Here is a 56,386-nt window from a genome sequence, read left to right on the forward strand (position 1 = left end):
CCGCCCGATCCTGGAGCGCAGCATCGGCAGCGGCATCGCGCTTAAGCGCGATCTTGCCACCGATCTGTGGAATTGCCGGGTTGACCCGGTCCAGGCCGAGATGGCGCTGCTCAACATCATCGCCAACGCGCGCGACGCCACCGGTGGCGCGGGGACGGTCACGATCGCCACGCGCAACGCGGTGCTGCCCGAGGATTCAAACCTCGCCAAGCTCGAACCCGGCGAATACGTCGTCGTCAGCATCTGCGACGACGGCCCCGGCGTCGACCTGACGACCGCGGACAAGCTGTTCGAACCGTTCTACACCACCAAGGAAATGGGCAAGGGCGCGGGGCTCGGGCTCGCGATGGTGTACGGCTTCATGCGCCAGTCGGGGGGGCTCGCGACCGTCCGCAATGGCGCTGGCGGCGGCGCGGAATTCTCGCTGTATTTCCCGCGCGCGAGCGGCGCCGTCGAGCGCAAGCCTGCCGCCCCGCTCGCGCCGCGCACCGGTGGCGCCGAGCGCGTGCTGATGGTCGAGGATCAGATCGAGGTCGGCGAACTCGGCCGCACGATCCTCGAGGATCTCGGCTACGAGGTCGTGCTCGTGAACAGTGCGCGCAGTGCGCTTGACACGCTGGCGAGTGATTCCGATTTCAAGCTCCTGTTCACCGACATCCTCATGCCCGGCGGGATGAACGGCGTCGCGCTCGCGCAGTCGGTGCGGCGCGATTATCCGCATACCGCGGTGCTGCTCACCACCGGGTTCGCCGACGAGGCGATCGACGAGGGGAGCCGGTCGTTCGAACTGATCCGCAAGCCGTACCGCCGCAACGACCTGAACGAGCGGATCCGGCAGGTGCTCGACAAACCCGGCGCCCGTACCTGAGATGGCGTACCTGACGTTGGCGTCCTGAGGCTGGCCTAGCGCGGGCGCGCTCGCTAAGGCTCGGCGCATGAGCGAGCTTCCCAAAACCTTCGACCCGGCCTCCATCGAATCGCGCTGGTACGCGCATTGGGAGGCCAGCGGCCAGTTCCGTCCCGACCGTCCGAACGCCGAGCCGTGGACGATCGTCAACCCGCCGCCCAACGTGACGGGCTCGCTGCATATCGGCCACGCGCTCGACAACACGCTGCAGGACATCCTCACGCGTCACGCGCGGCTGAAGGGCAAGGATGCGTTGTGGGTGGTCGGCACCGATCACGCGGGCATCGCGACGCAGATGGTCGTCGAGCGCCAGATGGGCGCGCTGACCCCGCCGCAGAAGCGCACCGATTTCTCGCGCGAGGCGTTCGTCGCCAAGGTCTGGGACTGGAAGCAGGAGAGCGGCGGCGAGATCACGCAGCAGCTCCGCCGGCTCGGCTGCTCGATGGACTGGGCGAACGAACGCTTCACGATGGACGAGGGCTTTTCGAAGGCGGTCCTGAAGGTGTTCGTCGACCTCCACAAGCAGGGGCTCCTCTACCGCGACAAGCGCCTGGTGAACTGGGATCCCGGCCTCGGCACCGCGATCAGCGACCTCGAGGTCGAGACTCGCGAGATCAAGGGCAGCTTCTGGCATCTCCGCTATCCGCTGGCGGATGGATCGGGCTTTATCGAGGTCGCGACCACGCGGCCCGAGACGATGCTCGCCGACATGGCGGTGGCGGTGAACGGCGCGGACGAGCGCTACACCGCGCTGATCGGCAAGCAGGTGAAGCTGCCGATCACCGGACGGCTGATCCCGATCATTGCCGACGACCATGCCGATCCGGAACTCGGCTCGGGTGCGGTGAAGATCACGCCGGGACACGACTTCAACGATTTCGAGGTCGGCAAGCGGGCAGGGATGGCCGCGGGGTCGATGCTCAACATGCTCGATGCCAAGGCGCGCGTCGTGCAGGTGTCCGACGGGTTGATCCCCGCCGAGCTGCTCGGGCTGACGACCGCCGAGGCGCGCAAAGCCGTCGTCGCGCGGCTGAAGGCCGAAGGCTTCCTGATCGCGCACGTCGACAAGGACGGCGAAGAGCACGACGCCGAGCCGCGGACGATCCAGACACCGTATGGCGATCGCTCGGGCGTGGTGATCGAACCGTGGCTGACCGACCAATGGTATGTCGACGCGAAGACGCTCGCGCAGCCGGCGATCGAGGCGGTGCGGACGGGCGCGATCGATATCGTGCCGAAGACGTGGGAGAAGACGTTCTTCAACTGGATGGAGAACATCCAGCCCTGGTGCGTGTCGCGACAGCTGTGGTGGGGCCATCAGATCCCGGCGTGGTTCGGCCCGGATGGTACGCCGTATGTGGCGGAGACCGAGGCGGAAGCGCAGGCTCTAGCCGGTGAAGGCGTCACGCTAAGCCGCGACCCCGACGTACTCGACACGTGGTTCTCCTCCGCCCTCTGGCCCTTCGCCACGCTCGGCTGGCCCGAGGAAGGTGCCGTTCCCTCTCCCCTCCGGGGAGAGGGCCAGGGTGAGGGGCAGCCAAGCAGCGCCACGCCCGGTACGACCCCTCACCCCGACCCTCTCCCCGCAGGGGAGAGGGGGCAGCAGTTAGGCGGGCGCTACCCGAACGACGTCCTGATTTCCGGCTTCGACATCCTGTTCTTCTGGAACGCGCGGATGATGATGCAGGGGCTGCACTTCATGAAGGACGTGCCGTTCCGCACGCTCTACCTCCACGGCCTCGTCCGCGCGGCGGACGGCGCGAAGATGTCGAAGTCGAAGGGCAACGTCGTCAATCCGCTCGGGCTGATCGACACCTACGGCGCCGACGCGCTGCGCTTCTTCATGGCGGCGATGGAGAGCCAGGGCCGCGACATCAAGATGGATGAGAAGCGCGTCGAGGGCTATCGCAACTTCGCGACCAAGCTGTGGAACGCAGCCCGGTTCGCACAAGCCAACGGCATCGTCGCCAGCACGACGCTGGAGGCACCGCGCGCGGACCTCGCCGTCAACAAGTGGATCATCGCCGAGACGATCGCGACCGTCCAGACGGTCGACCTCGCGCTCGCCGACTACCGCTTCGACGGCGCCGCCAACGCGATCTACCAGTTCGCGTGGAGCCGGTTCTGCGACTGGTATCTCGAACTCATCAAGCCGCAGATGGTCGGCGACGAGCGCGGCGTCATCGACGACGAATCGAAGGCTGTCGCGGGCTGGGTGCTCGACCAGATTCTGGTCCTGCTCCACCCGTTCATGCCGTTCATCACCGAGGAACTGTGGCACGCGATGGCCGACCCCGCCCATCCGCGCGAGCACGACCTGATCGTCGCGCAGTGGCCGATGGCCGACGCGCGCGCGCTCGATCCCGAGGCGAGCAAGGAGGTCGACTGGCTGATCCGTCTGGTTCAGGAAATCCGCACCGCGCGGAATGAACTGAATGTGCCGCCCGGCGCGCGTCTGCCGCTCCACGTCCGCGATGCGAATGCGGCGACGTTGGCGCGGCTTCAGCGCCAAGCTTCCGCGCTCGCCCGTCTTGCCCGCGTCACGCATGCCGAAGGCGAAGCCACCGGCGGCGCGGCGCAGGTCGTGGTCGATGAGGCGACGTTCGTCCTCCCCCTCGAAGGCGTGATCGACCTCGACTCCGAACGCGCCCGCCTGACCAAGGCGATCGCGGCGGCGGAAAAGGAACGCGACGCGCTGTCCGGCCGCCTCGGCAACGCCAGCTTCGTCGAACGCGCCAAGCCCGAGGCGGTGGAAAAGGCCAAGGCCGACCACGCCGACAAGGCCGCCGAGGCTGCTCGCCTCCACGCCGCACTCGGACGCCTGGGCTAACCTGCTCCCCTCCCGCTTGCGGGAGGGGTTGGGGGAGGGGCGTGCACCAAGAAGCCGGACGCCAGTACGTACGTCGTGCCCTCCCCTGGCCCCTCCCGCAAGCGGGAGGGGAATGCGTGGTTGAAGCGCTCGTCGCTTCTACCACAGTCCGCTCCCCCCGGATTCCGTGGGGATGGCGAACCGGCGGGCATGGCGAGGGAGCCTTCGACTCTCAAATCAGCACCGCCGTTTCCCCCGCTTCCCCCCGGCGAAGGCCGAGGTCCAATGGGGTGACGTGCTGACTGCGACAGCGCGTCGTTACTGCGACCTTTCCAATTGGACCCCGGCCTCCGCCGGAGCGGTATAGTTGTTCGCGCGCGCGGGACCTACCGGCTTGTTCCGGAGTTCACTCCGCGGCTAGGCAGTCGATTATGACAGGGCGCCTGACCGTCCGCCGGTGGTTGCCGGACCGAGTTCGGCCTAACGGAGAGACTGTGTGAGCGACCTTCCATCCGACCTCGAAACCGGCACCGTTTCCCAAGAACCATTTAGCACAAAACCCGACCGCCCCCGCGGCAAACCCGGCCAACGCGACCTCACCTCCGGGCACATCGGCCGCACGCTCCTCGCTTTCGCACTCCCGACGCTCGGCTCGAACATCCTGCAATCGCTCAACGGCTCGATCAACGCGATCTGGGTGGGACGCTATCTCGGCGAGGGCGCGCTCGCCGCAACCTCGAACGCCAACATCATCATGTTCCTCACCTTCGGCGCGGTGTTCGGGTTCGGCATGGCGGCGACGATCCTGGTCGGGCAGAGCTTCGGCCGGCACGATCTGGAGGGTGCGCGTCGGGCGTTCGGCTCCGCGGTCGGCCTGGTCCTCGGTGGCGCGATCGTGATCGCCGCGCTCGGCTGGGTATTCGCACCCGAGATCCTCCATCTCCTCGCCACGCCGGGCGACGCGATGCCGCTCGCGCTCGCCTATCTGCGCGTGATCTTCCTCGGGCTGCCCGCGTCGATGATGATGGTGCTGCTGATGATGGGCCTGCGCGGCACCGGCGATTCGATGACGCCGCTGTGGTTCATGCTGCTTAGCGCGATTCTCGACAGCGGGCTCAACCCGCTGCTGATCGCCGGTATCGGACCGTTCCCGCAGATGGGGATCGCCGGCTCGGCGATGGCGACGCTAATCGCCAGCCACGTCTCGCTGCTCGGGCTGGTCGCCTATATCTACGCGCGGGACCTGCCCCTGCGGCTACGCGGCAACGAACTTCGCTACCTGATCCCCGAGCGCGCGCTGACCGGCACGATCGTGCGGAAAGGCCTGCCGATGGGTGCGCAGATGCTCGTCATGTCGACTGCCGGTCTCGCGATGGTCGGGCTGGTCAACCGGCTCGGCGTCGATACGGCGGCGGCCTATGCGGTGTCGCAACAGCTCTGGACCTATATCCAGATGCCTGCGCTGGCGATCGGCGCGGCGGTCAGTTCGATGGCGGCGCAGAATATCGGCGCGGGCCGCTGGGACCGGGTCGGGGACATCACCAAGTACGGCCTGCTGTTCAACGTCGCGCTGACCGGGGCGATGGTAGCCGTGGTGATCCTGTTCGATCGCCCTGTGATGACGCTGTTCATCGGCAGCGACAGCCCGGCGCTGCCGATCGCGCGGCATATCCAGCTGATCGCAAGCTGGAACTTCATCCTGTTCGGCGCGACGATGGTGCTGTTCTCGACCGTCCGCGCGAACGGCGCGGTGATCGCGCCGCTGCTCGCGCTGATCGTCGCGATGTACCCGGTGCGGATCGGCTTTGCGTTGCTGGCGAAACCCTGGCTCGGCGGCGATGCCCTGTGGTGGAGTTTCCCGCTGGGATCGCTCACCACCTTGGCGATCGCGATCGGCTATTATCGCTACGGGAACTGGCGAAAGGGTGCGCTGGTGGTGCCGGACGACAGCGAGGAACAGGCGCACGGCCTGAGCGAGCCGGGTGGGCGGTTGCAGCCTACGGGGTGAGGCTCTCGACTCAAGCTACCACCCCGGCGAAGGCCGGGGCCCAATTGGGGGACGGCGCTAACCAAGGGCGGCGCTGCGTTACTGCGACCTTTCCAATCGGGCCGCGGCCTCCGCCGGGGTGGTGTGCGTAACGAGAGTTGCCGGAGTGCCTACCGCAACCGCTTCACGAACGACCGGCCACCCTCGCGCCGCTCCATCTGAAAATTCGGGATCGTCTCGATCAGGTCCGCCAGCCGGTTGAACCCATAGTTGCGCGCGTCGAAGCTCGACCGGTTGCCCGCGAGCTGGCCGAGTTCGGCGACGCTCGCATAGCCCTTCTCGTCGCGCTTCACCGCGTTGTACGCGTCGATCAGCAGCTTGATGACCTCTTCGTCGATCGGCTGCGTGGTCTTTGGACGCGTGGCGGGCGCGGGGGCGGCGGCCTTCTCGCCAGCAACCGGCGCGGGTGCCGGTACAGGCATCGCCTGCGAGGATTCGTTAAGCGCGCCGACGTCGATGAATCGCGTGCAGGCCTGGCGGAACCCCTCAGGCGTGCGGCTCGTCCCGAAGCCGTATACCGGGATGCCGTCCTGCCGGATGCGCGTCGCCAGCGGCATGAAGTCGCTGTCCGACGACATGATCCCGAACCCGTCGATGCGTCCGCGGAACAGCAGGTCCATCGCGTCGATCGTCATCTTCATGTCGGTGGCGTTCTTGCCCTTGGTCAGGTCGAACTGCTGCTGCGGCTCGATGCCGTGCTTGATCGACATATCGCTCCACGCCTTCAGCGCGGGCTTCGACCAGTTGCCATAGACCCGCCGGACGTTGACCGTGCCGAGCTCGGCAAGGACGGTCAGGACCGGGTCGAGGGTCGCCGCGGACGCATTGTCCGCGTCGATCAGGAGGGCGATGTTGCGCGTTGTCGTGTCGATCATGCGGTCGGGATTAGCCGCGCCCGCGCGCCGCGTCCACGCTCCAGGCGCCACCACCCGCCGCGGCAAGGTACAGGAAGACGAAGCAGTAGAGCACCGCCGGCTCGCCGCCATTGGCGATCGGGAACGGCCCCTGCGGGAAATGCGCGAGGAAGTACGCGACCGCCGACATCCCCGACAACACGAACGCCACCGGTCGCGTGAACAGGCCCAGCATCAGCAGCGCGCCGCCGCCTACCTCCAGTATGCCGGCGACGTAGAGCAGCGGGTTCATCGGCATCGGGAAGGGCGGCAGGCCGAAGAATTTCGAGATGCCGTGGCTGAAGAACACGAGCGCGACGACGATGCGCATGACGCTGAGCAGGCGGGCGGACCAGATGGCGGGTATCGGCATAGGGAAGTCCTCGGTGTCGTTGCGAGGGTGGAACGTCACACGGGCGCCGGGCGGGGTCAATTCGCGTAAATCGAAACGGATCGTTGACCGGCAACGATCCTCCCCCGCAAGGGGGAGGTGGCTGGCGCTTGCCAGACGGAGGGGGAGGTAAGGGAAACAAGTGTTCTGTGTCCTCCGCCTCCGTCACCTTTGGTGCCACCTCCCCCTTGCGGGGGAGGATCGTATCTACGGATACGCGATCGCGATCACCTCGTAGTCGCGCTCGCCGGCGGGGAGGTCCACCCGTCGCACGTCACCGATCGCCGCACCGCGTAAAGCCCGCGCGAACGGCGAGTTCCAGCCGATCCGCCCGTTGCTCGCGTCGGTCTCGTCATCGCCGACCAGCGTGAGGATGCGCTCGACGTCGTCTTGGTCCGCGACCGTCACGCACGCGCCGAACCACACGCGCGAGCGATCTTCCTGCGCGGCGGGATCGACGACCTTGGCCGCCTTCATCCGCTTCGACAGCCAGCCAAGCCGCCGGTCGATCTCGCGCAACCGCTTGCGGCCATAGATGTAGTCGCCGTTCTCGGAGCGGTCGCCATTGCCGGCGGCCCAGGAGATGACTTCGACCAAGGCGGGGCGCTCGGTCGACAGGAGTTGCTCGTATTCGGTGCGGAGTACGGCGTAACCAGCAGGGGTGATGTAGTTCGGGCGGTCCATGCGCTTCCCTACCATGTTCTCCCGCGCAGGCGGGAGCCCAGTCTGGACTCCCGCCTGCGCGGGAGGACACACTGGATCAGCCCGGCCGGTTCTTCCCCAGATACCACGACAGCCGCGCCGGCCCCCGGCTCTTCGCGCGCGCGGGGTTCATCAGGTCGTACACCACGGCGTTCTCCAGCACGCGCTGCACGTAATTGCGCGTTTCCTGGTACGGGATCGCCTCGACCCAATCGACCATGTCAATCGCCCCGGTGCGCGGGTCGCCGTATGCGCGGAGCCATTTGTTCACGTTGCCGCCGCCGGCGTTGTACGCCGCGATCGCCAGCGGATAGCTGGCGTAGTTGGCGTACACCCGCTGGAAATAGCTCGAGCCCAGCATGATCGACATGTTCGGGTCGGTCGTCAGCGCCGCCTGGTTATACGCCAGCCCGATCTTCCCCGACTGCTCGCGCGCGGTCGCTGGCATGAGCTGCATCAGCCCGCGCGCGCCGGCATGCGACACCGCCGCCCGATCGAACTGGCTCTCCTGCCGCGAGATCGCGTGGATGATCGTCCAGTTGTCTTCATACCCCGCCGGCACCGCGACCATCGGGAAGCCGACCGCGGAATAATCGCTCAAGCCGTTCGCCAGCGCGCTCCGCCCCACCATCACGCCGAGATCGGGGCGATTGATGCTCTTCGACAGCTCGGCGGCGAGCAGGTGATCGGTATCGGTGGTCGCATCCGCCGCGATCTGGCGGACGAACGCCGTCTGATCCTGCCAGTCGCCGATCTGGCCGAGGAACTTCACCGCACGCACCGTCTCGCGCCGGTCGAACGCGGCGCGTACCGACGGATCGACGACGATCGATGCGACCGATGGCGGCGGAACCAGCGCACGCCCGGTCCGCTCGTTCGCCAGCTGCCCGTAATATTGATCGCGGTACCCCGCCGCCTGGCCGTAGAACGCCGCCGCCTGAGGCGCCAACCCGGCCGCCTCCGCCGCACGGCCCGCCCAGTAATAGCCCTTCGACCGGACCTGCGGCGAGCGCGACCCCTTCGCGTACCGGTCGAACAGCGTCATCGCGTCCGCCGGCCGCCCGAGCTGCTTCATCGCCACCCGTCCGCCGAGCCAGGCGAGATTGGTGTATTCGTCGCGCTCGGCATAGGACTTCGTCGAGATGTCCGCGCCATACGGATACGCGTCGTCGATCTGCCGCGCGATGTCGTAGGCCGTCTGGTATTGCCCGTCGTTCGCCGCACCGTTCGCGTTGGTGACCAGCACCTCATACCATTCCGCCGGATTGCCCGGCCGCGTCACCAGCGACCGAGGCCGCGCCAGCCACGCCCGCGCCGACGGGCTCGCCCCCGAATTGCGCAGCCACTGCGCCCGGTCCGCGACATAACCCGCATCGTTCGCATACAGCGTCTGCGTCGCGGATGAGATCTCCGACGCGTTCGGCGCATTCGTCCGGAACGCGAGCCGCGCCTCGAACACGGGACGCCGCGCCGCGCTCGTCCAGGCCAGTTGCCGCTGCGCCGTGCCGGTCTGGCCGGCCCACAACAGCGCATCCGTCCGCGCATCCTGGTCGTCCGACGTCAGCGCCCCGGGAAAGCCCGACAGCACCATCGCCTCGTCGGTCGGCGTCAGCCCGGCGCTCCGCCACGCCGTCCGCACTGCCGCATACGCCTGATCCCGCGCGCCCGTCGCCATCAGCGCCCGCGCATAGGCGACGCCGCCGGATGCGGACTGCGGCGGATACCGGCGGAAGAACGCGATCACGCTGTTGGGCGAACCCGTCGCCGCCTTGCGCTCCGCCGCACGACGATTGGCCGCCTCGTTCGGCCAGCCCGGATGCGCCATCAGGAAGCCTGCATAGCTGTCGAACGGCAGCGCATCGGTCTGCTGCAACGCGCGCCACTGCGCGATGGTCGAGGCGATCGCGCCATCCGTTGCCATCGGCTGCGCATTGGGCCCCATATTGGCAAGCTGTGTACTGTATCGATCGAGCGTCTGCTGACCGCCATCCCCGATGGCACCCGAGGAAACAGCCGTCTGTGCGACGACTGCAAGAAGAAGGCTCGTTTTCAACATCGATGCTACCATGTGGACAGCATACGCATCGAACCCGTATCTGTCCTGAACGAAATCCAGATACTTCCCAAGATCTGGCGCATTAGGACCGCAGGCTGCCGCATGTTTTCAGGATCGATTCCCGCGCTCGTCACGCCGTTCGCCGCCGATGGCAGTTTCGACGAACCCGCCTATCGCGACTTCGTCGAGTGGCAGATCGCCGAGGGCTCGTCGGGCCTCGTCGCCTGCGGCACCACCGGCGAAGCCGCGACCTTGTCGTACGACGAGCATTTCCACGTCGTCCGCGTCTGCGTCGATCAGGCGAAGGGACGCGTGCCCGTCATCGCCGGCGCCGGCTCGAACGATACGCGCGTCGCGTCTGCAAACCTGCGCGCCGCTAAGGACGCCGGTGCCGACGCCGCGCTGATGGTGCCGCCCTATTATAACCGGCCGGGGCAGGAGGGTATCTTCCGCCATTTCGAGGCGCTGGCGCAGACGACGCCGCTGCCGATCATCCTCTACAACGTCCCCGCGCGGACGGTGACCGACATCCAGCCGGCGACGCTGGCGCGGATCGTCGCGGCGTTCCCGAAGGTATTCGTCGGTGTGAAGGATGCCAGCGGCGTCCTCGCCCGCGTCTCGCAGCACCGCGCGTCGTGCGGCCCGGATTTCTGCCAGTTGTCGGGCAATGACGACATGGCGCTGGCGTTCAACGTCATGGGCGGCACCGGGTGCATCTCGGTCTCCGCCAACGTCGCGCCGAAGCTGTGCGCGCAGTTCCAGGCGGCGTGCCAGTCGGGCGATTTCGTCAAGGCGTTGGCGTATCAGGACCAGCTCTACGCGCTCCATGAAGCGCTCTTCACTGACGCCTCGCCGGGCCCGGTGAAATACGCGATGACCAAGGTACGGAGCGGCTTTCCGGAGACGCTACGCCTGCCGATGACCCCCGCCGGTGAGGCCTCGCGGGCGGCAGTCGACGCGGCCCTTACACACGCCCGGCTCGCTTAGCGACCGGCGGTTACCCCGCCGCTAAAGAGCGAGATCGACGGCCTTCGCCGCGGCGTGATTGCCATCGAAGGCGAATGCAGCGTTGGGCCCGTCGCGCTCGACCCAGTGCAGAAACAGGTGCGCCGACCACGCATTGGGATTGGGCGTGATCCGGCCGTGCCGACGGTGGACGCCTTGGTACAGGACGCCATCGCCGGGTTCCATGCTGAGCGACGCGAACCCGGCCGAACCGAAGTCGTCCTCGACCACGGGTTTGGGCACGGCAATGTGGTCGGTGCCGATCTCCAGGTTCCAGGGCACGCCGTCGCTGTAGTCCAGCGTCAGCGAAAGGCTGTGTTCGCACGACGGCCTGTCGCTGTGCACGCGGCAGATATCGCCTTCCTGATAGATCCGAAAATAGCTGTACGCGGGCAGCAGGTGGCGCCCGATCGCGGTGGCGACGAACGGCGTCAGGCCCCACAGGAACGTCAGCATCGGCGGGTAATGAAAGCCATAAACTTCGATCGCCTCGCGCCGTAACAATGCCGAGCCGTTTCGCTGCGCGGTCAGCGGCGTCCCTCGAGCCTCCATGTCGGAGACGAGCTGGCGAAGGAAAGCATTGGCGACCGACGGCGCGATCAGTTGTGGAACGGCGGCATAGCCGTCTTGGGCGTAGCGTTGGGTTGCGTTCATAGCGTGAGCTAACCCAACGGCCGGGGAGCGGCAATCATGTGCTATTCGGTTGTGCAGCACAACGTCTGCCGTAGTCGACGCCACCTTGGCGAACGCAACCTTCTTTGAACCACAACGGTCTCCCCTCCCTGGAAGGGAGGGGCCGGGGGTGGGTAGGCCAGCTTGAGTCGCCACGGGCCGGATATGCGCAACCCGACCCACCCCCAAACCCCTCCCTTCCAGGGCGGGGCGAAGAAAAGGGGAAGCCCAAGACTAAGAAGAACTACGCACCACCGCTTCCCCTAAGCCCTCCGACCTCCTACATCGCGCGTCCCATGGCACGTCCCAAACCCCCGACCTTCGAGAAGACCAAGATCGTCGCCGAGAACCGGCGCGCGCGGTATGATTATTATATCGAGCAGGTGTTCGAGGCAGGCATCGCGCTCACCGGCACCGAGGTGAAGGCGCTGCGGGGCGGCGAGGGCTCGATCGCCGAGGCCTATGCCGAGGTGAAGGGCAAGAACGTCATTCTGGTGAATTCGAACATCCCAGAATTCAGCCACGGCAACCGCTTCAACCACGAGCCCAAGCGGCCGCGCAAATTGCTGCTCCACGAGCGCGAGATCAACAAGATGTTCGGCGCGGTCGCGCGCCAGGGCATGACGCTGGTCCCGCTGATGATCTACTTCAATTCGAAGGGCCGCGCGAAGATCGAACTGGCGCTCGCCAAGGGCAAGCAGAACCACGACAAGCGCGACTCGGTGAAGGAACAGGACTGGAAGCGCGAGCAGGGCCGGATCATGCGGGATCGCGGATAGCCTGTGTCGAAGGCGCCGGGCAGTATCTTCGGGCGCCTCGCGGCGTGGTCGCATCGCAACCTGCCGACCCGCGAATCGATGGAGCGCAACCGGCTGCTGCGCCCGGTCGCGCACCGCGTCCTCGCCCCGGAGTTGTGGCGCTTCACCCGACGATCAGTGCCGCGCGGCGTCGCGCTCGGGATGGTTGCGGGCATCCTGATCCCGGTCGCGCAGACGCCCGTCGCGGCGATCTTCGCACTTCCGTTTCGTGCGAACGTGCCGACCGCGGCGCTGACCACCTTCGTCACCAATCCGCTGACGACGCCGCCGCTGTGGATCGCCGCCTATTGGATCGGGTCGTCGCTGCTGCGGCTCGATGCGCATGTTCCGGGCCAGCCGGTCGCCGAGGCGGCGGCGCAGACCGAATGGATCCCGTGGCTGATGCAGGCGGGCCCCGCGACCGCGCTCGGGCTGTTGATCATCACGGTCGTCGCCTCGGTCGGCGGCTATGCGCTCAGCGCGCTCGGCTGGCGGCTATGGATCGCGCGCAAGTGGCGGCACCGCCACGACAATCGTCACGGTCATGTTTCGTAACATTTGACACCGGTTGGAATTGACGGACCGTCCTATCGGCGTAGAACACACCGTATCCAGACGATCTTTCTCCGAGGTTCTTGATGCGCAAGTCGATTGTTACCGTGATCCTGCTCGCGTCCGCCGCATCGGCGATCGCCCAGACGCAAACGGGGCCCAATCCGTCGCCGACGCTGGCCAAGGCCGCGAAGGGCCCGGTCGCCGCCAAGGACGCCAACAAGCCGCAGATCGGGGATTTCGGCTTCGACATGGCCGGCCGCGATACCAGCGTCACGCCGGGCACCGACTTTTTCGATTACGCGAACGGTGGCTGGGTGAAGACGACGCCGATCCCCGCCGATCGCTCGTCCTACGGCATGTTCCATGTCCTCCAGGACCTGTCGCTCGAACGCACCCGCACGATCCTCGACGCCGCTGCCAAGACGCCCGGCGACAAGGTCGGCGATTTCTACACCAGCTTCATGGACGAGGCCGCGGTCAACGCGAAGGGCGTCACCCCGGTCAAGCCGATGCTCGCCGCGCTGAAGACGACCAGGGACAAGACCGCGCTCGTCACCGAGATCGCCAAGCTTCAGCGGCAGGGCGTCGGTGGCCTCGTCGGGGTCGGCGTATCGCAGGACGACAAGGACCCGACCACCTATGTCGTCCAGTTCGGGCAGAGCGGCCTCGGCCTCCCCGACCGCGACTATTACCTCAAGGACGACGCCAAGCTGGCGACCGTCCGCACCGCGTACCAGGCGTATCTCGCGCGGATGCTGACGTTAGCGGGCGAGCCCAACGCCGCCGCCCGCGCCGCCGCCGTGTTCAGTATGGAAAAGGGCCTCGCGACCGCGCACTGGACCCGTATCGAGAGCCGCGACGCCGACAAGACCTACAACAAATGGACCGCCGCCGACTTCGCGGCTAAGGCGCCCGGCTTCCCGTGGGCGCAGTACATGACCGCGATGGGCGTCACCGGCCGTCCGTTCTACCTCGTTGCACAGCCGAGCGCGGTGACCGGCGAAGCGAAGGTGTTCGCCGACACGCCGGTCAATGTCCTCCAGGACTACGCGATGCTAAAGGTGCTGCGTGCCTACGCGCCGTATCTCTCAAGCGATTTCGACAAGACCAACTTCGCGTTCTACGGCACCACGCTGTCGGGCACGCCCGAGCAGCAGGTCCGCTGGAAGCGCGGCGTGTCGACCGTGTCGGAAGCGATGGGTGAGGCGATCGGCCAGCAGTATGTCGCGAAGTATTTCCCGCCCGCATCGAAGGCGGCGGCCGACGATCTCGTCAAGAACGTCATCGCGGCGATGGGCGAGCGTCTCCGGAACCTCGAATGGATGGCGCCCGAGACCAAGACCAAGGCGCTCGCCAAGCTGGCCGCCTTCACCCCGAAAATCGGCTATCCGGACAAGTGGCGCGACTATTCCGCGCTGCAGATCCAGCGTGGCGATCTCGTCGGTAACGTCGCGCGCGCCAACGCGTTCGAATACGACCGCGACCTGAAGAAGCTTGGGGCACCGATCGATCGCGGCGAGTGGTTTATGACGCCGATGACGATCAACGCCTACGCCAATCCGACGATGAACGAGGTCGTCTTCCCGGCCGCTATCCTCCAACCGCCGTTCTTCGATCCGAAGGCGGACCCGGCGGTCAATTACGGCGGCATCGGCGCGGTTATCGGGCACGAGATCAGCCATCACTTCGACGACCAGGGCCGCAAATACGACCTCAACGGCAAGCTCACCGACTGGTGGACGCCGCAGGACGTCGCGCGCTTCAAGGTGTTCACCGACGCGCTCGTGAAGCAGTATGACGCGTACGAACCGCTCCCCGGCCAGCACATCCAGGGTGGCCTGACGCTCGGCGAGAACATCGCCGACTTGGCGGGCCTCACGGTCGCCTACGACGCGTATCACAAGTCGCTCGGTGGCAAGCCCGCGCCGATCATCGACGGCACGACCGGCGACCAGCGCTTCTACTATGGCTGGGCGGGCGTCTGGCGCACCAAGTTCCGCGACGCCGCGCTCCAGCAGGCGCTGTTGTCCGACCCGCATTCGCCGGGTCACCAGCGCGTCCTGACGGTCCGCAATCTCGACCCCTGGTACGCCGCGTTCGGCGCCAAGCCCGGCGAGAAGAGCTACCTCGCCCCCGCCAACCGCGTCCGCATCTGGTAACCGGCACTTCTGCTGTTCTCCCGCGAACGCGGGAGCCCAGGGTCACGAAAGACGCCGTGTGTGACCCTGGGCCCCTGCTTTCGCAGGGGAACGGTATCGGCGAACGGTATCTCGTTTGACTAAGCTTTCCCTGGAGAACCCCATGAAGTCCTTCATCGTCGCCGGCCTGCTCGCCGCAACTGCCATCACCGGCGTCACCGCCGCCATCTCGCAAACGGCTGAGCCGACCCCGCCCGCGTCCGCTCCCACCGGCGCGCAATACGGCAATTTCGGCTTCGACGAGAAGGGCATGGACAAGACCGTCCAGCCCGGCGACGACTTCTACACCTTCGCCAACGGCAATTGGTCCAAGAACACCCCGATCCCCGCCGACAAGTCGAACTACGGCTCGTTCAATCTCCTTTCCGACCTGTCCGAGACGCGCACCCGCGGCATCCTCGACACCGCCGCGAAGGACCCGAACTCGAAGATCGGCCGCGCCTACGCCACCTATCTCGACACCGGCACGATCGAGGCGAAGGGGCTCGCACCGATCCGCCCGTGGCTGAAAAAGATCGCCGCGCTGAGCGACCGCGCGCAATACCCCGCACTGCTCGCCGAGGCCGACCGCGCCGGCATCGGCGGCCCGTTCGGCGGCGGCGTCGGCCAGGACGACAAGCTCCCTGAGCAATACGCGCTCTCGCTTAGCCAGTCCGGCCTCGGCCTCCCCGACCGCGATTATTATCTCAGTGCCGATGCGAAACTGGTCGAGGCCCGCAACGCCTACCGCGCGCATATCGTCAAGATGCTGACCCTCGCCGGCGAACCCAATGCCGAGGCGCGCGCCACCGCCTTGCTCGCGTTCGAGACCGAGATCGCCAAGGTCAGCTGGACCCGCGTCGACAGCCGCGACGCCACCAAGACCTACAACAAGATGACCGTCGCCGATCTCGCCAAGCGCGCGCCCGGCTTCGATTTCGCGGCGTATTTCAAGGGCATCGGCACGCCCGTCCCGACCGTCATCGTCGCCCAGCCCTCCGCTATCACCGGCATCGCCAAGCTCGTCGCGACCGCCCCGATCGGCGTGCTGAAAGACCAGCTGATCCTGCGCTCGCTCGACGGCTATGCCGACGTCCTCCCCAAGGCGTTCGACGCCGAGCAATTCGCGTTCTACGGCACAGTCCTCGGCGGCACGCCCGAGCAGGAAGCCCGCTGGAAGCGCGGCGTCCAGTTCACCTCGGGCGCGCTCGATGACGAGGTCAGCAAGCTCTACGTCGCACAGTATTTCCCGCCCGAGACCAAGGCCGCCGCCGACAAGCTGGTCAAGAACGTGCTCGCCGCGATGGGCCGCCGGATCGACAAGCTCGAATGGATGGCGCCCGAGACCAAGGTCAAGGCACACGCCAAGCTCGCCGCGTTCACCCCCAAGATCGGCTATCCCAGCCAGTGGAAGGATTTCTCCGGCCTGACGATCACGTCCGGCGATGCGTTCGGCAACGAATGGCGCGCGAACGAATGGCAGCACCAGGACAATATTTCCAAGCTCGGCAAGCCGTTGCAGCGCTGGGAATGGGGCATGACGCCGATGACGGTGAACGCCTACGCCAATTTCGGCATGGTCGAGATCGTCTTCCCCGCCGCGATCCTGCAACCGCCGTTCTTCGATCCGAAGGCCGACGACGCGGTCAATTACGGCGGCATCGGCGCGGTGATCGGCCATGAGTTGAGCCATCATTTCGACGACCAGGGCTCGAAATACGATGCGAAGGGCCAGCTTACCGACTGGTGGACGGCCAAGGACATCGCCGGCTTCAAGGCGCTGACCGGCAAGCTCGGCGCGCAGTACGACGCGTACGAGCCGCTCCCCGGGATGCACGTGAAGGGCCAGCTCACGATGGGCGAGAACATCGCCGATCTCGCTGGCCTGACGGTGACGTACGACGCCTATCACACCGCACTCGGAGGCAAGACCGCGCCGGTCCTCGATGGCTACACCGGCGACCAGCGCTTCTATCTCGGCTGGGCGCAGGTGTGGCGTCGCAACTACCGCGAAGCCAACCTTCGCAACCGCTTGCTGACCGATCCGCACTCGCCGTCGCAGCAGCGCGCCTGGGTCGTGCGCAACCTCGACCCCTGGTATGCGGCATACAAGCCGGCGCCTGGCCAGAAGCTGTACTTGACGCCGGAACAGCGCGTCCGGATCTGGTAACAGGCGCTCTTGGCTCCCCAGCGAAGGCGGGGGCCAAGGAGCCACGAGCGCTGTCCCCCGCAACCCTGGACCCCCGCCTCCGCGGGGGAACAGCAGGGCGGGATGATGTGATTGTGACCGACCTGCCATAGCCGCCACTCCGGCGGAGGCCGGGGCCAATTGGGGAACCTCGCTGATGACGGACGGCGTTCCAGTACGACCACCTTCCCAATTGGCCCCGGCCTCCGCCGGGGTGGTGCGGTTCTCGGAGACCGGCTTCGGTGATTAAGAGTAGCGCCCCCCGCAATACCGCATCCCGCTTGACGCCCGGCCCCGCTTGAGCGGATGACTCCCCCGATGGCATCGTTCGCTTTATCCACCTCGGCCCGTAACGCCGCGCTCGTCGCTATCGCCTCGGGCGCTGTCGCCGGCGCGATCGTGCTCCTGCTCGTCGGCAGCTGGATCGCCGCCGCCGGCTTCTTCGCCGCCGCCATCGTCGTCATCGGCGCGGTGATCGCCTGGCGCCTGCTCAACCCGGTCGCCAAGGACGCCCCGCGACCCGTCGACTGGGACCTGACGCGCACCGTCGCCGAAGCCGGCACCGACGCGATCGCGATCACCGACCGTGCGGGACGCCTCGTCTGCGCCAACGACGCGTACGAAGCGCTGTTCGCGGGCTTCCCGACGCCCCCGGGCCTGCCGCTCGACGACGTCGGCACGACCGCGCTCGGCGACGTCGGCCGGGCCGCGTGGCGCGACGGCAGCGCGTCGGTCGACCGTCTCAACGCGCGCGGCGTCCGGCTGTCGGCGCAGGTCGTCCGCGCCGGCGACGAGGCGGACATGCTCGTCTGGCGCTTCGTCACCGCGCAGGATCACGATCTCGCCGAGACGCTTGCGGCGCTGCTGCCCGGCCCAACCGGTGACCGCCTCGGCGGCAGCGGCATCATGGCGGCGCTGCTGTCGCCCGACGGCCGCGTCCGCACCGCCAACCGCGTGTTGCGCGCGCGCGCGCGCGGCAACGATCGCGACTCGATCGAAGGCCACGACTTCGCCCGTTTCCTCATCACCGACAGTCGCGGCTTCGTCCGCTTCGAACGCGAGGGTCTCGAGGGCACGCCACTCCGCGTCCTCCAGGTGCCGTTTCTCGAAGGCGACGACGCCCCCGTGCTCGTGGCGTTGCTCGACGACGAGGAGGCAGCTCCCCCGATCGGCGCGAGCGCGGCCGCGCACGTCCGCAGCCTCGTCAGCCTCATGCCGTTCGGGATGGCGCTGGTCGACCGCGATGGCCGGTTCCTCCAGATGAACGACTCGTTCCTGCGCGCGGCCGGCGTCAATGCCGCCGCGCCGCCGCTGTATCCCGGCGACCTGGTCGTGCGCGAAGACAAGGCCGCGGTCGCCGACGCGATCCGCAAGTTCGCCAGCGGCGCGACGCATTCCGCCGACATGGCGGTCCGCCTCAAGGATCACCCCGACGAGCCGGTCGCGCTGACGATTGCCGGCGCACGCGGCCTCGGCGATGCCGCCGTGTTGCTCAGCCTCAAGGACAATAGCGAGGAGAGCCGCCTCAAGCGCGAGGTGGCGCAGGCCACCAAGATGCAGGCGGTCGGGCAGCTCGCGGGCGGCGTCGCGCATGATTTCAACAACATCCTGACCGCCATCATCGGGCACTGCGATCTGATGCTGATGCGCCATTCGCCCGGTGACAGCGATTATGACGATATCCAGCAGGTCCGCACCAACTCGAACCGCGCCGCCAGCCTGACGCGCCAGCTGCTCGCCTTCTCGCGCCAGCAGACGTTGCGCCCGCAGATCCTCCAGCTCCCCGACGTCGTATCGGAAGTTTCGAACCTGCTTAAGCGACTGATGGGCGAGAACGTCCGGCTCGACATGACGCACGGCCGGAACCTCGGCCCGGTGCGCGCGGATCCGGGTCAGCTCGAACAGGTCGTCGTCAACCTGGCCGTCAACGCGCGCGACGCGATCGTCTCGGCGAACGCGCGCGGCGGCGGCGTGCTCACCATCACCACGCGTGCAGTATATGCGTCCGAAGTCCGCGCAATGGCCTCCGACATCCTGCCGGTCGCGGATTACACCGCGCTGATCGTCCAGGACACCGGCACCGGCATTCCCCCCGACGTGCTGCCCAAGATCTTCGAACCGTTCTTTACCACCAAGGAGTTCGGCAAAGGCACCGGCCTCGGCCTCTCGACCGTCTACGGCATCGTCAAGCAGTCCGGCGGCTATATTTTCGCCGACAGTAAGCTGGGGCAGGGCGCCACCTTCACGATGTATCTGCCGGTCCATTCGGCGCCGGCCGCGACGCGTCCCGCGATCGTCAGGCCGGCGGCGAAACCGGTCGATCTCTGGGGGACCGGCACGATCCTGCTGGTCGAGGACGAGGATATGGTCCGCGCGGTCGCCGAACGCGCGCTCTCGCGGCAGGGCTATACGGTGCTGACCGCGGAGAATGGCGAGGCCGCGCTGGAGGTGCTCGAACAGCATGGCCGCCCCGATCTGTTGATCAGCGACGTCGTCATGCCACAGATGGACGGCCCGACGATGGTGCGGCACGTGCGTGAGAAATATCCCGATCTGCCGATCCTGTTCATGTCGGGCTATGCCGAGGAGCAACTGCGCAAATCGATCGATCTCGACAATGTTTCGTTCCTGCCCAAACCGTTTTCGGTGCAGGAACTCGCGGAAGCTGCGCGCGACGTGCTCGCGACGCGCCGGGCATAAACTGCGGCGACACGAACAAGATGTTGGCAAGTCGTAACAATCTCGACTAAGCGAGGACATGACCGCTTCCCAGCAGATCCTCCCCCAGCAGATTCTGATCGTCGAGGATGAACCGTTGATCGCCATGATGCTCGAGGATTTTCTCGAAGTATTGGACAAGGGGGTCGCAGGCTCGGTCGACACCGTGGCCGACGCGTTGAAGCGGATCGAGGAGGGCGGCGTCGATGGCGCGATCCTCGACGTGAACCTGCGCGGAGGCGAAAAAAGCACCCCTGTTGCCGAAGCCTTGGCCGCGAAAGGCGTTCCTTTCGTCTTTGCCACTGGCGGTGGCGACGACGGTGTAGCGCCGGAATTCCGCGACCGCCCCCGGTTGCACAAGCCCTTCACCATGGACGGCGTAGCGAAGGCGCTCGAAGGCCTCTGACCCTTTCCGTCATCCTGACGAAAGTCAGGATCCAGAGTAACTAAGCACGCGGTTGAAGGCTCAGCTTCCTGAATTTCGTCAGGATGGCGTGCTCGGCGTCATGCGCTTGCATCGCTGCTCGGCGTAAAATTCAACGCAACTCTCTTGCGCAAATGCCCCCTGCCGCGACATAGGCGGTCGCCATGACCCGCACATTCGATAAATCGCGCCTGCCGAGCCGCCACGTCTCCGTCGGCCCCGAACGCGCCCCGCACCGCAGCTATTACTACGCGATGGGCCTCGACGAGGAGCAGATCGCGCGCCCGTTCGTCGCGCTCGCGTCCGCCGGCAACAACTCCGCGCCCTGCAACACCACGCTCGACGCGCAGGCCGATGCCGCGCAGGCCGGCGTCATCCAGGGCGGCGGCATGCCGCGCCGGTTCAACACGATCACCGTCACCGACGGCATAGCGATGGGCCATCAGGGCATGAAGGCCTCGCTGGTAAGCCGCGAAGTCATCGCCGACTCGGTCGAACTCTCGGTCCGCGGCCATTGCTACGACGCGCTGGTCGGGTTCGCGGGCTGCGACAAGTCGCTCCCCGGCATGATGATGGCGATGCTCCGCCTCAACATCCCGTCGGTGTTCGTCTATGGCGGTTCGATCCTGCCCGGCCGCTATCAGGACCGCGACGTTACCGTCGTCGACGTGTTCGAGATCGTCGGCAAATACGCCGCCGGTGCGTGTCCGCTCTCCGAGGTCCACGCGATCGAAAAGGTCGCGTGCCCCGGCCACGGCGCGTGCGGTGGCCAGTACACTGCGAACACGATGGCCTGTGTCGCGGAGGCGATCGGTTTGTCGATCCCGAACAGCAACATGGTGCCCGCACCTTACACCACGCGCGAACAGATTGCGGTGGCGGCCGGCGCGCAGGTCATGGAGTGCCTGGCCGACAACATCCGCCCGCGCGACATCTGCACGCGCGAGGCGTTCATCAACGCCGCGCGCGTCGTCGCTGCGACCGGCGGATCGACCAACGCCGCGCTGCATCTGCCCGCGATGGCTAGCGAGGCGGGCATCGAGTTCGACCTGTTCGACGTCGCGGAGATCTTCAAGACAACGCCTTACATCGCGGACCTCAAACCCGGTGGTAAGTACGTCGCCAAGGACATGTACGAGGCTGGCGGCGTCTACATGCTGATGAAGACGATGCTCGCCGGCGGCTTCCTCAACGGCGATTGCCTGACGGTGACTGGCAAGTCGCTCGGCGAGAATATCGACCAAGTGACGTGGAACCCCGACCAGAAGGTCATCTACGATATCAAGACCCCGCTGACCCCGACCGGCGGCGTCGTCGGCCTTCGCGGCACGCTCGCTCCGGAAGGCGCGATCGTGAAGGTCGCGGGCATGCACCGCCTCCAGTTCTCCGGCCCGGCCCGCGTCTTCGATTGCGAGGAGGACACCTTCGCCGCGGTCGAAAACCGCGAGATCAACGAAGGCGAAGTCATCGTCATCCGCTACGAAGGTCCTAAGGGCGGCCCCGGCATGCGCGAGATGCTGTCGACCACAGCCGCGCTCTACGGCCTCGGCATGGGCGAAAGCGTCGCGCTGATCACCGACGGGCGCTTCTCCGGCGGCACGCGCGGCTTCTGCATCGGCCATGTCGGCCCTGAGGCGGCGGACGGTGGCCCGATCGCGCTGGTCGAGAATGGCGACATCATCCACATCGACGCCGAGGCCGGCACGATCGACCTCGACGTTCCCGAGGACGTGATGGCGGAGCGGCGTGCCGCGTGGGTACCGCGCACCAACGATTACGGCTCGGGCGCACTCTGGCGCTATGCGAAGACCGTCGGCCCCGCCTACAAGGGTGCCGTCACGCACCCAGGAGCCGCAGCCGAAACCCATGTCTACGCGGATATCTGAGCCGACGCGGAAATTTGAGCGGAGACGAGTGTCTCGGCAAAACCCGCAACCCGCCCGTCACCCCAGCGAAAGCTGGGGTCTCCCGATTGGCGCGCGCCGCGACCCGAACGGGGAGATCCCAGCGTTCGCTGGGATGACGGACAGCGGTTTGAAAGTCGGCTTCGGCAAGACACTGAGCCGCCTCTTTTGCCTCTCCCTCATCCCGCTAGCGGCCTGCGGGCCAGGCAAGCCATCCAGCACGCAAGTCGCAGCCGAACAGGCCAAGGAGTCCGCCGGCGATCTCCGCATACCCTGCGCCCGCGGGACCGCAGCGCTCGAAACGGTCTGCACGATCGAACAGGCCAGGGGCGAGACCGGCCCGGTCCTGACCATCCGCCACCCCGACGGCGGCTTCCGCCGCCTGCTCGTCACCGACGACGGACGCGGCGTCATCGCGGCCGACGGAGCTGAGGTCGCGAAGGTCGGCCTGATCGAGGGCAACGGTATCGAGGTGTCGATCGGCGACGCCCGCTACCGCCTCCCGGCCACCATCAAGAGCGCGACCAAGCCGTCATGATTCGCATCGAGGGGCAGGCGATCCTGACTGCCGCCGCAATGCGCGCGGCGGAAGACGCGGTAATCGCCACCGGCGTGTCGGTCGAGACGCTGATGGAACGCGCCGGTACTGCCATCGCAGGCGCCGTCCGCCGGTTGGCCGGCGCGAACGACGTTCTGATCCTGTGTGGTCCCGGCAACAACGGTGGCGACGGCTATGTCACCGCGCGGGTACTGACGGAGATGGGCATTCCGGTTCGCGTGGCGGCGCTGTCGGAGCCGAAGACGGATGCGGCGAAGTCGGCAAGGGCAGGGTGGTCCGGCCCGGTTGAAACTTTGGCGGAAGCGATGCCCGCCCCGATTTTGGTGGACGCGCTGTTCGGCACGGGCCTGACTCGTCCGCTAGACATCGATGTTCTTCCACCCACCGGCCCCTCCCCGGCGAAGGCCGGGGCCCAGTTGGGTAGCCCTGTCGATGAGCCGATCGGTTCACCCACCTGGACCCCGGCCTCCGCCGGGGAGGGGACGGTGGTGGGGCGGCTCCACTCGCTGGCCAACGCCGCGCAACTCAGCATCGCCGTCGACCTCCCCAGTGGACTCGCCACCGACTCCGGGAATTCTCTCAGCGAGCCACCAGTCTTCGACCTCACCCTCGCCCTCGGCGCGGTAAAACCCGCGCATCTCCTCCAACCCGCCGCCCGATACTGCGGCCAGATCCGCCTCCTCGACATCGGCGTTCCCACGGATAGCCAAGCCGAAGTCCTGAAAACCCCAAGCCTCCCAACCCCCGGCCCGGACTCACACAAATACACCCGAGGCGTGGTTGCGATCATCGCGGGTACCATGTCGGGCGCCGCCGATCTCGCCGCGCTCGCCGCGATGCGCGCCGGGTCGGGCTACGTAACGCTGCTCGGCGACAGCCAAGGCCCCCCGCACGCACTCGTCCGCGCGCCGTTCTCCGACCACGCGCTCGCGAACGACCGGATCGGTGCGCTCGTCATCGGACCTGGCCTGGGTCGCGACGACCTCGCCAAGACCCGCCTCGAAGCGGCACTGACCTCGAACCACCCGCTGATCATCGACGGCGACGCGCTCCGCCTGATCGACCTCGAGCGAATCAAGGCGCTGAAGATCCCCGTCATTCTCACCCCGCATGCCGGCGAGTTCGACGCGCTCTTCGGCAACTCCGATGCCGACAAGATCGCGAGAGCCCGAGACGCCGCCACCCGCGCCAACGCCATCGTCGTCTTCAAGGGCGCCGACACCGTCATCGCCGCGCCCGACGGCCGGGTCCGCATCGCGCAGGGGTCCAGCGACTGGCTCTCCACCGCCGGCACCGGCGATGCCCTCGCCGGCGCGATCGGCGCGATGCTTGCCGCAAAGCTCGAACCGCTCGACGCGGCCTGCGCCGGAGTGTGGCTCCACGGTGACGCTGCCCGCCGATTGGGCGCGGCTTTCATCGCCGACGACTTGGCGGACGCGCTCGGGTCCGCCAGAGCATCGCTATGACCTCTGAAACGAATATCGACACCATCGTCCGCGTCGCGGCCCGCGGCGACGGCATGACCGCCGACGGACGCCACGCCGCCTTCTCGGCGCCCGGCGACATGCTCGCCGCCGACGGCAGCGTCACGCCCGGCCCGCACCACCAGACTCCCCCCTGCGTGCATTTCCCGACCTGCGGCGGGTGCCAGCTCCAGCATCTCGACGACCACGCCTATGCCGAGTTCGTCACCGACCGCATCGCCTCCGCGCTCGACGGCCAGGACCTGTCCGCCCCGATCCGCACGCCGCACATCTCGCCCGAACGCAGCCGCCGCCGCGCGACGCTCCACGCCGAGGCAAAGGGGGGCAAGATCACGCTCGGCTTCACCGCGGAGAAGGCGCACACGATCGTCGACATCAAGGAATGCTGGATCCTCGATCCGCGCCTCTTCGCGCTCGTCCAACCTTTGCGCCAGCTGCTCAAGCGCCTCAACTTCCGTCGTCGCGCGGACATCCACCTGACGCTCGCCGACCAGGGCGCGGACATCCTGATCACCGGCTTCGCCCCCGAAGGCCTCCCCGCCGCCGAAGCGCTGACCAAGTTCTGCGAAGACCACAAGATCGCTCGGGTCGCGTTCGACGACGGTCTCGGCCCCGAGACGCGCTGGGAGCCCGACGCGGTCACGATCACGCTCGGTGGCGTCCCCGTGCCGCTCCCGCCCGCGTCGTTCCTCCAAGCCACGCCCGATGGCGAAGCCGTACTCACCGCCGCTGTCCTCGAAGCGATCGGTAAGCCCGCGACGGTCGCTGACCTGTTCGCCGGCCTCGGCACCTTCACGCTCGCGATCTCCGCCAAGGTCTATGCGGCCGAAGGCGCGCGCGACGCGCTGGGCTCGCTGAAGGCCGCCGCGCACCGCACCCAGCGACCCGTCTACCCGGAGCACCGCGATCTCTATCGCCGGCCGCTGACGGTGGCCGAACTCGACCGGTTCGACGCGGTGGTGATCGATCCGCCCCGCTCCGGCGCGCGCGAACAGGCGACGGCGCTGGCGGAGTGCAAGACGCCGGTGATCGCCTATGTCTCGTGCAACCCGGCCAGCTTCGCGCGCGACGCGAAGGAGCTTTGCGACGCGGGCTGGCGGATCGACTGGGTCCAGCCGGTCGGCCAGTTCCGCTGGTCCACCCATGTCGAACTCGCGGCCAAGTTCGTCCGCTAACTATCCTCCCCTGTAAGGGGAGGTGTCGCGCAGCGACGGAGGGGTGTCGCGCTATCGAGAGCGGGTAACCCCTCCGTCAGCGCAATGCGCTGCCACCTCGCCTTCCAGGGGAGGATTGAAGTAGCGATCAAAGTGGTGGGTAATTCCCCTGATGCTCAGGGATAAACCGCGCTCACAAAAAACAACCCATCAGGCGGCGCATTCAGCCCCAGCATCGCCCGATCCTTCGCCGCCAGCGCCTTCGCAACATCGCCAACCGCCCAGCGCCCCATACCCACCAGCGCCAGGCACCCGACCATCGACCGCACCTGATGGTGCAGGAACGACCGCGCCGCCGCGTAGACAAACAACCGCGCCCCTTCGCGCACCACCTCGAGCCGGTCCAAAGTCCGCACCGGACTATCCGCCTGGCAATGCGCCGACCGAAACGTCGTGAAGTCATGCCGCCCGACCAGCGCCCCCGCAGCCTCCGCCATCGCTCCGGCATCAAGCAACTGCGGCACCTGCCAGGCCAGCCCCGCCTCGAACGTCAGCGGCGATCGCCGATTAATAATCCGGTACTCATACGACCGCCCGACACACGAAAACCGCGCATGCCAATCGTCGTCGACCACTTCGCACGCCAACACCGACACCGGCGCCGGCTTCACTAGCGCATTCAGCCCCTCCATCAACCGAAACGCCGCGAGCGGCTTCGCGATGTCGACATGCGCGCGCATCGCCATCCCGTGGACGCCCGCATCGGTCCGCCCCGCCGCCTGCACCGACGCGGTCTCACCGGTCATCTTCAGCACCGCCGCCTCCAGCGCCGCCTGCACGCTCGGGCCGTGCTTCTGCCGCTGCCAGCCCATGAACGGCCGGCCGTCGAACTCCACCGTCAACGCGAACCGCGTCAAAGCTGAGCCCCCGAGCGAATCGGAAACCCGCGCAGCATCTCCTCCGCCGAGGTCACGCCACGCCCGGCGCGCTGCACCAAGGTCGGCCGGATCGCCCCGTCGCCGCACCCGATCGTCAGCTCGGCATTCACTGTCAGCCCCTCGCACCCAAGAAACGAGAACGGCAACACATCCGCCGCTAGCACCTTCACGCGCTCGCCGGCATGCTCGAACCACGCCCCCGGCGCCGGGTTCATCGCCCGCACCAGCCGCTCGACCTCGACCGCCGACCGCTCGAAATCGATCCGCGCCTCGGCCTTGTCGATCTTCGCGGCATAGGTGACGCCGTCCTCGGGCTGCGGCCGGGCAGGGTAGGCGTCGAGATCGCTCAGCACCTCGACCATCAACCGAGCCCCCATCGCCGACAGCTCGGCGGTCAAATCCCCCGCGGTCTTGCCAACGATCGGCGTCCGACCCTCGAGCCGAACCGGCCCGGTATCCAGACCCGCCTCCATCTGCATGATCCCGACCCCCGTCTCGGCATCGCCCGCGAGGATCGCCCGCTGCACCGGCGCCGCCCCCCGCCACCGCGGCAACAGCGACCCATGCACGTTCAGGCACCCGAATCGAGGCGCCTCCAGCACCGCGCGCGGCAGAATAAGACCATAGGCCGCAACGACCGCAACGTCCGCGTCCAAGGCGGCAAACGCCTCGCGAGCCTCCAGCCCTTCCGGCAAAGACGCCTTAAACGACACCGGCGTCCGGACTTCGATCCCCAGCGCCTCCGCCCGAACCTGCACCGGCGACGGCACCAGTTCGCGCCCACGCCGCCCCCCTGGCCGGGCCGGCTGGCAATACGCCGCCACCACGTCATGCCCCGCCGCGACGAGGGTCTCTAGCACCGGCACCGCGAAGTCCGGCGTTCCCATGAAGATGATCCGCATGGCCCCTCTCGAACACGCTGGCGGGGAGCCGCGCAACCCCCTATCTGTTCCCTATGGCATCCCCCGAGATCGAGGCGCTGACGCAGGCGCTGGCCCGGCTCCCCGGCCTCGGCCCCCGGTCCGCACGTCGCGCCGTGCTGCATCTGCTCAAGAAGCGCGATGCGGCGCTGGGTCCCCTGCGCGAGGCGCTGACCGCGGTCGACGAGCGGCTGGAGAACTGCTCGACCTGCGGCAACGTCGACACGACCAACCCCTGCGCGATCTGCGCCGACCTGCGCCGCGACCAGCGTTCGCTGTGCGTCGTGGAGGAAGTCGCCGATCTCTGGGCACTCGACCGCTCGCGGCTGTTCCCCGGCCGCTTCCACGTCCTCGGTGGGCGGCTGTCCGCACTCGAAGGCATCCGCCCCGAAGATCTCAGCATCGACAGCCTCGTCCGCCGCATCGAAGCCGGCGGCATCGACGAAGTCGTGCTCGCGATGAACGCCACGCTCGAAGGCCAGACCACCGCGCACTACATCGCCGAGCGTATCGAACGCTTCCCGGTCCGCGTCACCCAACTCGCGCACGGCCTGCCGGTGGGCGGCGAACTCGACTATCTGGACGAGGGCACGCTGGCGCAGGCGTTAAGGGCAAGGCGGCCAATGGCTTGAGCCAAGTGCTTGACGCACCCCCGCGCGGAACCTAGCTGCGCAGGATGACCGTCATGACCGTTCTCGAAGTCCCCGATCCCCGCCTGCGCGTCGTCGCGGAACCGGTGGAGACGGTCGACGACTCCATCCGCACGCTCGTCGCCGACATGATCGAGACGATGTACGACTTCAACGGCATCGGCCTCGCCGCGACCCAGGTCGGCGTGCAGAAGCGCGTCCTCGTCATCGATCTCCAGGAGGAGAAGGACGAGGACGACAAGCCGATCAAGAACCCCAAGGCGTACATCAACGCCGAGATCCTGTCGGTCAGCGACGAGGTCTCCACCTATAACGAGGGCTGCCTCTCGATCCCGGAGCAGTATGCCGAGGTGGCGCGCCCGGCGCGGTGCCGCGTGAAGTGGCTCGACGAGACCGGCGCGGCGCATGAGGAGGATTTCGACGGACTGCTGTCGACCTGCATGCAGCATGAGATCGACCACCTCGACGGGGTGCTGTTCATCGACCACATCAGCCGCCTCAAGCGCGACATGGTGCTGAAGAAACTGGCGAAGCAGCGGAAGATGGGGTGAGCGGGCGTGGCGCGGAATCGAGACCGATTTGGTCTCTCGTTCACGCCACACGCAACCACCCCGGCGAAGGCCGGGGCCCAATTGGGAGACGGTGGTGATAGCCCGCAGTGCTCCGTTACCGCGACCTTTCCAATTGGACCCCGGCCTCCGCCGGGGTGGTGCTATTCTGTTTGGCTCAATCTTTTGGTGTTGAGCGCCCCCTTCTAGTTCCCCCGCGAAGGCGGGGGCCCAGGACCACAGGCGCCGTCTCCCGTAACCCTGGACTCCCGCTTCCGCGGGAGAACAGAATATTCCGATTGTCCTACATCAATCGTTCGACGTATGTTCCACCCATGACGTCCCCAATCTTCTCCCGAACCCAAGTGCCCGCCCGCGCAGCCTCACCCGAGGAAATGCTGCGCCAGCGTCTGCACTTCCTGCACTTCACTCCAGTTTCGGCCGCGCAAAATGGCTGAGTTCGCCATCATCGCCGTCCTGGCGCTGGCCGCCGGCATCCTCCTCGGCTGGCTCCTAGCCTCCCGCCGAGCCGCCACCCTCGCCAGCGAACTCGCCGTAGCGCAGACCAAGGTCGCCGACGCCGACCTCATCCGCTCCGCACGCGACGCGGTCGAACGCGAACGCAACGCCGCGATGCAGGACCTCGCCACGCTCCGCGCACAGAACGCCGAGCGGGCCACCGACACCGATCGCCTCCGTCTCGACCTCGCGACGATCCGCGCCGACCGCGACGCCGCCCGCACCGAAATCGCCACGTTGAAAGCCCAGGGCGAAGCGTTCGAAGCGCGCCTGCTCGAACTCCGCGAGGCGAAGGACGTCATGGCCGCGCAGTTCGGCGACGTCGCCAACAAGCTGCTCAGCGACGCGCAGAAGACCTTCCTCGAACGCGCCGACGCCCGCTTCCGCCAGTCCGAAGAGTCTGCCGGCCTCAACCTCAAGTCGATGCTGCAACCCGTCAGCGACCGCCTGCAACGCTACGAAGAAGGCGTCGCAAAGGTCGAAGCCGAGCGCCGCGACGCATTCGGCGACCTCAAGGGCCAGATCGAACAGATGCGCCTCGGCCAGGAAAAGGTCTCGACCGAAGCCGCCAAGCTCGTCAATTCCCTCCGCAACGCCCCCAAATCCCGCGGCCGCTGGGGCGAGCAGCAACTGAAGAACGTCCTCGAAACCTGCGGCCTCAGCGAACACACCGATTTCCAGACCGAGGTCAGCGTCGCGGTAGGCGACGACGGCGCCCGCCTCCGCCCCGACGCAATCATCCGCGTCCCCGGCGGTCGAGCATTGGTCATCGACGCAAAGGTCTCGCTCAACGCGTACCAGGACGCATTCGGCGCGGTCGACGACGCCGAACGCCTGATCGGCCTCGCGGCGCACGCGGCGTCGATGCGCGCGCACGTCAACGGCCTCGGCAACAAGGCCTATTGGAGCCAGTTCGCCGACACGCCCGACTACGTCATCATGTTCGTCCCCGGCGAGCATTTTCTGTCCGCCGCACTCGAACACGACCCGACGCTCTGGGATTTCGCATTCGAAAAGCGCGTGCTGCTGGCAACGCCGACCAACCTGATCGCGATCGCCCGCACAGTCGCTGCGGTCTGGCGTCAGGAAAAGCTCGCCAACGAAGCGCGGAAGATCGGCGAACTCGGCAAGGAGATGCACGATCGCCTCGCCAAGGTCGCCGACGACCTGCGGAAGGTCGGCGTCGGCCTCAACAGCGCGGTGAAGAACTTCAACGGCTTCACCAACTCGTTCAACGGCCGCCTGATGGTAACCGGCCGCAAGTTCCGCGACCTGAACATCGAGACGGGCGCGCGTGATCTGGAAGATGTGTCGTCGGTCGACGCGCTGGCGCTAGGCGAGGGGCCTGCGCTGATAGAGAAGCCGGAAAACGTCGAAGGCTGAGACTAGCAGTTGTGAACCACCCCGGCGAAGGCCGGGGCCCAATTGGGGGACCCGAATGATGGACGCTGCGATCCGTTACTCAAGCTTTCCCAATTGGGCCCCGGCCTTCGCCGGGGTGGTGGTGCAGGGCGGCTAGGTTGGCACCGAAAACCGATCGGTACAAAATTCGTTCACCTCTCGGCAACCTTTCCCAACCCCGCGCATTAACCGGATAACACCCCCAAGAGTCACCCGGTCATGAAACACCTAGTCCCCATCCTCTGCGCCCTCATCCCCTTCGCAGCAATGATCGGCGCCTGCGTAACCTGCCCCTGACGCCCGTCGCGCAGACACAAAAGAAAAGGCCCGCCCGGATCACTCCGGGCGGGCCTTTCTGTATCGGCTAGAAGGGAAGCGAAGGGATCAACCCTGCGCCTCTTCCTCTTGGTCGCGCGGTGCTTCGGCGGTCGCGCCGGGCTCTGCGTTCGGATCGTAATCCTCGACGAAGCCAGCCTCGTCGCGCTCGAACATTGACGACATCACGTCGACGCCCGAAGCCTGCATCTCGGCCTCTTCAGGCGAGCGGGCGACGTTGACCTTGACGGCCACCGACACCTCGGGGTGCAGCGAGACCTTGACGGTGTAGACACCGATCGCCTTGATCGGCTTGTCGAGCACGATCGCCGACTTGCCGACCTTGTGACCGTCGGCCACCAGCGCATCGACCAGATCGCGAACCGCGACCGAACCGTAGAGCTGACCGGTGTTCGACGCCTGACGGATCAGGGTCACGGTCGCGTCGTTGAAGGTCTTCGCTTCGGTCTCGGCATCGCTGCGACGCGATGCGTTGTCCGATTCGATCTTCGCACGGTTCGACTCGAACACCTTGCGGTTGGCTTCGTTCGAACGAAGCGCCTTCTTGTTGGGAAGCAGGAAGTTACGTGCGTAACCGTCCTTGACCTTCACCACGTCGCCGATAGCACCAAGCTTTTCGACGCGCTCAAGCAGAATGACGTCCATGTGGGCGTGTCCTTACTTAACGATGTAGGGCAGCAAGCCCAGATGACGCGCACGCTTGATGGCCTGGGCCAGTTCGCGCTGCTTCTTTGCGGCCACCGAAGTGATACGCGACGGGACGATCTTGCCACGCTCGGACACGAAGCCCTGCAGCAACCGGACGTCCTTATAGTCGATCCGGGGAGCGTCTTTGGCGGAGAACGGGCAGCTCTTGCGGCGGCGGAAGAATGGACGTGCCATGATTATTCAGCTCCCTCTTCGCGGTCACGACGGGGACCACGGTCCGGACGATCGCCACGATCGGGACGGCCCTCACGGCCACCTTCACGGTCGCCACGACGCTCGCGGTCACGATCCTGCTTGCGCATCATCACGGTCGGGCCCTCTTCGAGGGTGTCGACCTTGACCGTCATGTAACGGATGATGTCTTCGTTGATCTGGGTCTGGCGCTCCAGCTCTGCGATCACGCTGCCTGGGGCATCGATCTCGAGCATGACATAGTGCGCCTTGCGGTTCTTGGCGATCTTGTACGCCAGCGAACGCAGGCCCCAGTTCTCGGTCTTTACGACCCGACCTTCGTTGTCGTTCACGATCTTGGTGGCGATTTCCGCCAGTGCGTCCACCTGCGCTTGTGCCAAATCCTGGCGCGCAAGGAACACGTGCTCGTAAAGAGCCATGTCTTGTCCTTCGTCTTGGCCGATCGCTGATACACGCCCCATGCGTGCACCCCTCCGGCTGTCGTCTTAGAAAACGGCGTCTAGAATGCAAACAGGGGCGAGAGACGCGAATCTCTCACCCCGGTTGCAGAGGGCCTTACCCGTTTATCGGGGAAAGGCAAGGTTGGTGTGCTTCGTTCAACTAGTCCCGCCATCCTGACGAAAGTCAGGATCCAGAGCCAGAAATGCCGTCGCTCGTAACCCTGGATCCTGACTTTCGTCAGGATGACGGGCGAGGGGTGAGGGACGCCCTTATGACGTCCCTAGACCCAGGCCTAATCGATTACCGGAACGCGCCGCCACGAACCTGGACCACGTTGCCACGGGCGTTGATCAGGATCGCGTCGTTGCCCGAGCGGACCCACTGGCTGCCACGCGGCGGGGCGGCGAGGCGATAGTTGCGATACGTCGTGATCACCCGGTAGTTCTGCGCATAGCGGCGATCGAAGCGCTGGCCGGCGCGCCAGTTGCGATACTGGTTCGGGCGGACGACGGTCTTCTTGGTGACGACGGTGCGGCCGTTGTTGTTCTGGCGCACGGTGGTCACTTCGCGGCGCTGCTGCGCCTCGGCCGGGGCTGCGGCAAGCAGCGGGCTGGCGACGAGGGTAGCGGCCAGTGCGCTGAGGATGAACTTCTTCATGGGTAATCTCCCGTTTGAAACACGGCGCCGTTGTGCGGCGTCATCCCTAAATTGGGACTCGATTGTCGCAGGTGCATGTCGCAGCCTGCGCGAAATGGTCGCATATTGTCGCAAGTCCGCAAGGTTCGTTCAGGTTGCAACTCAGCCCGCACCTTTATAGGCCGCCGCCAACATAGAGGAGAGATCATGCGCGCGTTCATCTTCCCCGGCCAGGGGAGCCAGTCTGTCGGCATGGGCAAGGCGCTGGCCGACGCCAGTGCCACCGCCCGCGAGGTCTTCGCCGAAGTCGACGAGGCGCTCGGGCAGCACCTGTTCCGCCTGATGAGCGAAGGTCCCGCGGACGACCTGCTCCTCACCGAAAACGCCCAGCCCGCGATCATGGCGAACGCGATCGCCACCTTGCGTGTCGCCGAAAAGGAAGGCGGCATCCGCCTCGCCGACAAGGCCGATTATGTCGCTGGCCACAGCCTCGGCGAATACACCGCCTTGTGCGCCGCCGGTGCACTTGACCTGTCGACCACCGCCCGCCTCCTGAAACTCCGCGGCCGCGCGATGCAGGCCGCAGTCCCGGTAGGCGAGGGCGCGATGGCAGCGTTGCTCGGCACCGATCTAGAAAAAGCGCAGGTCATCGCTGGCGCCGCAGTCGATGCGATCCTCGCGGAAGGCGGCCCAGAACTGATCTGCACCGTCGCCAACGACAACGACCCCTCGCAGGTCGTCATCTCCGGCCACCGCCTCGCCATCGAAAAGGCGATCGCGCTGGCCAAGGACCTCGGAGCCAAGCGCGCGGTGCTGCTCCCCGTCTCCGCCCCCTTCCACTGCCCCCTGATGCAGCCCGCCGCGGAAGCGATGGAAGCCGCGCTTCTAGACGCCGACCTCCGCGCGCCCCTTGTCCCGGTCTTCGCCAACGTAGACGCAACCGCCGTCGCCGACCCCGGCGCGATCCGTCGCCTGTTAGTGCAACAGGTCACCGGCATGGTCCGCTGGCGCGAATCGGTGTTGGCAATGCATGCGGCGGGGGTCGACCACTTCGTCGAATTCGGCGGCAAGGTGCTCAGCCCGATGGTCAAGCGCATCACCCCCGACGTCGAAACCACGAGCGTCATCACGATGGACGACATCGAGGGGTTAATTAAGGTACTGTAGATTTCGCGCAGAGGCGCAGAGGACGCAGAGCCCATGGAAGATATCGATGTGGTGAGCGGCGACGTCCTGGATGTCGCTCTGCGACTGCATCGAGATCTTGGGCCAGGGCTGCTGGAAAGCGTTTATGAAGCGGTCCTTGCTGGTCGGCTGGTGGCGATGGGCTATACGGTCGCTTGCCAGCGTCCGATCGATATCGAGTTCGAAGGTTTGCGCTTCGAAGCAGCGTTCCGGATCGATCTGCTTGTTGACGACCGATTGGTCGTCGAGATCAAGTCGGTCGAGCGACTTCTCTCCGTCCACGCCAAGCAACTGCTGACCTATCTCAGATTGACCAAACAGCCCGTCGGGCTGCTCATCAATTTCGGCGGCGCCACCCTGAAAGAGGGCGTCCGCCGCCTCGTCAATAACTACCGCCCCTCCGCGTCCTCCGCGCCTCTGCGCGAACAAATTTTTTGAATCTGGAGACCAAAATGTTCGACCTCACAGGCATGACCGCCCTCGTCACCGGGGCATCCGGCGGGATCGGGTCCGAAATCGCCAAGGCCCTCGCCGCGCAAGGCGCGCGCCTAGCCGTATCCGGCTCCAACGCCGAAAAGCTCGAAGCCTTCCGCGCCAGCCTCGGCGGCGACCACGTCGCGCTCCCCTGCAACCTCTCCGACGCCGCTGCCGTCGACGCGCTCGTCCCCCAGGCGGTGGAGAAGCTCGGCAAGCTCGACATCCTCGTCAACAACGCCGGCGTCACCCGCGACAATCTCGCGATGCGGATGAAGGACGACGAGTGGGACAGCGTCATCCGCGTCAATCTCGAAGCCGCGTTCCGCCTCATGCGCGCCGCCGCCAAGCCGATGATGAAGGCACGCTTTGGCCGGATGATCTCGGTCACCTCGATCGTCGGCGTCACCGGCAATCCCGGTCAGGCCAACTACGCCGCATCGAAGGCCGGCCTGATCGGCATGTCGAAATCGATTGCGCAGGAGCTCGCCAGCCGCGGCATAACGGTCAACTGCGTGGCGCCCGGTTTCATCACCTCGCCGATGACCGACGCGCTGCCCGACGCGCAGAAGACCGCGCTTACCGCGAAGATTCCTGCCGGTCGTCTTGGCGAAGGCGCAGACATCGGCGCGGCGATCGTGTACCTCGCCAGCCGTGAAGCCGGCTACGTCACGGGACAAACCGTGCACGTGAACGGCGGGATGGCGATGATCTGAACTTGCGCGCTGAACTGCCGCGTTCTAGGTGCGTTCAGGAAATACCGAAAACCCCCAGATTTGAAGAGGGAACTACCATGAGCGAGACAGCTGACCGCGTAAAGAAGATCGTCGTCGAGCATCTCGGCGTCGAAGCCGACAAGGTGACCGAGGACGCGAGCTTCATCGACGACCTGGGCGCAGACAGCCTCGACATCGTCGAACTCGTCATGGCGTTCGAGGAAGAATTCGGCGTCGAGATCCCCGATGATGCCGCCGAGAAGATCGCGACCGTCAAGGATGCGATCACCTACATCGACGAGCACAAGGCCTGATCAGGGTCTAGGGTTCAAAACTTTGGACCTGCCCTGAAGGGTGTGATTTGAGCGGCTCCCCGTCCTTGGGCAAAGAGGGCGGGGAGCCGTTTCGTTTTGAGAGCAGACGGAGTTTGAAGCCATGCGGCGTGTCGTCGTAACCGGGCTAGGCCTGGTCACCCCCCTGGGGGCGGATGTTGAAACGGCCTGGGCGAATATCCTCGCCGGCAAGTCGGGCGCGGGTCCGATCACGCGCTTCGACGCGTCGGATCAGGTGTGCCGCATCGCCTGCGAGGTGAAGCCGGCCGACCACGAATATGGCTTCGACCCCGGCAAGCGCGTCGACCACAAGGTCCAGCGGCAGGTCGATCCGTTCATCATCTACGGAATCGACGCCGCTGGCCAGGCTCTGGAAGATGCCGGGCTGACCGAGATGACGCTTGAAGAGAGCTGGCGTGCCGGCGTCTCGATCGGCTCGGGCATCGGCGGCCTGCCGGGTATCGAGAGCGAATCGATCGTGCTCCACACCAAGGGCCCGCGCCGCGTCTCGCCGCACTTCGTCCACGGACGGCTGATCAACCTGATCTCGGGTCAGGTCTCGATCAAATACGGTCTGCGCGGTCCGAACCACGCGGTCGTCACCGCCTGCTCGACCGGCGCGCATGCGATCGGCGACGCCGCGCGGATGATCGCGATGGATGACGCCGACGTGATGCTCGCGGGCGGCGCGGAGGGCACGGTCTGCCCGCTCGGCATCGCCGGGTTCGCACAGGCCCGCGCGCTGTCGACCAACTTCAACGATTCGCCTGAGAAGGCTTCGCGTCCCTACGACAAGGACCGTGACGGCTTCGTGATGGGCGAGGGTGCCGGCGTGCTGGTGCTCGAGGAATACGAGCACGCAAAGGCGCGCGGCGCGAAGATGTATGCCGAGGTGATCGGTTACGGTCTGTCGGGCGATGCGTACCACGTGACCGCGCCGCATCCGGAAGGCGACGGCGCGTTCCGCTCGATGCAGATGGCGATCAAGAAGTCGGGCCTCGCGCTCGAGGACATCGACTACATCAACGCGCACGGCACTTCGACGCCGCTCGGCGACGAGCTCGAACTGGGCGCGGTCCGTCGCCTGTTCGGCGATGCGATCTCGGGCCTGTCGATGTCGTCGACCAAGTCGGCGATCGGCCATCTGCTCGGCGGTGCCGGCGCGGTCGAGAGCATCTTCTGCATCCTCGCGCTGCGCGACCAGATCGTCCCGCCGACGCTGAACCTCGACAATCCGAGCGACAGCTGTGTGGGTGTCGACCTCGTGCCGCATGTCGCGAAGAAGCGTGAAGTCCGTGCGGTGCTGAACAACTCGTTCGGCTTCGGCGGCACGAATGCGTCGCTGGTGATGACGAAGGTCCGCTAAAAAGCTTGTTCCCCCGCGAAGGCGGGGGCCCAGACTGGGTCCCCTCCTTCGTGGGGATCCAAGGAGTACCAATGCGCAAGGTCGGCTGTTTCGGATTCATCGTCGGCCTGGTGGCAGTCGTCGCGCTGTTCCTGGTCGTCCAAGGCTGGGGCGGCGCAGGCCCAGCGCCCCGCACGCTGACCGTGCAGATCGGCGAAGGCAGCACGCTGGCCGGCGCTGCCACCGAACTCGAAAAGGCCGGCGCGATCCCCTCGGCCCGCCGCTTCCGCCTCTACGCCCGCGTGTTCGGCTCGGGCGATCCGATCAAGGCCGGCGAATACCGCATCGCGCCGCACACCAGCCAGTCCGACATCCTCAAGTTAATGCAGGGCGGCAAGGTCGTCCAGCGCCTCGTCGTCGTCCCCGAAGGCTATCCCTCGGTGCTCGTCCACGACGCGCTGGCGAAGGCTGACGGTCTGACCGGCACAGTGCCGGTTCCGGCGGAAGGCTCGATTCTCCCCGATAGCTACGCCTTCCAGGCCGGCGACACCCGCGCATCGGTCGTCACGCGGATGCAGGCGGCGATGAAGACCTACCTCGCCACCGCCTGGACGAAGCGCAAGCCCGGCATCGCGGTAAGCACGCCAGAACAGGCGATCATCCTCGCGTCGATCGTCGAGAAGGAAACCGGCAAGCCCTCCGAACGCCGCACCGTCGCTGCGGTCTACGGCAATCGCCTGCGCAACGGCATGCCGCTCCAGGCCGACCCGACGGTAATCTACCCGATCACCAAGGGCCGCCCGCTCGGCCGGCGCATCCTCCGGTCGGAACTGCACGCGAAGAACGGCTACAATACCTATGCCGAAGCCGGCCTACCGGTCGGCCCGATCGCCAACCCCGGCCGCGCCTCGATCGACGCGGTGCTCGACCCGGCGCAGACCCAAGCGTTGTATTTCGTAGCGGACGGCACCGGCGGCCACGTGTTCGCGAACACGCTGGCCGAACACAACGCCAACGTGAAGAAATGGTACGCCATCCGCAAATCCCGCGGCGAGATGTAATCCTCCCCGGAACGGGGAGGGGGACCATCCGCAGGATGGTGGAGGGGGCTCACCGCGCGCGTACCATTAGTGGCATGGGATCCCCACAGGCGGGACGCTCGTGGCACTCCCCCTCCACCCCGCCGCTGCGCGTCGCGGTCCCCCTCCCCGTGCCGGGGAGGATTTACCGCCGCAATGCGTTCGCCGCGCGCGCCTTGATCTCGATCTCGGCCATCGTCCCACCGGTCACCCAGCTCCCGCCCACGCAGAGTACCGGCTTGAACGCCAGCCATTCGGGTGCGCTCGCTTCCGTGATGCCGCCGGTCGGGCAGAAGCTGCACTGATAGAACGGCGCGGCCAGAGCTTTCAGCGCCTTCAACCCGCCATTCGCCTCGGCCGGGAAGAACTTGAAGTGCGTCAGACCCAGGTCGAGCCCGGTCATGATGTCCGCCGCATTGGCGATCCCCGGCAAGAACGGAATGCCGCTCTCGATGATCGGCGTGGCAAGGCGTTCGGTCAGCCCCGGCGAGACGATGAACTCCGCCCCCGCATCGCGGACCTGTGCGAACTGCTGTGTATTCACGACGGTACCGGCGCCGACGATCGCGCCGGGCACCTTCTTCATCTCGGCGATCGCCTCCAACGCCGCGCCGGTGCGCAACGTCACTTCGAGCACGCGCAGGCCACCGGCGACCAGCGCCTCAGCGAGCGGACGAGCGAGCGCCGCGTCTTCGATCACCAGCACCGGGATGACGGCGCTGGTCTGCATGATGTCTGCGATGGTGGGCGAGGGGGTGACGGTCATTGGGTGTGTTCCTGTGCGAAAGCGGCCGCGGCGCCGAACAGGCCGGGCTGAGGATGGGTGATGAGCTTGACAGGCATCGCTGCCATCATGCCCTGGAAGCGACCCTTGGCGACGAAGCGCTGGTCGAAGCCCGAGCGAATCAGGCGATCCTTGATCCGGAAGCCGAGGCCGCCTGCGATCACGACTGCCTTCGCGCCCTGCGCCAGCGCCAGATCACCCGCGACCGCGCCGAGGGCGAGGCAGAACCGGTCGAGCGCGGCGAGTGCTATCGAGTCAGTGCCGTCAATCGCCTCTGTCCAGATCGTCTTGTCGTCATGGCTCGGCACCGCGCGGCCCTCCAGAGCAGCGAGCGTCTCGTAGATCGCGACGATGCCGGGTCCAGCAACGACGCGCTCCGCGGAAACGCGTGTGAAGGTCTTTCGCAGACGCTTGAGCAGCGCATCCTCGATCCCGTCGAGCGGGGCGAAGTCCATATGTCCGCCCTCGGTCTCGAGGACCTGATAGCCGTCCTTGCGCCGCAGCAACTGTGCGACGCCGAGCCCGGTGCCGGGGCCGCAGATCGTCGTGATGCCCTCGGACGGCAGCGGCGTATCGGGTCCGCAGAGGTGGATGAAGTCGCTGCTCGGCACCTGCGCGACGGCATGGCCGACCGCGCCAAAATCATTGACCACCACCCACTGGTCCGCCTTCAGCCGTTCGGTGATCAGCGACTTGCGGATGATCCACGGGTTGTTGGTCAGCCGGATGACGTCGTTCGCAACCGGCGACGCGACCGCGATCGCGAGCGCGCGGGGGAGGGGGCGACCTAGCCCCGCCTCGAACGCCTGGTATGCGGTCTGGAGCGACGCGTGGTCCGCGGTCTTCAGCGTCGCCGGCTCGCCGAGCGAAACGACGCGACCGTTCTCGACCTCGGCGATCGCGAAGCGCGCATGCGTGCCACCGATATCTGCCGCTACGATTTCCATGTCATCCTCCGTCTATTATTATTGTCCCCCCGTCATCCCAGCGAAAGCTGGGATCTCAGGCCGCATAGTCCGTCCCCGTGGCGCGAGGTCCCGGCTTTTGCCGGGATGACGGGGGTGTGGCTGAGGTGACGGCGGCGTTTGAGACTTGTTCTAAAGCCCAGCGCCCGCCAGCATTGCCGACGCACCCTTTTCGGCCTCGTCGGCAAGCCCGCGGAACATCCCGAACAGCTCGCGACCCATGCCGCTCACCGGTGGCGGTATCGCGACCATCTCGCGTGTTGCCCAGACGTCCGCATCGACCAACGCCTCGAGTGTGCCGTTCACCGCGTCCACCCGGATCATGTCGCCATCGCGGATCAACCCGATCGCACCATCGAGCAGCGCCTCGGGCGAGCAATGGATCGCGCACGGCACTTTCCCGCTCGCCCCCGACATCCGCCCATCGGTGACCAGCGCCACCTTGAACCCGCGGTTCTGCAGCACCCCCAAAGGCGGCGTGAGCTTGTGCAATTCCGGCATCCCGTTCGCGCGCGGCCCCTGGAAGCGGACGACGACGACGACGTCCTTCTCCAGCTCGCCGCGCTTGAACGCCTCGATCACATCGAGCTGATCATCGAACACCATCGCAGGCGCCTCCACGATCCAGCGCTCGCGTTCGACTGCGGACACCTTGATGCACGCCCGGCCGATATTGCCCGCGAGAATCCGCATCCCGCCATCCGGCGAGAACGGCGCGGTGGCAGGGCGCAGGATGGTCTCGTCGCCGCTGTCCGGCGTATCACGCCAGGCCAGTGTGTCGCCCTCGACGACCGCGGTCTTTGCGTAGGCCGACAGGTCCTCGCCACCGATCGTCATGATGTCGCCGTGCAGCAGCCCCTCGCCGAGCAGTTCGCGGATCACATAGGGCATGCCCCCGGCTGCCTCGAACGCGTTCACGTCGGCCGAGCCGTTGGGATACACGCGCGCGATCAGCGGGACAGCGCAGGAAAGGCGGTCGAAATCCTCCCAGTCGATGATGATCCCGGCCGCACGAGCGATCGCCGGCACGTGGAGCAGATGGTTGGTCGAGCCTCCCGTCGCGAGCAGGCCGACCGCAGCATTCACGATCGCCTTCTCGTCGACGCAATGTCCGAGCGGCCGGTACGAATCGCCGCGTGCGCCGATCTTCGCCAGCCGGTGCACCGCCGCCCGAGTCAGTTCCTGCCGCAGCTTCGTGCCCGGATTGACGAACGCCGCGCCCGGCATGTGGAGGCCCATGACCTCCATCATCATCTGGTTGGTGTTGGCCGTGCCGTAGAAGGTACACGTGCCCTTCGAATGATACGCGCCGATCTCGGCTTCGAGCAGTTCCTCGCGCCCGACCAAGCCCTCAGCGAATTTCTCACGAACCGCCGCCTTGGCCTTGTTCGGCAAGCCGGTCGGCATCGGTCCGCCGGGGATCAGTACCATCGGCAGATGCCCGAAGCGCAGCGCGCCCATCAGCAACCCGGGGACGATCTTGTCGCAGATGCCGAGCAACGCGGCGCCCTCGAACGTGCCGTGCGATAAGGCGATTGCAGTGCTCAGCGCGATCGTGTCGCGGCTGAACAGCGACAGCTCCATCCCCGGATAGCCCTGCGTCACGCCGTCGCACATCGCCGGCACGCCGCCCGCGACCTGCGCGGTCGCACCGGCCTCGCGTGCCCAGATCTTCATCAGCTCCGGGTAGCGATAGTAGACGGCGTGTGCGGAAAGCATGTCGTTATACGCGGTGACGATACCGATGTTCATGCCGGCATCGGCCTTCATCGCGTCGCGGTCTTCCTCGGTCCCGGCATAGGCATGCGCGAGGTTCGCACAGCCCAGACCCGGACGCCGGACCTGCGCCGCCGCCTCGCGCTCGATCAGCGCGAGGTAGGCGGCGCGGCTGTCGCGCGAGCGCTCGATGATCCGGTCGGTGACCGCGGAGACAACGGTGTTGAGCATCGTCACGGCGCCCAGTGCACGTCAACCGGCAGCTCGACCTCGGCCAGCACGCGGCCGATCGGGTAGGACGACGACGGCCCCTGTTCGATCGCCTGCTCGAGCACCTTCTTCTTCGCGTCGCCGGTGATCATGATCATCAGCGCCTTCGACGATGCGATCGCCGCCGCCGACAGCGTCACGCGCGCCAGCGGAGCCTCGGGCGGCAGCGGGGCGGGCATCACGCCGAGCGCACGACGCTCCTTCGGACCGCTCAGCGCCTCGTCGTAATCGGGGCCGGGGAAGATCGATGCGGTATGCCCGTCGCCGCCCATGCCGAGCAGGCAGAAGTCGAGCGGCCAGTGCAAATCCTGCATCAGCGCATCCGCCGAGCGACCGGCAGCCTTGTAGTCCGACATCGCCTCGGGGACGATCGGTTTCACGCGCGCGCCCTTGGGCAGGAAGATCTTCGCCAGCGCGGTCACGTTGGACAGCGGATCGCCGAGCTTCACGATGCGCTCGTCGCCGGGGATGATCGTGACCTTCTTCCAGTCGAGCTTCGCCTGGGCGAGCTTCTCATATGCGGCGAACGGCGTCTTGCCGCCCGCCAGCGCGATCACCGCCGAGCCGCGCGCGTCGAGCGCACTCTCGATGACGAACTGGATATCGCCCGCGACTGCGTTGGCGAGCTCGTCCGCATCGTCATATTCCCACCATTCGATCTCGGTCATATATCAATCCATTCGTCATGCCGGACTTGTTCCGGCATCCACTTATCCAAACTCACCGCGCTCATGTTGCACGGTGGACCCCGGAACAAGTCCGGGGTGACGGTTAGTCGTCCTGCCAGGTCACGCCATCGCGTTCGGTGAGTGCGATCGCCGCGGACGGACCCCAGCTGCCCGACGCATAGCTTTTGGGCTTCATCGCGTTGGCCTTCCAGCCCTCGCGGATCGCGTCGATCCAGGTCCATTGCGCCTCGACCTCGTCGCGCCGCACGAACAAGGTCTGGTCGCCCTCGATCAGGTCGAGCAGCAGCCGCTCGTACGCTATCCGTCGCCGCGTGCCGGCGAACTCGGCGTCCATGCTGAGGTTCAGCGGCACTTCGCGCAGGCGGACGCCGTCGCGATCGAGACCAGGCTCCTTCGCCATCACCAGCAGCTGGACATATTCTTCCGGCTGGAGGCGAATGATCAGCATGTTGGGCTGCAACAGGCCACCGCGCCCGGCGAACATCGAATGCGGCACCGACTTGAACTGGATCGCGATCTCGCTGCGGCGCGCGGCCATGCGCTTGCCGGTGCGCAGATAGAAGGGCACGCCGCGCCAGCGCCAATTGTCGACATGCGCCTTGATCGCCACGAATGTCTCGGTGTTCGACGGCTCGCCGAGCTCGTCGGAGTAGCTCTTGACGAACTTCCCCTTCACCGCGCCTTCGCCATATTGGCCGGTGACGGTGACGTTCGGCACTTCCTCGGGCTTGATCAGGCGCAGCGACCGGAAGACCTTCGACTTTTCGTCGCGGACGTCGGTGCCCTCGAAGCGTGCGGGCGGCTCCATCGCGATCAGCGCGAGCAGTTGCAGCATATGGTTCTGGACCATGTCGCGCAGCGCGCCGGCGCTTTCGTAATAGCCGGCGCGCTCCTCCAGGCCGACGGTCTCGGAGATCGTGATCTGGACGTTGTCGATCCCCTGCGCGTTCCACACCGGCTCGAAGAACGAGTTGCCGAAGCGCAGCGCGAGGATGTTCTGGACGGTTTCCTTGCCGAGATAATGATCGATCCGGTAGGTCCGGTCCTCGGGGAAGGCCTTCGCCACCGCGTCGTTGATCTCGCGGCTGGTGTCGAGGTCGTAGCCGAGCGGCTTCTCGAGTCCGACACGGACCGTCTCGCCGGCGAGGCCTACCTTGTGAAGCCCTTCGATCGCCGATTCGAACAGCGACGGCGCGGTCGAGAGGTAGATTGCGAGGCCGCCGGAGATATCGCCGATCTTGTCCGCCAGCGGCTGGAACGCGGCGGGGTCCGACAGATCGGTCGCCTGATAGAACAGCCGGTCGAGGAACGTCCCGATCGCGCTCTCGTCCTTGCGATCCTCGGGCAGGAACTCGTCGAGCGCCTTCTTCGCGAACTTGCGGTAATCCTTGTCGTCATGCTCGTGACGCGCAGCACCGGTGATCGTCAGGTCTTCGGGCAGCAACCCATCGGCGTGCAGGCCATAGAGCGACGGCAGCAGCATGCGCTGCGCGAGATCGCCGGTCGCGCCGAACAGGAGCAGCTTGGCTACGGGATTACGGTGCATGAAAGCTCCTGGAACTAGCCGGTTTCTTTAGAAAACCAGGCCGGCGACCGGGTCGACCCCGGCCATGATGTTGAGGTTCTGGACCGCGGCGCCGCCGGCACCCTTGCCCAGATTGTCGAGCGTCGCGATCAGCCGTGCATGGCCGACCGCGTCGTTGCCGCAGACCCGCAGAGTCAGCCGATCGGTCCCCGCATTCTCCTCGATATCGACCGCGCCGATATCGCCGGGGGCGACCGAGACGAGCTTCGAGCCATCGAACGCCGCGCGCAGCACGTCCTCGATCGCAGCGAGCGACGGGCGGCCGGGCAGGGCGTGCAAATGCAGCGGCACCTCGACGACCATGCCGCGATAGGTGTTGGCAACCGCAGGCGCGAAGATCGGCGCGTGCGCGAGGCCCGCATGCTGCGTCATCTCGGCGATATGCTTGTGCGCGAGGCCAAGCGCGTAGGCGCGGAACGCCGTCGCAGGCTCGCCATTCTCGAACGCGGCGATCATCGCCTTGCCGCCACCCGAATAGCCCGAGGTCGCGTTGACGCTGAGCGGAAGATCGGCGGGAATAAGTCCGGCGCTGACCAATGGCGCGATTAGCGCGAGGAACCCGGTGGGGTAGCAGCCGGGGTTCGACACGCGCATCGCGGTCGCGACCTTCTCCGCCTGACCCGGTAATTCGGGGAAGCCGTAGGTCCAGCCATCGGCGACGCGGTGCGCGCTCGATGCATCGATGACTCGCGTGCGTTCATTGTCGATCAGCGTCACCGCCTCGCGCGACGCGTCGTCGGGCAGGCAGAGGATAACGAAGTCGGCATCGTTCAGCGCCTCGCGACGCGCAGCCGGGTCCTTACGCCGATCCTCGGGCAGCAACGCCAGCGTGATGTCGGTCCGACCCGCAAGCCGTTCGCGGATCTCAAGACCGGTGGTGCCGACCGCGCCGTCGATGAAGACCGTGGTCATGCCGCGTCCGTCGTCGACAGGTCGAGCGCAGCGGCCTCGACATAGCCGACCAGCCCGCTGGGACGCGCAACGCCCCATGCGGAAACGCCGGCAATCTCCAGCACTTCGAAACTGTCGCCAGGGTTGAGGTCGACCATCGTATCGCTCGCTTCGTCTCGTCCGCTGCGCAACAAAGCTGTGCGCGCGACGGGCCGTATCATCGGCACCGCATAGTGTGGAGCGAATACGTATTCGGCGAGGCGAATATCGGCGATATCGCGGCGAACGGCGTGTGTGCGCGGGTCGAGCTCGACCGAGCGGCCCGTCAGCGCAAAGCTCGTGCGGGCCTTGTCGTCGAACGGCTCAAGCGTGAGCGGCGTGACCGTTGGAGCCGGCTGGGGCGGGGCCGTCGCCGATGAATTGCCCGAACTCTTCAAGAAAATCTGCCCCTTCGGTGGTGCGCGCGACGAAGATGTTACGCTTGTCGCTATCGTCGCGTTGCCGGCGCAGATAGCCGAGGGCACCCAATCTGTTCAAGGCGCGCGTGACGACCGGCTTCGATACGTTCAGCGCACGCGCCAAGCCGCGTACCGTGTGCGGCCCCGGTTTGAGGTAGACGAGCAGTAGCAATGCCATCTGACGATTGGTCAGATCGGGTTCACCCGAGCGGACATAATCCACCAGAGCGGTCATCCAGGTCGATAAGGTATTGGCTGCCATTGATGCCACAGCGTTGATCCGCCATCTGAATTTATATGCACGATACCCAGTCATGAGCGTCATTACGGGGTCACAACGCCCCCCGGACGTCATGTTTCCGTCGTTTTGCGATTGGCTTGCGATATGCGGAGCCCGTGTTGCGGTTGATCGAAACCTCGGTGTCGCCTATGTGCGCGCCTTCGCAAAAGTTCCGGGGTTTTCCGCGCAATGTTCGCCTTCCTGCTCGTCATCCACGCGATCATCGCGGCCGCCCTCGTCACGGTGATCCTCATGCAGCGGTCGGAAGGCGGCGGTCTGGGCATGGGCGGTAGCCCGTCCGGCCTGATGTCGGCCCGCGGCGCGGCCGATTTTCTGACCCGCGCGACCGGCGTCCTCGCGACGATGTTCGTGCTGTTCTCGATCCTGCTCGCGGTCCTCGCGGCGAATCACCGCACCACGACGATCGACACGTCGCTCGCCCGCACCCCGGCGGCGGCAACGACCGTCCCGACCGCGCAGCCCAAGGGCGACGCGGCACCGTTCGCCGGTGGCGCCGAGAACGCTGGCGTACCCGCCGGCACGACCAAGCCCGCCGACAACGGCGCGGTCCCGCTAGCCAACTAAACACTCCATTCGCCGATAAATGGCCCCTGCGTGATCCGCGGGGCTCTTGTCGTTCGTCCCCAACACACGCTACGAGACTCTTCCCATGGCTCGGTACATTTTCATCACCGGGGGCGTGGTTTCGTCGCTCGGTAAAGGTCTCATGGCGGCATCGCTTGCCGCTCTCCTCCAGGCGCGCGGGTATACCGTCAGGATTCGGAAGTTCGATCCGTATCTGAACGTCGATCCCGGTACGATGTCGCCGTATCAGCACGGCGAGGTCTACGTCACTGACGACGGCGCCGAGACCGATCTCGATCTCGGCCATTACGAGCGCTTCACCGGCGTTCCCTCGCGCCAGTCGGACAACGTCACCTCGGGCCGCATCTACCAACAGATCATCACCCGCGAGCGTCGCGGCGACTATCTCGGCGCCACTGTGCAGGTGATCCCGCACGTCACCGACGCGATCAAGGCGTTCGCCCGCGCCGAGACAGACGGCATCGATTTCATCCTCTGCGAGATCGGCGGCACCGTCGGCGATATCGAATCGCTCCCGTTCATCGAGGCGATTCGCCAGCTCAAGAACGAGGAAGGCCGCGGCAACGCGATCAGCATCCACGTGACGCTGGTGCCGTACATTGCGGCTGCGGGCGAGCTGAAGACCAAGCCGACGCAGCATTCGGTCAGGGAACTCGCAGCCTTGGGCGTGCAGCCGGACGTGCTCGTCTGCCGCTGCGAGCACCCGCTGCCGCCGTCGGAGCGCGCCAAGATCGCGCTGTTCTGCAACGTCCCCGCGAGCGCGGTGATCCCCGCGCTCGACGCGAAGAGCATCTATGCCGTCCCGCTCCAGTATCACGGCGAAGGCCTCGACATCGAAGTGCTCCGCGCGTTCGGGATCGAGCCCGCCGAGGCGCCCGATCTGTCGCGCTGGACCGAGATCATGGACCGCCTGACCAACCCGCAGGGCGAAGTCACGATCGGTGTGGTCGGCAAGTACGTCGGTCTCCAGGATGCGTACAAGTCGCTCAACGAGGCGCTGGTCCATGGCGGCATCGCGAATCGCGTGAAGGTCAACGTTCGCTGGATCGACGCCGAACTGTTTGAGAACGCCGAAAGCGACATCGCCGGCCAGCTCGAGCCGTGCGACGCGATCCTCGTCCCCGGCGCGTTCGGCGAGCGTGGCGCGGAAGGCAAGATCGCTTCCGTCAAGTTCGCGCGGGAGCGGAAAATCCCGTATTTCGGGATCTGCTTCGGCATGCAGATGGCCTGCGTCGAGGGCGCCCGCGATCTCGCCGGGATACCCAATGCGTCGTCGACCGAGTTCGGCCCGACCGACGAACCGGTGGTCGGCATGATCACCGAATGGATGGGCCGCGAAGGTCTCGAAACCCGTGCGGCCGAAGGCGACATGGGCGGCACGATGCGGCTCGGCGCGTATGACGCGAAGCTCACCGGCAACAGCGTGGTGGCGTCGATCTACGGCGGTACCGAGATCTCGGAGCGCCATCGACACCGTTACGAGGTCAACACGGGATACAAGGAAGCGCTCGAACAGGGCGGCCTCGTGTTCTCAGGCATGTCACCCGACGGCACGCTCCCCGAGATCGTCGAACGCCCCGATCATCCCTGGTTTGTCGGCGTCCAGTTCCATCCCGAACTGAAGTCCAAGCCGTTCGATCCACACCCCCTGTTCGCCAGCTTCATCGAAGCCGCGGTCAAGCAAAGCCGCCTAGTCTGATCTTGGTGCCGCCTTTCCAGAGGAAGGCGGCGACCTGAGCGGACCCCAACCGCTCAGCGCGCGTTAATGCGCGGCGTTGCACGATTGCGCTGCGACGCCGGGAAGGGCTGTAGTTGGAAGCTCCCGCTCTTCCCGGTCCGCGCCTTCGGACAACCGCGCCCCTTGCGTACCCCTCAGTTGCAGCGCAGGCTGCTTAACTCAGGATAAGCAAGGGGTTGCGTGATGTTCTTCGTTCGGCAAGGCCCGCTTTGGTTCCGGGTGGTGACGGGAGCGCTGGTCTTGTGGGGACTGGTCTGGTGCTTCGGCTGTTTCCAGCAATTGCGACTGGGACCTGAAGCGAACGGGCTTGGCCTGATCATCGATGCTGTTCCGCATCCGGCATTGCCGCTCTGGTACGATCCGCTGTTCGCGGTCTCAGCCGTCACCGGGCTGATCGGCGCAGTCCTGTTGTTCATGCGCCGCGGGCGAGCGCAGCCTTATCTGGTTGCCTCGCTGATCGCGAGCCTAGTCCGGTTCGGCTGGCTTTTCGCCTCCACCGATATCGTCGCACAACAAGGTATGGTCGCGACGCTGGGCTTCCTGATCGTCGTCATCGCAGTCTTCGCGCTTTGGCTGGTCGGCCATGCCCGGGCACACCGTTGGGTCGTCTGAAATATCGGCGGCTGGGCGAGCGCTGCGACTGTCGCTAGAACGCGCGGATGTCCACGACCTATACGCTCGACACCGCGACGAGTCGCGCCAACCCGACGCCTGCGCCGCTCAAGCGCCTTACCGTCCCGGCGATCCGTCGCCAGAAGGGCACTACCCCGCTCGTCATGTTGACGGCGTATACCGTGCGCAACGCGCAGCTGCTCGACCCGCACTGCGACATGCTGCTGGTCGGCGACAGCCTCGGGCAGGTGATTTATGGGCTGCCGTCGACCGTGCCCGTGACGCTCGAGATGATGGCCGCGCACGGTGCCGCGGTCGTGCGGGGCAGCTATCACGCTGTGGTCGTCATCGACATGCCGTTCGGGAGCTACGAAGCGTCTCCGGAAAAGGCCTTCGAGAGCGCGGCGTATCTGCTGAAGCAGACCGGCGCGGCGGCGGTGAAGCTCGAGGGGGGCACGGCGATGGCGCCGACCGTGAAGTTTCTGACCGAGCGCGGCATCCCGGTTATGGGCCATGTCGGGCTGACCCCGCAGGCGGTCAACGTGCTCGGCGGCTATGGCGCGCGCGGCCGCACGCCGGAGGAGGCTGCGAAGATCGTCGAGGATGCCCGCAGCATCGCCGAGGCGGGCGCGTTTGCGCTCGTGATCGAAGGCGTGGTCGAGCCGATCGCGATCGAGATCACCAACACCGTCGCGTGCCCGACGATCGGTATCGGCGCGTCTGCGCAGTGCGACGGGCAGGTCCTGGTCGCCGAGGATATGCTCGGGCTGTTCGATCGCACCGCCAAGTTCGTGAAGCGGTTCGCCGATATCGCCGACACGATTTCAGCGGCGGCGCAAACCTACGCCGAGGACGTCCGGACCCGCACATTTCCGGGGCCGGCGCAGGTCTATGCTCCCAAGGATTGATCCGCTTCCGTTTCGGTCCCGGCGCGGCTAAGGTCCGCGCCGCCCACCCCTTCACTTATTCCGGAGCTGTCCTTGGCCCTCCCGCCGAAAACCGATGAAGCATTCCTGCGCGAGGTCGACGAAGAACTGCGTCGTGACAAGCTCGCCGGGTTCTGGACGACCTGGGGCCTGTGGGTCGCGGCCGGTGTCGTTGCCGCGCTCGCCGCCCTTGCCGGTTTTCTGTACTGGCAGCATCACAATGGCGAAGCTGCCGGCGTCGAGGGCGAACAGCTCCAAGTAGCCTATGATGCACTCGGCGCGAACAATGCCGCCGCGGCCGCCAAGCCGCTCGCCGAACTGGCCAAGTCTAATCGTGACGGCTACCGCGCGCTGGCGCAGTTCACGCAGGCCGATGTGCTGCTTCAAAAAGACGACCTGAAGGGCGCCGCCGCCAAGCTGGGCGCAATCGCCGCGGATACGTCGCTCGCCAAGCCCTTCCGCGATCTCGCGCTGGTGCGTCAAACCTCGGCCGAGTTCGATACGCTGAAGCCACAGGTCGTGGTCGAGCGGCTGCGGCCTTTGGCTGTACCCGGCGGCGCATGGCTCGGCAGCGCGGGCGAGATGGTCGCGATCGCCTATCTCCGGATGAACCAGCGTCAGCAGGCCGGCACGATGTTCGGCCAGATCGCCCGGGATGCGAACGTGCCCGACACAATCCGTCAACGCGCGGTTCAGATGGCGGGCGTACTGGGTGTCGACGCGGTTGCGAACACCGAGGCGCGCGCCGGAACCACTAAAACGGCTGCATCAAACGAGGATACCAAGGCGCAATGATGAAGACATATCGGGTGACGGTGGCCGTCGCTGCGCTGGTGGCCTTGAGCGGTTGCGGAATTTTCAAGAGCGGCGGCAAGAAGACGCCGACTGTGGGAGACCGCGTATCGATCCTGGTGTCCGAGAACGAGGTCGAGACCGACAAGACGATCGCCGACGTCCAGGTCCTCTTGCCGGCGCCTGCGGTCAACGACGCATGGGCGCAGCCCGGCGGCAATCCGGCCAAGTCGATGGGCCAGCTCGCGCTTGCCGACCAGCCCAAGCGCGCGTGGCAGGCGTCGATCGACGGCGGGTCGAACCGCGAACGGCTGGGCGCGCCGCCCGTCGTCGCGGACGGCATGCTGTTCGTAAGCGACGTCACCGCGACGATCCACGCGTTCAAAGCCGATACCGGCGCGGCGCTCTGGAGCTCGGGTATCACCGAGGGCAAGATCAACCGTGCAGCCCGCTTCGGCGGCGGCGTCAGTTATGACGACGGCAAGCTGTACGCCACCGACGGCGTCGGGGATGTCGTCGCAATGAACGCCGCCGACGGCAAGATCCTGTGGCGCGCCAAGCCTGGCGCTCCGCTTCGCGGCTCGCCGACCGTCGCGAACGGCGCGGTTTATGTCCTGACCCAGGACAACCAGGTGTTCTCGCTGAACCAGACCGACGGCAAGGTCCAATGGGTCCAGTCGGGTACGCTGGAAACGCAGGGCGTGTTCGGCGTCGCGGCACCCGCGGTAAGCCAAGGCACTGTCGTCGCGGGCTTCTCGAGCGGCGAACTCAGCGCGTATCGCTACGAAAATGGTCGTATCCTGTGGCAGGATGCGCTCTCGCGGACCTCGATCACGACCTCTGTGTCGAGTTTGTCGGATATCGATGCGGCGCCGGTGATCGACGGCGGCCGGGTCTACGCGGTCGGGCAGGGTGGCCGGATGGTCGCGCTCGAGCTGGCGACCGGGCAGCGGCTCTGGGAGCAGAATTTCGCCGGTATCTCGACGCCGTGGATTGCCGGCGAATGGCTGTTCGTGGTCACCGACGATGCCAAGCTCGTCTGCCTCTCGCGGTCCAACGGCAAGGCGCGCTGGATCGCCCAGCTGCCTCGGTTCCAGAACGAGAAGAAGCGTAGCAACGCGATCACGTGGTTCGGGCCGGTCCTGGCAGGCAATCACCTTGTGCTGACCAATTCGCGCGGCGAGATCGACTTCGTCTCGCCAACCGATGGCACGATCAGCTCGACGATCGAAACCAAGACGCCGTTCTCGCTGTCGCCGATCGTCGTGAACTCGACGCTCTACACGCTCGACCAGAAGGGTAAGATCACCGCGTACCGGTGATCTCCGCTCCCCTCTCTTCGGCGGAGAGAGGGGAGGACGTGACGCCAGCGTGTTCACGCGCTAAGGGCACGCGATGTCCAAACTCCCCGTGGTCGCAATCGTCGGCCGCCCTAACGTCGGCAAGTCGACCCTGTTCAACCGCCTCGTCGGCAAGAAGCTCGCGCTGGTCGATGACCGGCCCGGCGTCACGCGCGATCGGCGCGAAGGCGACGCGTCGCTGATCGGCCTCGAATTCCGCATCATCGATACCGCCGGTTACGAAGATCACGACGCGCAGACGCTGCCCGGGCGGATGCGCCAGCAGACCGAAGCCGCGGTCGCGCAAGCCGATGTCGCACTCTTCCTGTTCGACGCGCGTGCCGGCATCGTGCCGCTTGACGAAGAGATCGCGCGCTGGCTCCGTACCGCCGACGTCCCGGTGATCCTCGTCGCCAACAAGGCCGAAGGCCGCGCTGGTGAAGACGGCATTCTCGAATCGCTTGCGCTCGGTTTCGGCGATCCGGTCCAGCTTTCGGCCGAGCATGGCGAAGGCATGGGCGACCTGTTCGAAGGCCTGCTCCCGCTGCTCGAAGGCAAGGACGAGGTTCCCGAGGAACAGCCCGACAACGAATACGAAGGCCCCCTGAAGCTTGCGATCGTCGGTCGCCCGAACGCGGGCAAGTCGACACTCGTCAACCGCATCCTCGGCGAAGACCGCATGATCACCGGCCCCGAAGCCGGCATCACGCGCGATTCGATCAGCGTCGATTATGACTGGCACCCGACCGGTGGCGAAGCGCGCAAGGTTCGCCTGATCGACACCGCCGGGATGCGCAAGCGCGCCAAGGTGCAGGACAAGCTCGAGAAGATGTCGGTCGAGGACGCGCTTCACGCGGTCGACTTCGCCGAGGTCGTCGTCCTGCTGCTCGACGCTACGCTCGGGCTTGAGGCCCAGGATCTCCGCATCGCCGACAAGGTGCTGCAGGAGGGGCGGGCTCTCGTCATCGCGCTCAACAAATGGGATATCGCCGAGAGCGCGTCGTCGCTGTTCAACGGCGTAAAGCGCGCGCTCGAGGACGGCCTGTCACAGGTCAAGGGCGTCACCGTGATGACCGTGTCGGGCGCGACCGGCAAGGGAATCGACCAGTTGCTGCAGGCATGTTTCGACACGCGTGACGCGTGGTCGAAGCGGGTCGGCACAGGCGAACTGAACCGCTGGTTCGAGCGCGCGATCGAGGCGACGCCGCCGCCGGCCCCTGGCGGCAAGCGGATCAAGATGCGCTACGTCACGCAGGTCAAGACGCGGCCGCCCAGCTTCGTCATCTTCGGCACGCGTGTCGATCAGCTGCCGGCGAGCTACGAACGCTATCTGGTCAACTCAATGCGCAAGGATCTGGGGTTTGGCGCTGTGCCGGTACGTCTGATGTTCCGCGCACCCAAGAACCCCTACGACGACAACGGCAGGGGCGGCGGCGGCAACTAGGCCGTGGTGTCCGGCGCGGTTCGCATCGATGCCCGGGGTATGCGATGTCCCTGGCCCGCGGTGCGTTTGGCGCGGGCGCTTCGTGAACGGGCGCCCTGCATCATCGAGATCATTGCCGACGACCCTCAGGCGCCGGCCGAACTCCAGGCGGTCGCCAAGGCCGAGGGGGCGACGATCGAAATCGTTTTGGATGCAACTCTTCGTATTTTTCGCGTGACGAGGATAGAACGGCGCAACAGTGTATTTACCCAACGCGCGTAAGGCGACCGAGTGTTCTTTATGGTGCGTTGGCCGAACGGGAGATGGCGACGATGTCGTTCGAAGGCAGCACGTTGATCAACTGGCCGGCATATTCGCAGGCTCGGAGCGAACTGGGTGCGGGATTTGTCCGTATTCTCGGTTACTTCCGCGAGGATGGCGTTAAGTCGGTCGCTGCGATCGAAGCGGCGATGCGCGCGATGAACGCCGCTGGCATGGTAATTCCCGCGCATACGCTCAAGGGCGAATCGCGACAGTTCGGGGCGGAACCGCTGGCCGATCTCGCCGAGGCGATCGAGGAAATCGCGCGCGACTGCGTCGAACGGCAGGATACGCCTGACGAGGCCTTGGAGCATATCGCCCGGCTGCGTTCGCTGTTCGAAGAGACGCTGACGCTGCTCGAGCGGGAAGCCAACCCGGTCATCGTCCGCAAGCCTGCCGCGAGTGGTTTCGGTCGCCGGGCTGTGCCGACAGGGTTCGGCGAAGAATAGTCGCTGGCTTCGTGCCACCGGACTGCTGCTCCACCGGGTCTTCGTAATCGCCCCTGCGGCGAAGGCCGGGGTGGTCTTGATTGCAGACGATCGGGCGGTACCGCGTTCGCGACACCGCCTGATCGCTTATCCCTTCAGATAGGGCGCAGCGCCGGCCTTGGGCGAATCATGCTCCGAGATCGAGTTGAGCTGGATGTAGTTGTGGATCCCCATCCGTGCGATCATCTCGAACTGGCGCTCGAGCGTGTCGACATGTTCTTCCTCGCTGGCGAGGATGCGGGCGAACAGGTCGCGGCTGATGTAGTCCTTGACCTCTTCGCAGTACGAGATCGCGCCCTTTAGCTGGACCGTCGCCTCGACTTCAAGCGCCAGATCCGACTTCAGGACTTCCTCGACGGTCTCGCCAATGCGGAGGCGGCCGAGCAGCTGGAAGTTCGGCAGGCCATCGAGGAACAGGATGCGCTCCGACAGCCAGTCGGCGTGCTTCATCTCGTCGATCGATTCCATCCGCTCGTACTGGGCGAGCTTATAGACGCCCCAATGCTCGAGCATCCGGTAATGGAGCCAATATTGATTGACCGCGGTCAGCTCGTTCTTGAGCGCCTCGTTCAGGTAATCGATTACTTGGGGGTCGCCGCGCATGGCCATATCTCCGTCACCTCTGACGGGCATGTAGCGCTACGCACGCAGCAACCGCAACCCGAAAAACGGCGGATTTCTGCGGTTTAGAAGCTGTTGCGACGCTTATGCAGCAGCGCGTTCCTCGTTGATAATCGCTCGCGCTACCGACGTGCACTGGCCGCATTTGGGCTGGCGGCCCATTGAACGAAAGGCTTGGCACGGTGTGGTGCAACCGCCGCGTGCGCAGTTGCGGACGTCGGATTCTCGTATGGCATTGCAAACGCAGACGACCATGGGAACTCCCTAGCTGTGAGCCGGGAATACGGATAATGCGAACCACTCGCAAGCTGTTTTGCGTCTTATTCGCAAAAAGGATCATCGGTTTGTCTCGAATGCGGTCCCGCGCATCGGCTGCCATGCGAATCGGGCGAGGCTACGCCATAGCCATTCGAGCGGACCGTAGCGAAAGCGATCGAGCCACGGCTTCGACCAGGCGAGCATCGCGATACAGATCAGCACGACAATCGCGTACAGGGTCGCGCGCGGGAGATGGCCGAACAGGCCCGCCCCATAGCCGTAGAACAAGGTCGTGCAGATCAGCGAGGTGCCGAGATAGTTCGTGAATGCCATCCGCCCGGCCGCCGCAATACGCGTGGTCAGCCAGCCGCCGGGTCGGGCGAGCAGGATGATCGCCGCAGCGTATCCCGCAATCATCAGTGGTCGTAGCGGGGCCGCCAGCGTGAGCCAACACAGCGCCACGTACTGCGCGGCGAAAGCGTGCGCGATGGCGTAGGTGGCGATCAGCGCATAGCCGATCACGCCGATGCCGAGACTGAACGCTGCGACGCCGACATAGCGACGGCGCGACCAGCCACCGGTAAGGAACCCCGAGCGTAATCCCGCCATGCCGAGCAGCATGAAGCCGAGCGTCTCGGAGCCGCCGACGGTCAGATAGGTCAGCGGGCCGGTTACGTGAGTCCAGCGCCACGCGACCATGTCCGTCCAGCTGCCGCGTCCGATCGCGAGTTCGCGGGCGATCGCGGCGGGGGAGGGTTGGCCGAACTGATCCGCGAGCGTCTGCCATTTCGCGATGACGCGTGCGCTCGCACCGGGGGCGTGGGCGGCGGCGTGCAGGTCGAACGCATAGGTTGCGAGCGTCGCCATCTCGACGATCTGGACGCCGATGCAGAGGAGCGCGACGCCGATCAGCCAACCGACCGGAAGCCGGACGAGCATGAAGGCGATCGCGCCGACCAGCGCATAATGCGCGAGGATGTCGCCCCACCAGAGCAGATAGAGGTGCGCGATCCCGAACGCGAACAGCCACGCCATGCGGCGGAAGTGGACCGTCGCCGCGTCCTCGTCGTTCGTCTGCGCGCGTTCGATAACGAGCAGCATCGAGGCGCCGAACAGGACCGAGAACAGGCCGCGCATCTTGCCGTCGACGAGGACGAAGGTGGCGACCCACGCGAACAGGTCGGGCGTGCTCGGCGGGCCCATCGACGCGGGTGTCATATAGGCGAATTCGGGCAGCGCGAATGCAGCGATGTTGGCGGCAAGGATGCCCATCACGGCGACGCCCCTGATGATGTCGAGGGAGGCGAATCTGGCGGGGACGGGGGTCATGATCCGGGAGTGAAGTGCAGGAAGTGCAGACGCTGGCGCGGGTTTGCGCAGGGACGGATTGGAGCGGAAATGGGGGGCGTCCAGAGAGTGAAGTGCAGGAAGTGCAGACGCTGGCGCGGGTTTGCGCAGGGGCGGATTGGGGCGGAAATGGGGGGCGTCCGGAGAGTGAAGTGCAGAAAGTACAGACGCTGGCGCGGATGGTCCACGCGCGCAAATCCGGTTGGGGGCGCTGCTTCCGGCGTGGGCATGACGGCTGTCTTCGGCATCCGGGAACGCTGACACAAGCCGGCTGGGTAGGACAGCTTGGTTTTGACGCTCGCGTATGCATCGGACCCATCCGATGGCCGCTCTGCGCGCCTTCGCGGGGAAAAAGGTTCTGGTTTCGGCGGTCGTGCAACCCAACCGCAACCACCCCGGTGGAGGCCGGGGCCC

General features: G+C 66.2%; 54 protein-coding genes (1 of these 54 cut by a window edge). 32 read left to right on the forward strand and 22 right to left on the reverse strand.

What is annotated here, in order from left to right; genetic code table 11:
• The 3 genes from ACLBWL_RS07130 to ACLBWL_RS07140 form a co-directional block, all read left to right on the forward strand.
• Positions 1 to 868: the 3' portion of a histidine kinase famiy protein gene (locus ACLBWL_RS07130; protein WP_447791460.1), read on the forward strand. Its footprint begins 734 nt before the window's first position; only the last 868 of its 1,602 coding nucleotides appear in the window; its start codon lies off the left edge, out of view; its stop codon occupies positions 866 to 868.
• A gap of 67 nt (positions 869 to 935) precedes the next feature.
• Positions 936 to 3,737 carry a valine--tRNA ligase gene (locus tag ACLBWL_RS07135; protein WP_447791462.1) on the forward strand — a complete coding sequence of 934 codons (2,802 nt, stop codon included), beginning with the start codon at positions 936 to 938 and terminating at the stop codon, positions 3,735 to 3,737.
• Between the two features lie 475 nt (positions 3,738 to 4,212).
• Positions 4,213 to 5,724 carry an MATE family efflux transporter gene (locus ACLBWL_RS07140; protein WP_447791464.1) on the forward strand — a complete coding sequence of 504 codons (1,512 nt, stop codon included), beginning with the start codon at positions 4,213 to 4,215 and terminating at the stop codon, positions 5,722 to 5,724.
• A gap of 149 nt (positions 5,725 to 5,873) precedes the next feature.
• On the opposite strand, the gene ACLBWL_RS07145 is transcribed toward ACLBWL_RS07140, so the two are convergent.
• From ACLBWL_RS07145 to ACLBWL_RS07160, 4 genes are all read right to left on the reverse strand, one after another.
• A complete protein-coding gene (locus ACLBWL_RS07145) occupies positions 5,874 to 6,638 on the reverse strand; it encodes an NYN domain-containing protein (RefSeq protein WP_447791466.1) in 765 nt (254 codons plus the stop codon).
• A gap of 10 nt (positions 6,639 to 6,648) precedes the next feature.
• A complete protein-coding gene (locus tag ACLBWL_RS07150) occupies positions 6,649 to 7,029 on the reverse strand; it encodes a DoxX family protein (protein WP_447791468.1) in 381 nt (126 codons plus the stop codon).
• A 225-nt stretch (positions 7,030 to 7,254) separates the two neighbouring features.
• A complete protein-coding gene (greB, locus tag ACLBWL_RS07155; RefSeq protein WP_447791470.1) occupies positions 7,255 to 7,731 on the reverse strand; it encodes a transcription elongation factor GreB in 477 nt (158 codons plus the stop codon).
• Positions 7,732 to 7,807: 76 nt separating this feature from the next.
• Positions 7,808 to 9,817, reverse strand: a complete 2,010-nt coding sequence (locus ACLBWL_RS07160; RefSeq protein ID WP_447791472.1) for a lytic transglycosylase domain-containing protein — start codon at positions 9,815 to 9,817, stop codon at positions 7,808 to 7,810.
• 90 nt (positions 9,818 to 9,907) lie between these two features.
• Here ACLBWL_RS07160 and dapA point away from each other — a divergent pair, with 90 nt between their 5' ends.
• A complete protein-coding gene (dapA, locus tag ACLBWL_RS07165; protein ID WP_447791474.1) occupies positions 9,908 to 10,792 on the forward strand; it encodes a 4-hydroxy-tetrahydrodipicolinate synthase in 885 nt (294 codons plus the stop codon).
• 21 nt (positions 10,793 to 10,813) lie between these two features.
• Here the strand turns inward: dapA and ACLBWL_RS07170 are convergent, their stop codons facing one another.
• On the reverse strand, positions 10,814 to 11,464 hold the full coding sequence (locus ACLBWL_RS07170; RefSeq protein ID WP_447791476.1) for a hypothetical protein: 651 nt from the start codon (positions 11,462 to 11,464) through the stop codon (positions 10,814 to 10,816).
• A 314-nt stretch (positions 11,465 to 11,778) separates the two neighbouring features.
• On the opposite strand from ACLBWL_RS07170, the gene smpB reads away from it, so the two are divergent.
• The 10 genes from smpB (at position 11,779) to ACLBWL_RS07220 (ending at position 25,463) form a co-directional block, all read left to right on the forward strand.
• Positions 11,779 to 12,261, forward strand: coding sequence for an SsrA-binding protein SmpB (gene smpB / locus ACLBWL_RS07175; protein ID WP_447791478.1), 483 nt, complete (start codon positions 11,779 to 11,781; stop codon positions 12,259 to 12,261).
• Positions 12,262 to 12,264: 3 nt separating this feature from the next.
• Positions 12,265 to 12,834: a DUF2062 domain-containing protein gene (locus tag ACLBWL_RS07180; protein ID WP_447791480.1), complete on the forward strand. Its 570-nt coding sequence runs from the start codon at positions 12,265 to 12,267 to the stop codon at positions 12,832 to 12,834.
• 83 nt (positions 12,835 to 12,917) lie between these two features.
• Positions 12,918 to 14,993: a M13 family metallopeptidase gene (locus tag ACLBWL_RS07185; protein ID WP_447791482.1), complete on the forward strand. Its 2,076-nt coding sequence runs from the start codon at positions 12,918 to 12,920 to the stop codon at positions 14,991 to 14,993.
• Positions 14,994 to 15,135: 142 nt separating this feature from the next.
• On the forward strand, positions 15,136 to 17,181 hold the full coding sequence (locus tag ACLBWL_RS07190; protein ID WP_447791484.1) for a M13 family metallopeptidase: 2,046 nt from the start codon (positions 15,136 to 15,138) through the stop codon (positions 17,179 to 17,181).
• A gap of 336 nt (positions 17,182 to 17,517) precedes the next feature.
• Positions 17,518 to 19,899: a response regulator gene (locus tag ACLBWL_RS07195; protein ID WP_447791486.1), complete on the forward strand. Its 2,382-nt coding sequence runs from the start codon at positions 17,518 to 17,520 to the stop codon at positions 19,897 to 19,899.
• Positions 19,900 to 19,957: 58 nt separating this feature from the next.
• Positions 19,958 to 20,323: a response regulator gene (locus ACLBWL_RS07200; protein WP_447791488.1), complete on the forward strand. Its 366-nt coding sequence runs from the start codon at positions 19,958 to 19,960 to the stop codon at positions 20,321 to 20,323.
• Between the two features lie 182 nt (positions 20,324 to 20,505).
• Positions 20,506 to 22,227, forward strand: coding sequence for a dihydroxy-acid dehydratase (ilvD, locus tag ACLBWL_RS07205; protein WP_447791490.1), 1,722 nt, complete (start codon positions 20,506 to 20,508; stop codon positions 22,225 to 22,227).
• A 133-nt stretch (positions 22,228 to 22,360) separates the two neighbouring features.
• Positions 22,361 to 22,783: a hypothetical protein gene (locus ACLBWL_RS07210; RefSeq protein WP_447791492.1), complete on the forward strand. Its 423-nt coding sequence runs from the start codon at positions 22,361 to 22,363 to the stop codon at positions 22,781 to 22,783.
• On the forward strand, positions 22,780 to 24,270 hold the full coding sequence (locus ACLBWL_RS07215) for an NAD(P)H-hydrate dehydratase (RefSeq protein WP_447791494.1): 1,491 nt from the start codon (positions 22,780 to 22,782) through the stop codon (positions 24,268 to 24,270). Before ACLBWL_RS07210 ends, ACLBWL_RS07215 begins: the two co-directional genes overlap by 4 nt.
• Positions 24,267 to 25,463, forward strand: a complete 1,197-nt coding sequence (locus tag ACLBWL_RS07220) for a class I SAM-dependent RNA methyltransferase (RefSeq protein WP_447791496.1) — start codon at positions 24,267 to 24,269, stop codon at positions 25,461 to 25,463. The genes ACLBWL_RS07215 and ACLBWL_RS07220 overlap by 4 nt, the downstream gene beginning before the upstream one ends.
• 155 nt (positions 25,464 to 25,618) lie before the next feature.
• Here ACLBWL_RS07220 and truA read toward each other — a convergent pair whose 3' ends face one another.
• Positions 25,619 to 26,359, reverse strand: coding sequence for a tRNA pseudouridine(38-40) synthase TruA (truA, locus tag ACLBWL_RS07225; RefSeq protein ID WP_447791498.1), 741 nt, complete (start codon positions 26,357 to 26,359; stop codon positions 25,619 to 25,621).
• Positions 26,356 to 27,282, reverse strand: coding sequence for a methionyl-tRNA formyltransferase (gene fmt, locus ACLBWL_RS07230; RefSeq protein WP_447791500.1), 927 nt, complete (start codon positions 27,280 to 27,282; stop codon positions 26,356 to 26,358). Before fmt ends, truA begins: the two co-directional genes overlap by 4 nt.
• Positions 27,283 to 27,335: 53 nt before the next feature.
• Between fmt and recR the strand changes: the two genes are divergently transcribed.
• The 3 genes from recR (at position 27,336) to rmuC (ending at position 30,400) form a co-directional block, all read left to right on the forward strand.
• Positions 27,336 to 27,932 carry a recombination mediator RecR gene (gene recR / locus ACLBWL_RS07235; protein ID WP_447791502.1) on the forward strand — a complete coding sequence of 199 codons (597 nt, stop codon included), beginning with the start codon at positions 27,336 to 27,338 and terminating at the stop codon, positions 27,930 to 27,932.
• Between the two features lie 44 nt (positions 27,933 to 27,976).
• The gene (gene def, locus ACLBWL_RS07240; RefSeq protein ID WP_447791504.1) at positions 27,977 to 28,501 is read left to right on the forward strand and encodes a peptide deformylase; all 525 of its coding nucleotides are present in this window, start codon (positions 27,977 to 27,979) and stop codon (positions 28,499 to 28,501) included.
• 447 nt (positions 28,502 to 28,948) lie between these two features.
• Positions 28,949 to 30,400, forward strand: coding sequence for a DNA recombination protein RmuC (gene rmuC / locus ACLBWL_RS07245; RefSeq protein ID WP_447791506.1), 1,452 nt, complete (start codon positions 28,949 to 28,951; stop codon positions 30,398 to 30,400).
• A gap of 402 nt (positions 30,401 to 30,802) precedes the next feature.
• Here the strand turns inward: rmuC and rplI are convergent, their stop codons facing one another.
• From rplI to ACLBWL_RS07265, 4 genes are all read right to left on the reverse strand, one after another.
• On the reverse strand, positions 30,803 to 31,399 hold the full coding sequence (gene rplI / locus ACLBWL_RS07250; RefSeq protein ID WP_056050886.1) for a 50S ribosomal protein L9: 597 nt from the start codon (positions 31,397 to 31,399) through the stop codon (positions 30,803 to 30,805).
• A gap of 12 nt (positions 31,400 to 31,411) precedes the next feature.
• A complete protein-coding gene (gene rpsR, locus ACLBWL_RS07255) occupies positions 31,412 to 31,636 on the reverse strand; it encodes a 30S ribosomal protein S18 (protein WP_031393978.1) in 225 nt (74 codons plus the stop codon).
• A gap of 2 nt (positions 31,637 to 31,638) precedes the next feature.
• On the reverse strand, positions 31,639 to 32,073 hold the full coding sequence (gene rpsF / locus ACLBWL_RS07260) for a 30S ribosomal protein S6 (protein WP_056050884.1): 435 nt from the start codon (positions 32,071 to 32,073) through the stop codon (positions 31,639 to 31,641).
• Positions 32,074 to 32,395: 322 nt separating this feature from the next.
• The gene (locus ACLBWL_RS07265) at positions 32,396 to 32,752 is read right to left on the reverse strand and encodes an RcnB family protein (RefSeq protein WP_254688490.1); all 357 of its coding nucleotides are present in this window, start codon (positions 32,750 to 32,752) and stop codon (positions 32,396 to 32,398) included.
• Between the two features lie 186 nt (positions 32,753 to 32,938).
• Here ACLBWL_RS07265 and fabD point away from each other — a divergent pair, with 186 nt between their 5' ends.
• The 6 genes from fabD (at position 32,939) to mltG (ending at position 37,844) form a co-directional block, all read left to right on the forward strand.
• Entirely contained in the window at positions 32,939 to 33,898 is a 960-nt protein-coding gene (gene fabD, locus ACLBWL_RS07270; RefSeq protein ID WP_447791510.1) for an ACP S-malonyltransferase, read from the forward strand.
• A gap of 33 nt (positions 33,899 to 33,931) precedes the next feature.
• Entirely contained in the window at positions 33,932 to 34,354 is a 423-nt protein-coding gene (locus tag ACLBWL_RS07275) for a GxxExxY protein (RefSeq protein WP_447791512.1), read from the forward strand.
• Positions 34,355 to 34,368: 14 nt separating this feature from the next.
• A complete protein-coding gene (gene fabG / locus ACLBWL_RS07280) occupies positions 34,369 to 35,106 on the forward strand; it encodes a 3-oxoacyl-[acyl-carrier-protein] reductase (protein ID WP_447791514.1) in 738 nt (245 codons plus the stop codon).
• Between the two features lie 77 nt (positions 35,107 to 35,183).
• Positions 35,184 to 35,420, forward strand: coding sequence for an acyl carrier protein (locus ACLBWL_RS07285; RefSeq protein WP_031393971.1), 237 nt, complete (start codon positions 35,184 to 35,186; stop codon positions 35,418 to 35,420).
• Positions 35,421 to 35,541: 121 nt separating this feature from the next.
• Entirely contained in the window at positions 35,542 to 36,804 is a 1,263-nt protein-coding gene (gene fabF, locus ACLBWL_RS07290; protein WP_060526942.1) for a beta-ketoacyl-ACP synthase II, read from the forward strand.
• 71 nt (positions 36,805 to 36,875) lie between these two features.
• Positions 36,876 to 37,844 (forward strand): endolytic transglycosylase MltG, encoded by a 969-nt coding sequence (mltG, locus tag ACLBWL_RS07295; protein WP_447791517.1) that lies wholly within the window; start codon positions 36,876 to 36,878, stop codon positions 37,842 to 37,844.
• A gap of 163 nt (positions 37,845 to 38,007) precedes the next feature.
• Here mltG and eda read toward each other — a convergent pair whose 3' ends face one another.
• The 8 genes from eda to ACLBWL_RS07335 form a co-directional block, all read right to left on the reverse strand.
• Positions 38,008 to 38,628 carry a bifunctional 4-hydroxy-2-oxoglutarate aldolase/2-dehydro-3-deoxy-phosphogluconate aldolase gene (gene eda / locus ACLBWL_RS07300; protein WP_447791519.1) on the reverse strand — a complete coding sequence of 207 codons (621 nt, stop codon included), beginning with the start codon at positions 38,626 to 38,628 and terminating at the stop codon, positions 38,008 to 38,010.
• Positions 38,625 to 39,593, reverse strand: coding sequence for a glucokinase (glk, locus tag ACLBWL_RS07305; RefSeq protein WP_056486103.1), 969 nt, complete (start codon positions 39,591 to 39,593; stop codon positions 38,625 to 38,627). The genes eda and glk overlap by 4 nt, the downstream gene beginning before the upstream one ends.
• 150 nt (positions 39,594 to 39,743) lie before the next feature.
• A complete protein-coding gene (gene edd / locus ACLBWL_RS07310; RefSeq protein ID WP_447791521.1) occupies positions 39,744 to 41,558 on the reverse strand; it encodes a phosphogluconate dehydratase in 1,815 nt (604 codons plus the stop codon).
• A gap of 2 nt (positions 41,559 to 41,560) precedes the next feature.
• Positions 41,561 to 42,265 carry a 6-phosphogluconolactonase gene (pgl, locus tag ACLBWL_RS07315; RefSeq protein ID WP_447791523.1) on the reverse strand — a complete coding sequence of 235 codons (705 nt, stop codon included), beginning with the start codon at positions 42,263 to 42,265 and terminating at the stop codon, positions 41,561 to 41,563.
• 103 nt (positions 42,266 to 42,368) lie between these two features.
• A complete protein-coding gene (gene zwf / locus ACLBWL_RS07320; protein ID WP_447791525.1) occupies positions 42,369 to 43,832 on the reverse strand; it encodes a glucose-6-phosphate dehydrogenase in 1,464 nt (487 codons plus the stop codon).
• A 27-nt stretch (positions 43,833 to 43,859) separates the two neighbouring features.
• Positions 43,860 to 44,783: an N-acetyl-gamma-glutamyl-phosphate reductase gene (gene argC, locus ACLBWL_RS07325; protein ID WP_447791527.1), complete on the reverse strand. Its 924-nt coding sequence runs from the start codon at positions 44,781 to 44,783 to the stop codon at positions 43,860 to 43,862.
• Positions 44,780 to 45,199: an SH3 domain-containing protein gene (locus ACLBWL_RS07330; RefSeq protein WP_447791529.1), complete on the reverse strand. Its 420-nt coding sequence runs from the start codon at positions 45,197 to 45,199 to the stop codon at positions 44,780 to 44,782. The genes argC and ACLBWL_RS07330 overlap by 4 nt, the downstream gene beginning before the upstream one ends.
• Complete coding sequence (locus tag ACLBWL_RS07335) at positions 45,126 to 45,455, reverse strand: MarR family transcriptional regulator (protein WP_132897785.1); 330 nt, start codon at positions 45,453 to 45,455, stop codon at positions 45,126 to 45,128. The genes ACLBWL_RS07330 and ACLBWL_RS07335 overlap by 74 nt, the downstream gene beginning before the upstream one ends.
• A gap of 234 nt (positions 45,456 to 45,689) precedes the next feature.
• Here ACLBWL_RS07335 and secG point away from each other — a divergent pair, with 234 nt between their 5' ends.
• From secG to ACLBWL_RS07380, 9 genes are all read left to right on the forward strand, one after another.
• The gene (gene secG, locus ACLBWL_RS07340; RefSeq protein ID WP_133018938.1) at positions 45,690 to 46,085 is read left to right on the forward strand and encodes a preprotein translocase subunit SecG; all 396 of its coding nucleotides are present in this window, start codon (positions 45,690 to 45,692) and stop codon (positions 46,083 to 46,085) included.
• 85 nt (positions 46,086 to 46,170) lie between these two features.
• Positions 46,171 to 47,805 (forward strand): CTP synthase, encoded by a 1,635-nt coding sequence (locus tag ACLBWL_RS07345; protein ID WP_093399282.1) that lies wholly within the window; start codon positions 46,171 to 46,173, stop codon positions 47,803 to 47,805.
• A gap of 219 nt (positions 47,806 to 48,024) precedes the next feature.
• Positions 48,025 to 48,456, forward strand: a complete 432-nt coding sequence (locus tag ACLBWL_RS07350; RefSeq protein ID WP_447791532.1) for a hypothetical protein — start codon at positions 48,025 to 48,027, stop codon at positions 48,454 to 48,456.
• 47 nt (positions 48,457 to 48,503) lie between these two features.
• Positions 48,504 to 49,364, forward strand: coding sequence for a 3-methyl-2-oxobutanoate hydroxymethyltransferase (panB, locus tag ACLBWL_RS07355; protein WP_447791534.1), 861 nt, complete (start codon positions 48,504 to 48,506; stop codon positions 49,362 to 49,364).
• A 72-nt stretch (positions 49,365 to 49,436) separates the two neighbouring features.
• The gene (locus ACLBWL_RS07360; RefSeq protein WP_447791536.1) at positions 49,437 to 50,177 is read left to right on the forward strand and encodes a tetratricopeptide repeat protein; all 741 of its coding nucleotides are present in this window, start codon (positions 49,437 to 49,439) and stop codon (positions 50,175 to 50,177) included.
• Positions 50,174 to 51,496: an outer membrane protein assembly factor BamB family protein gene (locus ACLBWL_RS07365; protein WP_447791538.1), complete on the forward strand. Its 1,323-nt coding sequence runs from the start codon at positions 50,174 to 50,176 to the stop codon at positions 51,494 to 51,496. The genes ACLBWL_RS07360 and ACLBWL_RS07365 overlap by 4 nt, the downstream gene beginning before the upstream one ends.
• 73 nt (positions 51,497 to 51,569) lie before the next feature.
• On the forward strand, positions 51,570 to 52,958 hold the full coding sequence (der, locus tag ACLBWL_RS07370; protein WP_447791540.1) for a ribosome biogenesis GTPase Der: 1,389 nt from the start codon (positions 51,570 to 51,572) through the stop codon (positions 52,956 to 52,958).
• A gap of 6 nt (positions 52,959 to 52,964) precedes the next feature.
• On the forward strand, positions 52,965 to 53,219 hold the full coding sequence (locus ACLBWL_RS07375; RefSeq protein WP_447791542.1) for a sulfurtransferase TusA family protein: 255 nt from the start codon (positions 52,965 to 52,967) through the stop codon (positions 53,217 to 53,219).
• Between the two features lie 50 nt (positions 53,220 to 53,269).
• The gene (locus ACLBWL_RS07380; RefSeq protein ID WP_447792055.1) at positions 53,270 to 53,707 is read left to right on the forward strand and encodes an Hpt domain-containing protein; all 438 of its coding nucleotides are present in this window, start codon (positions 53,270 to 53,272) and stop codon (positions 53,705 to 53,707) included.
• Between the two features lie 126 nt (positions 53,708 to 53,833).
• Here ACLBWL_RS07380 and bfr read toward each other — a convergent pair whose 3' ends face one another.
• From bfr to ACLBWL_RS07395, 3 genes are all read right to left on the reverse strand, one after another.
• Positions 53,834 to 54,349 (reverse strand): bacterioferritin, encoded by a 516-nt coding sequence (gene bfr, locus ACLBWL_RS07385; RefSeq protein ID WP_055879504.1) that lies wholly within the window; start codon positions 54,347 to 54,349, stop codon positions 53,834 to 53,836.
• Positions 54,350 to 54,451: 102 nt separating this feature from the next.
• Positions 54,452 to 54,622 (reverse strand): (2Fe-2S)-binding protein, encoded by a 171-nt coding sequence (locus ACLBWL_RS07390; RefSeq protein ID WP_248523161.1) that lies wholly within the window; start codon positions 54,620 to 54,622, stop codon positions 54,452 to 54,454.
• Positions 54,623 to 54,703: 81 nt separating this feature from the next.
• Positions 54,704 to 55,954, reverse strand: coding sequence for a DUF418 domain-containing protein (locus tag ACLBWL_RS07395; RefSeq protein ID WP_447791545.1), 1,251 nt, complete (start codon positions 55,952 to 55,954; stop codon positions 54,704 to 54,706).
• Between the last annotated feature and the right edge of the window lie 432 nt (positions 55,955 to 56,386).

The sequence above is a fragment of the Sphingomonas sp. M1A8_2b genome, assembly GCF_053345535.1.

What these genes read in the sequence shown, in the direction of transcription:
- ACLBWL_RS07395 (WP_447791545.1), bottom strand. Translation starts at nt 55,954, where the DNA reads ATGACCCCCGTCCCCGCCAGATTCGCCTCCCTCGACATCATCAGGGGC.
- rmuC (WP_447791506.1), top strand. Translation starts at nt 28,949, where the DNA reads ATGGCTGAGTTCGCCATCATCGCCGTCCTGGCGCTGGCCGCCGGCATC.
- ACLBWL_RS07190 (WP_447791484.1), top strand. Translation starts at nt 15,136, where the DNA reads ATGAAGTCCTTCATCGTCGCCGGCCTGCTCGCCGCAACTGCCATCACC.
- rpsF (WP_056050884.1), bottom strand. Translation starts at nt 32,073, where the DNA reads ATGGCTCTTTACGAGCACGTGTTCCTTGCGCGCCAGGATTTGGCACAA.
- greB (WP_447791470.1), bottom strand. Translation starts at nt 7,731, where the DNA reads ATGGACCGCCCGAACTACATCACCCCTGCTGGTTACGCCGTACTCCGC.
- eda (WP_447791519.1), bottom strand. Translation starts at nt 38,628, where the DNA reads ATGACCGTCACCCCCTCGCCCACCATCGCAGACATCATGCAGACCAGC.
- ACLBWL_RS07185 (WP_447791482.1), top strand. Translation starts at nt 12,918, where the DNA reads ATGCGCAAGTCGATTGTTACCGTGATCCTGCTCGCGTCCGCCGCATCG.
- ACLBWL_RS07380 (WP_447792055.1), top strand. Translation starts at nt 53,270, where the DNA reads ATGTCGTTCGAAGGCAGCACGTTGATCAACTGGCCGGCATATTCGCAG.
- fabG (WP_447791514.1), top strand. Translation starts at nt 34,369, where the DNA reads ATGTTCGACCTCACAGGCATGACCGCCCTCGTCACCGGGGCATCCGGC.
- ACLBWL_RS07135 (WP_447791462.1), top strand. Translation starts at nt 936, where the DNA reads ATGAGCGAGCTTCCCAAAACCTTCGACCCGGCCTCCATCGAATCGCGC.
- def (WP_447791504.1), top strand. Translation starts at nt 27,977, where the DNA reads ATGACCGTCATGACCGTTCTCGAAGTCCCCGATCCCCGCCTGCGCGTC.
- ilvD (WP_447791490.1), top strand. Translation starts at nt 20,506, where the DNA reads ATGACCCGCACATTCGATAAATCGCGCCTGCCGAGCCGCCACGTCTCC.
- ACLBWL_RS07170 (WP_447791476.1), bottom strand. Translation starts at nt 11,464, where the DNA reads ATGAACGCAACCCAACGCTACGCCCAAGACGGCTATGCCGCCGTTCCA.
- ACLBWL_RS07150 (WP_447791468.1), bottom strand. Translation starts at nt 7,029, where the DNA reads ATGCCGATACCCGCCATCTGGTCCGCCCGCCTGCTCAGCGTCATGCGC.
- ACLBWL_RS07365 (WP_447791538.1), top strand. Translation starts at nt 50,174, where the DNA reads ATGATGAAGACATATCGGGTGACGGTGGCCGTCGCTGCGCTGGTGGCC.
- fabD (WP_447791510.1), top strand. Translation starts at nt 32,939, where the DNA reads ATGCGCGCGTTCATCTTCCCCGGCCAGGGGAGCCAGTCTGTCGGCATG.
- ACLBWL_RS07195 (WP_447791486.1), top strand. Translation starts at nt 17,518, where the DNA reads ATGGCATCGTTCGCTTTATCCACCTCGGCCCGTAACGCCGCGCTCGTC.
- ACLBWL_RS07345 (WP_093399282.1), top strand. Translation starts at nt 46,171, where the DNA reads ATGGCTCGGTACATTTTCATCACCGGGGGCGTGGTTTCGTCGCTCGGT.
- ACLBWL_RS07220 (WP_447791496.1), top strand. Translation starts at nt 24,267, where the DNA reads ATGACCTCTGAAACGAATATCGACACCATCGTCCGCGTCGCGGCCCGC.
- recR (WP_447791502.1), top strand. Translation starts at nt 27,336, where the DNA reads ATGGCATCCCCCGAGATCGAGGCGCTGACGCAGGCGCTGGCCCGGCTC.
- dapA (WP_447791474.1), top strand. Translation starts at nt 9,908, where the DNA reads ATGTTTTCAGGATCGATTCCCGCGCTCGTCACGCCGTTCGCCGCCGAT.
- ACLBWL_RS07390 (WP_248523161.1), bottom strand. Translation starts at nt 54,622, where the DNA reads ATGGTCGTCTGCGTTTGCAATGCCATACGAGAATCCGACGTCCGCAAC.
- bfr (WP_055879504.1), bottom strand. Translation starts at nt 54,349, where the DNA reads ATGCGCGGCGACCCCCAAGTAATCGATTACCTGAACGAGGCGCTCAAG.
- der (WP_447791540.1), top strand. Translation starts at nt 51,570, where the DNA reads ATGTCCAAACTCCCCGTGGTCGCAATCGTCGGCCGCCCTAACGTCGGC.
- fabF (WP_060526942.1), top strand. Translation starts at nt 35,542, where the DNA reads ATGCGGCGTGTCGTCGTAACCGGGCTAGGCCTGGTCACCCCCCTGGGG.
- ACLBWL_RS07275 (WP_447791512.1), top strand. Translation starts at nt 33,932, where the DNA reads ATGGAAGATATCGATGTGGTGAGCGGCGACGTCCTGGATGTCGCTCTG.
- ACLBWL_RS07160 (WP_447791472.1), bottom strand. Translation starts at nt 9,817, where the DNA reads ATGGTAGCATCGATGTTGAAAACGAGCCTTCTTCTTGCAGTCGTCGCA.
- fmt (WP_447791500.1), bottom strand. Translation starts at nt 27,282, where the DNA reads ATGCGGATCATCTTCATGGGAACGCCGGACTTCGCGGTGCCGGTGCTA.
- mltG (WP_447791517.1), top strand. Translation starts at nt 36,876, where the DNA reads ATGCGCAAGGTCGGCTGTTTCGGATTCATCGTCGGCCTGGTGGCAGTC.
- ACLBWL_RS07265 (WP_254688490.1), bottom strand. Translation starts at nt 32,752, where the DNA reads ATGAAGAAGTTCATCCTCAGCGCACTGGCCGCTACCCTCGTCGCCAGC.
- ACLBWL_RS07210 (WP_447791492.1), top strand. Translation starts at nt 22,361, where the DNA reads ATGACGGACAGCGGTTTGAAAGTCGGCTTCGGCAAGACACTGAGCCGC.
- ACLBWL_RS07285 (WP_031393971.1), top strand. Translation starts at nt 35,184, where the DNA reads ATGAGCGAGACAGCTGACCGCGTAAAGAAGATCGTCGTCGAGCATCTC.
- smpB (WP_447791478.1), top strand. Translation starts at nt 11,779, where the DNA reads ATGGCACGTCCCAAACCCCCGACCTTCGAGAAGACCAAGATCGTCGCC.
- ACLBWL_RS07335 (WP_132897785.1), bottom strand. Translation starts at nt 45,455, where the DNA reads ATGACCGCTCTGGTGGATTATGTCCGCTCGGGTGAACCCGATCTGACC.
- ACLBWL_RS07200 (WP_447791488.1), top strand. Translation starts at nt 19,958, where the DNA reads ATGACCGCTTCCCAGCAGATCCTCCCCCAGCAGATTCTGATCGTCGAG.
- glk (WP_056486103.1), bottom strand. Translation starts at nt 39,593, where the DNA reads ATGGAAATCGTAGCGGCAGATATCGGTGGCACGCATGCGCGCTTCGCG.
- ACLBWL_RS07145 (WP_447791466.1), bottom strand. Translation starts at nt 6,638, where the DNA reads ATGATCGACACGACAACGCGCAACATCGCCCTCCTGATCGACGCGGAC.
- zwf (WP_447791525.1), bottom strand. Translation starts at nt 43,832, where the DNA reads ATGCACCGTAATCCCGTAGCCAAGCTGCTCCTGTTCGGCGCGACCGGC.
- edd (WP_447791521.1), bottom strand. Translation starts at nt 41,558, where the DNA reads ATGCTCAACACCGTTGTCTCCGCGGTCACCGACCGGATCATCGAGCGC.
- argC (WP_447791527.1), bottom strand. Translation starts at nt 44,783, where the DNA reads ATGACCACGGTCTTCATCGACGGCGCGGTCGGCACCACCGGTCTTGAG.
- pgl (WP_447791523.1), bottom strand. Translation starts at nt 42,265, where the DNA reads ATGACCGAGATCGAATGGTGGGAATATGACGATGCGGACGAGCTCGCC.
- panB (WP_447791534.1), top strand. Translation starts at nt 48,504, where the DNA reads ATGTCCACGACCTATACGCTCGACACCGCGACGAGTCGCGCCAACCCG.
- secG (WP_133018938.1), top strand. Translation starts at nt 45,690, where the DNA reads ATGTTCGCCTTCCTGCTCGTCATCCACGCGATCATCGCGGCCGCCCTC.
- rplI (WP_056050886.1), bottom strand. Translation starts at nt 31,399, where the DNA reads ATGGACGTCATTCTGCTTGAGCGCGTCGAAAAGCTTGGTGCTATCGGC.
- ACLBWL_RS07215 (WP_447791494.1), top strand. Translation starts at nt 22,780, where the DNA reads ATGATTCGCATCGAGGGGCAGGCGATCCTGACTGCCGCCGCAATGCGC.
- rpsR (WP_031393978.1), bottom strand. Translation starts at nt 31,636, where the DNA reads ATGGCACGTCCATTCTTCCGCCGCCGCAAGAGCTGCCCGTTCTCCGCC.